The organism is Neisseria sp. HMSC066H01 (assembly GCF_001837375.1).
Lineage (GTDB): Bacteria > Pseudomonadota > Gammaproteobacteria > Burkholderiales > Neisseriaceae > Neisseria.
Window position 1 is genome coordinate 220,830 of the sequence record NZ_KV832189.1, and the last position, 56,091, is coordinate 276,920.

Here is a 56,091-nt window from a genome sequence, read left to right on the forward strand (position 1 = left end):
CCGTCTGAAACATTCAGACGGCCTTTGTTCTTGGTTCAACCAAAATTAATCAATCCAAAGTGGACGTACTGCGTTTCAGGAACCATTCGCTGAAAGGCCACTCGACGCTGTCGAGTAAGTTTTTGGTAATTAGCCCCAGTTCCGTATCGCCTTCAATTTGCAATTTGCGGTTAAAAAATAAGGTGTCGGGATCTTCCTCGCGCATCATCATGCGCATGAAGTCTATGCCGTTGGCGGCCAGCCTCAGATCGGGAGCGCCGCTGAAGTTGTCGTCCAGGAATTTTTCCGTATCGGCACTAAACCGCACTTTGATACCGGCATCCAATACTTCGATTTCGAATTTTCTTCCGGCAAAAAGTTCCATATCGGCAGGCAGTAAACCTTTTTTCAGCATGGTATTCAATACGGAGACCAAAACAAAGCGCGGAGGTTTGCCGGGAAGTTTGGTACCGATTTTCGCCATCCATTTGGGTAATATGATTTCAGGCAGCGCCATAATATGCCTCCTTCACGGTTTCAATACCGGGCTGGCCGCGCCAATAGCCGTCAACCAGTGTTCCGGTAGTCAGTCGTTCCAACTCGGAGCGGACATCTTCCCATGTGGCTTTTCCGTCCAATACATCGCGGTGAATTTGGATAATTTCAGCCATGCCGTGCATTTGTGGCGACAGTCTGAGCATATTCACGCCGATTTTATTCAAATCTTCATGGTGGGGCAGTAGGTTTTGGCAGCCGTAAGACATGGTTTGGATGCCGTTGATGGTGAGAAACGGCTGGCCTTCGCGCGTATTCATGGCCATACCGTGCTCGTGGTCGAGGCAGCGGAACTCGCAACTGTCTTTATTCAGATTGTAATGGCGGGCGGTAAAGCAACGTGATGAATAGGCAAGTGGCATTTTACCCCAAACGAAGAGTTCGGTTTCAATGCCGTCTGAAGCCTTGATGATTTCGGCAACCTTATCGCGGCTCAGCTCGGACGGTGCAATCCAGCGGAATGCCCCTAATTTTCGGAATACGTCCAAAGTGGTTTCGTTGTAGATATTTAGGCTTGCACCGGCAACAAACGGGATGCCGTGTTCGCGTGCCAATTTGACCGCACCCATGTCGTTGGCTTCAACTTTAAACTTTCCCTGCTCCGTGATTTTGCGCAGGCGTTTCAGATCGGATTCGCTTTCGAGCAGGACTTGTGAGGAAAGAATAATCTCCTTACCGCTTTCCGCCAGGTCTTCAGCCAGTCCGAACCAGTCGGCAAAGCGCATTTTCTGACGGCGTGAGCAGACTACTTCGCCCAAATAGACCGTGTCCAACGGCGTATCCAGCATGGAAACGTAAAATTCCAGCAGGGCTTCTTTTTGCCAGAAAAATAAAATAGGGCCCAGCGACAATTTCAATGAATTCATTTTTTTCCCCTTATTTCCATGGGCGGTTGTATGCGCCCAAAGTTGTCTGATGACCTTCCGAAACTTTGCTCAATGCATTGTTCCAGGATGGATTGACTTTGAAATGCGACGGGTCGGCTGCGGCTGCATCCAGTGCTTGGCGCAGGGATTTGGTTACTTGTGCCGTATACATCGGACTGCGTTGGCGTCCCTCGATTTTGATGGCGGACACACCGATTTTGATGAGTTCGGGCAACATTTCCAAAACATTCAGGCTGGTCGGTTCTTCCAAAGCATAGTAGGTTTCATCATTGACTTCAAAGCGGCCTTTGCACAAGGTTGGATAACCTGCCGGTTCATTGGGTTTGTATTGGTCTATCAATACCTGGTTTAGACGTACGTTCATGCGGTCGGGCAGTTGTTCCCAGCGGACGGATTTTGCCGGAGAGCAGACACCTTGCATATTGGGCGATTCGCCTGTTGCATAGCTCGATAAGATGCAACGGCCTTCCACCATCACACACAAACTGCCGAAGCCAAAGACTTCAATTTCCACATCAGTATTGTCAATCACATGTTTGACCTGATCGATGGTCAGCACGCGCGGCAAAACGGCACGACGGATGCCGAACAGCTCTTTCATCATATTGATGGCTTCGTAATTAGTGGCCGAACCTTGTACCGACATATGCAGGCGTAAATTCGGATGTTTGTCTGCCGCATACGCCATGATGGCGGGGTCGGCAACAATAATCGCATCGGCACCCAAATCCGCCGCCGTATCCACAGCGGCGTGCCAACGCTCCACTTGACCCGCTTGTGCAAATGTATTGATGGCCATCAGTACATTGCGCCCGCGCGCATGGGCGTAAGCTACGCCTTCCCGCGCCGATTTCATATCGAAATTCAGTCCCGGAAAGTTTCGTGCATTGGTCGCATCTTTCAAACCCATGTAAACCGTGTCCGCACCATTGTCCACAGCGGTTTTCAGTGCAGGCAGGTTGCCGGCGGGGCAGACCAATTCTGGAATTTTCTGCATTTTGTGTTCCTCGTCTTGATGATAACCTCTATCGGGTTAATCAATATTTTGTAGAATTCCGAATATTTTATGGATTAATGACACAAGATATGCTGACTTAAATCAAATCGAAAAATTCATGTTGACGTGGACATATTGTTTACAAAATCTTAACAGACGTTGTTTTTTATATATTTCATGTGCTTAAAAATTTTGATGACGGATTTTGTTTCAAAATCGGCTTATGTTTTTAACTATCGCATTTATTAATTTTTACAATAATGGCGATAGAAAAATGAAAAAAGGCCGTCTGAAAATTTGGTTTCAGACGGCCTTTCGCTTTAAAGGGGTAGATTTAAGAGAAACCCAAGCGTTTATCGGGTCGGGTAAACACAAAAATAAACAGAGAAGTTAACGCGCCCAAAGTATCGGCAAGCATGTCTTTTTGCGCGTCCCAAATATCGCCTTGAGAACCCAAGAATTCCAATCCAGCCTCTCCGCCGTCGATGACGGCATATTGCCATTCGATGATTTCATAGGCTGCAGCAACGCTCATAATGAAGAATAGGGAGAAAAATAAGGCCAACAGCAGGTTGCACAGCTTGCGGCGCAGCAGCCATTCGGCCATCGGGTAGGCGTAGAAGCCGATGATGTAATGGGCAATACGGTCGTAATGATTGCGGTTTTCGCCCAAAATCGGTTCGACAAAGCGGTTGATGGATTCAAATGGCACATCGGCAAAAGTATAGTATGCGCCGATGGAATGCATAATCAGCCAGAAGCTCATGAATAAGTAGGCCAAGTTGCTGAAGCGGAAAATGCGGTAGGTGGCAACCAGAAGGAAAAATACGGAGGCTACAGGGATGATTTCAGCGTACCAAACCGCACGATCATGGGGATTGATACCTGACCAAACAATGAGGGCGAAGATAATCGTAGCAAGAAAAATGGGAAAGATTGGAGAGGGTTTATTCATATTGTGTGTATGTAATAACAAGGGTTGCGTATTGTATAACGAATCGGTGGATTGACAGTTTCGGATATTAAAGGCCGTCTGAAAAATAGTTTTCAGACGGCCTGAAGTTTAGCCGTTCCAGAAATAGCGGGTGATGTGGAAAAACACGGGCGCGGCAAAGCAAATCGAATCCACGCGGTCAAGCATGCCGCCGTGGCCGCGTATCATATTGCCCCAGTCTTTGACACCATAATCGCGTTTGATGGCAGACATAACCAGGCCGCCAAAGAAGCCCATCAGGCAGACGATGAAGCCGATAACGGCCGCTTGGCCGTGGGAGAACGGCGTAATCGGCGCCATTAGCGCGGCAATGGCTGTGGCCGACAAAATACCGCCGACAGTGCCGGAAATGGTTTTGGACGGGGAAAGCGAAGGCATGATTTTTGCACCGCCAATCAGTTTGCCCCAAACGTATTGCAATACATCCGATACTTGCACCACGCCAATCAGGAATATCAGCAACAGGATATTGTTGCCGTTATCGAAGCCATCCAAGTCCAGAAACATCAGCGCCGGAACATGGGACAGGCAGAAGATGCAAATCATCGCCATCCATTGTGTTTTGGCGGCGCGTTCCAAAAAGTGTGCCGTTTGGCCGCTGAGGCTGGCAATAATCGGCAGTATCAAAAAGCCGTAAACCGGAATAAAAATGCTGAACATGCCGTACCAGCCGTCATAGACGAAATAGTATTGCACCGGCAGAAGCAGGTAAAAGCAGACCACCATGCTGTAATAGTCGCTGCGGCGGCGATAGACGAGGGTCATAAATTCGCGCAGTGCGGCAAATGAAATCAGGAAAAACAGTACAACCGTCCCGATTTTTCCGAACCAAAACGCGCCCAGCAACACCAGCGTCATCAGCCACCATGCGTAAATGCGGGCGTTGAGATTGGCGATGGTGGCATTATCTGCGCCGTTTTTGCGCTTGAGCCATTGTCCGATGATGCTGGCAAAACACAATACGGCAAATACGCCGACAAAAATATAGCTGGCTTGCGGAGTCAGATGAGCGGCGGCTTGTTCGACAATGATTTGTTGGGAAGTCGTAGAAAGGCTCATGCTTGTCCTCCTTTGTTTTGCTGAACTTCAGGTTCATTTTGGCGAAGCTCGCTGCGGTCGTTTTCAGACGGCCTGAGTGCCAGCAGCGCTTCACGACTGCGCGTCAAAAAACTGTCTTTGTCTTCATTTTCCTGCAAGGTGAGCGGCTGTCCGATATGGACTTCACACAAAAGCGGGATAGGCAGGATTTTGCCTTTGGGCAGTACGCGGCTGATGTTGTCTATCCAAATCGGCACAAATTCGGTATTGGGTTTGCTTTTCGCCAGATGATAAATGCCGGACTTGAATGGCAGCAGGATGGTGTTGTCGTCAGTATTACGCGTGCCTTCAGGGAAAATAATCAAGGAGTCGCCTGCGTTCAGCGCGTCTTTCATTTGTTTGGTAATCGCCTGCGGATTATCGCTATGGCGCGGAATCAGCAAGGCATTGAAAACATTTTGAATGATGAAGCGTTTGAGCTTGCTCGTCAGCCAGTAATCTGAACCGGCGACAGGGCGCGTGGACAAGCGCCAGCGGCGGGGTAGGGAAATCCACACCAATACAAAATCGCCATGGCTGCCGTGATTGGCGTAATAGACTTTTTGGTGCTGATTGAATGTCAGCTCACGCGGACTTTTGGGGCGTACGCCCGTAAGAAAAGAGACCGACAGACATAAGGCTTGGTCGGTTAGCCAGGCAAGTTGTTTTTTGAGGAAGTTTTTCATTTTTTCTGCCTTTGGGAGTGAGATACCGCTAAGGATTCGATTTTGGTAAATCAGCCAAAATAATCAAATGCTTTGGATAAGCAAAATTAAAAATTGTACGGCGGTCAGGTATAAGCTTTTGCGCCATAGGGAAAGTGCGCCGTTTATCCGTTGGGTCAAAGTACGGCTGCCTGAAGTTTGACGCAAACCGTTTTGCTGTAAGGATTGGTCAAAGTCTTCAGGAGCGTAGCAGTTGTCGGCAAAGTCTTGGAACACGCGGCGGTCGAAGTGAATGCGGATATGGCAGTACAGCAAAACCGCTACTAAGACGAGTTGCACCGCAAACCATGCACCGCCATATTTTGCCGACAAGGCGAGCAGCAAGGCATTGCAGGCGGCAACATAATGTGCGGTAGAGAGTAGGTGGGCAGTAATACGGCTATCGGTTGCGTTGTCCATCATTATCCTTGTTTTAAACGGTTGGCCGCAGCTTCGACTGCCTGGTCAGTGGTCGGCGATAATACCATTTGCGGTCGAGTCTGTTTGAGTTCGGTCTTCGCCTGCGCCAAGTTTTTGCAGTCACCATAGACCAGCAGCCACGTTAGCACCACTGCGGCACTTCTTCCATAACCTAAAGCGCAACATACCAATACTTTGCCGTGTTTTTGGCGCAAGGTTTCCAATATCAAGGCCGTCTGAACCAAATCGTTTTCAGACGGCGTTGCCATATCCAGTAAAGGCAGAGCGCGATATTCTCCCTGATGGCTACGGCAGGGATATTCGGCGCATACATCTAATACTGCAGGCAGATGGTTTGAAATCCCCAAAACGCTGCCAATCCACACATCATGGCGGATTTGTGCCGTTTTCGCTTTACCGCGTAACCAATACGCCATGTTTAGCCGTACACCCACCAGATAAGACAACAGCAAAACCGTCGCTGCCGCCGATAATTTACCGTTAGCCTGTTTTTGGAATACGTTTGCATTTCCAGTCAAATAGGCAAAAGCCACCATCAACAAAGGCATGCTAATCCATATCAACCACAGCCACGCGCCACCCAGCAGCGCAGGCAAAGCCATCAAACATGCGCCAAGCAAATACAGCAGCGCAATCTTTCTTGAGCGTACATCACTTGAGTCCAGTCTTAACGGCGAAGTCATCTGACGCGGGAAAGCCCACAATACCAGCCAGCCAAGCAATGCTCCGGTCGGCATGTCAATAAAATGATGTTGATAAGTCGTCAGTACCGACAAAGCAATCAGGCTTTGCCACAGCAAAATCGGCAATCGGATTTTGGGAAACCGCGTCCAATAAAACGCGCCGACAATGATAGACAGCGCAATATGCAGCGACGGCGCTTGGTTGTACGGCAAATCAAATGCGACCAATGAATCAAACATCACGCCCCACAGCCCGTCGGTAGGCGGCTTCGGCCAGCCGAAATGCAGCGGAAACAGTATAAAGCAAGTAGTGGCAATAATTTGCGCCGATACCAGCCGTGCGACGTAGCGGTTTTGTTCACACGCATTTCGGCAAAGGAAAAACGCCGCTGCATACATCAGATTCAGCGACCAATAAGGCAAAATCGTCCATGCCCAAAACGGAATATTGCGCTCCCATGCAAAAGCGATTTCAGGCACATAGTTCAGCGATGCCGCGTAATGGTTGGACAGGCCGTAGCTGGTGTAAAACAGGATACCGACTGAAATCAGCTTGAGTAGGGAGGTTTTGAGGGAGGGTTTCATGGATAGGTACATGGTTTAATAAGGCCGTCTGAAAGTTAAAAAATGTTCAGACGGCCTATATTTTATTTCTTCACTGCCAAGCTCACGGTGAAAATACCGTCTTCGTCTATCCATTGATGGATTTTTTCAAAACCGGCTTTTTCAACTAACTGATCCATTTCCTGTTGGCTGCGGCGGCGCATTACCCAGTTTGGGCTGCCTGCTTTGTGGCTGGTCAGGGCGCGGGCAATCATTTCCAGTTGCGGATGCCAAGGCTGGCCGGTGTAAATCAGGTAGCCGCCGGTTTCAATGGCCTCACCGAAGCCGTAGAGTGAGTTCAAAATCAAATCGTTGTCGGCAAACAATTCGTGCAGGCCGGAGACGATGCCCAGCGTTGGGCGCGGCTGCAAATCGTGATAATTGGCGCGGTCGTAAGCATTGACTTCATTGAAGGTTACCGTGTTTTGCAAGCCGCGTTCGGCAATCAGCTTGCGTCCGGCTTCGACATTAATCGGGCTGTAATCGCGCAAACGTACGGAATCAGGCAATGTGTCGGCAGTCAGGGCATCCAATACATAGCGGCCATGACCGGACGCGATATCCAAAACGTGTACCGGTTTGCCTGCTTCACGCAGTTTGGCTGAGGCCGTCTGAATGGCTTTGCCGATATTGACTTTGCGTTGGCGAATGCCGCGCCAGCCGATGGCGTTGAGATAGTATTTGTCCACCCATACACCGAAAGCATTGCTGCCTTGCGGTTGATTGCGGTAGACGTAATCCAGCGTGCTGCCCGAATCAAAACCTGTTTCTTGACCGATTCTCAAGCCTTCACTCCAGCGCGAACCCAGTTTGAGTGAGGCGCGATATGTTGCCCAAAATGCGCCGCGAGGCGTACAAACAGGCAAAGGTGTAGCCAGTTCGTCAGCTTCGCGACGGCTGTCTCCAAATAAGTGTGCTTGAGTTAGATCGACTTGTTGCAAAGGTTGATTGAAACGCTCGCGGATAAAACGGCGCATTTCGACAAAGGCGATTTCACGGTTTTGCTCGCCTAAGGTGTCGTGGTAGAAACCGGGCAGGATATGGCGTTCTTTAATATGGCTGCCCAAACGGTTGTAGAAGTCGTGTTGTGGTTTGTGATGAACAACCCAGTCGCTGCCTGAAATCAACAGTTGTACAGGCGTAGTAATCGCTTGTGCATCGGCAACGACGCGTTCGGCCGCGTCATATAAACCCAGCAGGATGCGCACAGAAATAGCGCGGGCAATAAGCGGATCGTTGTCGTAGCTTTTTTGACGTTCGACATTGTGGGTCAGATAGTGGGCTTTGACATAGCTGTTGACAAAGAAATTGCCACGCCATTTTTGCATGATTTTCAAACCGGTACGGGCAAACGGAACATAGAGTTTGACTTTGAACGCAGGCGAAGCCAATACGGCGCAACGGATTTTCGGCGCGTAATCGTGCAACCAAGTAGAAACCAATACCGCTCCGACACTTTGTGCAATCACGCAGATGTTTTCAGGTTTGATGCCGTATTCGCTTTGAATGTGTCGGATAAAATCATCTACGTCTGCAACCGAAGTGCCGATACTCGGACTATCGCCACGTTCACCAGGGCTGTAACCATGACCACGCGCATCCCAAGCAAAATAGGCAAAATCGTTGAAACCCAGCTCATCGGCAACAAACATCATCCGGCCGGAGTGCTCATGCCCACGGTGGAACAGCACAATAGCTTTATCGGAAGAACCGTCGGCAGCAGGGCGATAGCGGTAGAAAAGCGAAGTCCCGTCTTGGGTAGAAAAGAATTTTTGCTGTTCGGACATGAGAAACTCCTAATAGTCATATTTTTTGAACAGTATCATGACATATCGGATAAATGCAATGATTATCCGATAGACGGACGAATGCAATGATGGAGAGAAATGGTAAAAGATGGTTTCAAATTTCACTTAAAACTGATGACAGTGATTGTTAAAAGGTCTCAGGCTGTCTAAACCGCCTTTCAGGCTGTTTTACCGCCCGCGCGGCCAAGAAAATTTTACATCGCAAACAATGGCTGCTACCATTTGCCCTGTCAAAACCGCAAAACGTGCGGACATCCCTCAACCCTCCATAGGAGATTAAGCATGAGCATCAACATCGGCATGACCGACCAACAGCGCCAAACCATCGCCCACGGCCTGGCCAAAGTGCTGGCGGACACCTACACGCTGTACCTCAAAACCCACAATTACCATTGGAACGTGCGCGGCGCCATGTTCCACAGCCTGCATACCATGTTTGAAACCCAATACAACGAACTGGCGCTGGCGGTGGACGAAGTGGCCGAGCGCATCCGCGCCCTGGGCGAGCTCGCGCCCGGCTCATACGGCGAATTTGCCAAACTGGCCTCCATCGCCGACGGCGACAACCGCAAAGACGCGCAAGCGATGGTGCGCGATTTAGTCGAAGGGCAGGAAGCTGTAGTGCGCACCTGCCGCGCCCTGTTCCCTGCCGTGGACGAAGCCAACGACGAGCCCACCGCCGACCTGCTCACCGCGCGCATGCAGACGCACGAGAAAAACGCCTGGATGCTGCGCTCACTGCTGGAAAACTGATTTTCAGGCTACCGCAAAACGCAAAAGCAGCCTGAAAACCCGTTCTGAAAATAAAAAGGCCGTCTGAAACCCGGAATTAGGTTTTCAGACGGCCTTTACTGCGTTTAACCAAGCCCTAATTAACTGCTAATTTTGTCATGTTTTAATACATCCATCGAAACGTGAATACACATTTTAAAAGGAAATCAAACATGAAAAATTTCTTATTGACCGCCATCGTTGCTTTGTCTGCTGCTACTGCCGGTGCCAGCGATTACATCGAACACAAAATCTACAGCGACAAAAACTTCGAGCAAAACCGTGCTAAAGCCGTAAGAATGTTGGAACAACGCGGCTATCAAGTTCACGAAGTTGATGCCGATAGCCGTCGAGGTCAGCCTGTGTTGGAGGTTGAGGCTTTTAAAAATGGCCGTGAGTACGACATTGTTTTGTCGTATCCTGATTTGCAAATTATCAAAGAGCGCATCGATTATTAATATTTCGATATAAAGTAGATTGTCGCAGGGCTTTTGGTTCTGCGGCAGTTTGCTATTTAGGTATTTAAAGAATGTAAGCGGCATGTAAATTACCTAAAATAAATGAACTAAATATGCTTTTTATTTTCCATTTAATTCAAAGTGTTTGATGTTGGGAGTCATGATATGGATTTGAATGATTGGAAGGAAGACGGCCGGCAGAAGCAGATGGGCGACCAAGGCAAACCTTTAAACGACGGCGTATCTGCCGATTCCCAACAGGACGTTGATTTTTGGGAGCGCAATCGAAACAATACTGTTGAAAACGAAGTTAGTGTTGCGGCTGAAACGGTAGAAATTCAGGAGGCGATAGAAGGTCAGGAAGCAGTTGAACATCCTGAGATGCCGTCTGAAAAAAGTGAAAAGAAAGCCAAACGCAAAAAAGACAAGGCGAAAAAGAAAAAAAATAAAGCCGAAGATTTGAATGCACCTGATTTGTTGGGTACGAATAAGGGCGTGGAAACCATGTTCCGCAACGCTGTACGCTCGGAGATGGAATTGTTGGCGCTGGCGGCAACCAAAGCGAATATTATGATTTCGCTGAATGGTTTTATCGTGTCTGCACTGATGATTTCGGGTGCGTTTATTTTTTCATCGTCGCCCGAGTTTTTGATTCCGGCCAGTACGTTTATGATTACTGCCGCCGCGTCTATCGTGTTTGCACTGCTTTCTGCTTCGCCGGAACGTATCGGCAAAATGCAGGCGGCGCGGACATGGTTTAAGGATTTTATCCGCGGCCGTTCTAAGCTGCGGGACTTGAAAACCCGCCTCAGCAGTACCGAAACGCGCTTTTTTGGCGGCAGCCAACCCAATATTTTGATTTATGAAGACCGTGTGAAACTGCAAAAAGATCAATATTGGGAAATGATGCAGGAGATTATGGGCGACCGTAAACAAATCTATGAAAAGATGAGCGACCATCTTTATTGGCTTGGTTTGTTGGCGGACAAACAGTTCAAATACATCAATTTGTCTTACGCGGTATTCCGCTGGGGCTTGCTGGCTTCACTGGTGGCATTTATCGGCGTGAAAACATTGCCGTCATTGCTGATACCGCCGACCAACAATGCGGCAGAGCTGCGTTCGCTGGGAATCAATATGTTTAACGGTGTGTACGAGCCTTCCGCCGTACAACAGCTTCCGGACGGCAATTTGCTGATTGCGGAAGACGAACCCAACCATGCGTTCAGTATTGTCAGCATTGATAAAACGGGCAGGTTTGTGGAAGACGAGGCATTGGATACGCGCGTGATTACCAGTTTCAAACGCGGCCTGAGCGACTTGGAGGCTTTGGCGCGCGATGATGAAGGCTTTATCTACGCGCTGACTTCACATTCGCGCACCCGTAAAGGCAACCGTTCGCCCGACCGCGAACACCTGATGCGCTTTAAAATCCAAGACGGCAATGTGTTGGGGCTGACCAGCTACGACAATCTGACGCAGGTCTTGGAAACCGATCACAAGCTGCATGATTTGATTCGCGAGCGAACCAAGGCTGAAGTTTCTTTTGAAGAAATCAATATTGAGGGCATGGCGTTTGATCCGGTGAAAAAACGTCTCGTTTTGGGATTCCGTGACCCTGAGTTCAACAATATGGCTTTGGTCGCATTTATCAGCAATCCGAAAGATGTGTTTGAGCGCAATGCCAAACCTGAATTTGATGAAGTGGCGGTGATTGATATTGATGGCGGCGGTATCCGTTCCCTCAACTATGATCCTGTGTTGAAAACCTACGTGATTGCTAATGAAGTGAAGGATGAGAATGGACAGAAATTCTCGCAACTGTGGACTTGGAGCGGTACCCCGACCGATGAACCGCAAAAAATCTCTCTGCCTAATCTGCAACACATCACCAACGTTGAAGCCGTCGATTCGATTACCGTTAACGGCAAGCCGCAGATGATTTTGATGGGCGACGAAGGCAATGCTTCACAGAAAATTACTGCCAAGTATATGTTGGTAGATTACAGTCAACTGGGTAAACAGTAAGTTATCTTGGCTGACGGATAAAAGGCCGTCTGAAACCGATAGTTTATGGTTTCAGACGGCCTTCTTGTTTTCAGTAAAACAGTTGATGGGTTTAAATATTCTAATCAACGATGATTAACCCAAGAATGTGGATAAGTTTCAGACGGCCTTCAAGCCATTGATGACACGTTTGTAGCAGGTATAAACCAATGCCGCGCAGGCCAGCCACATAAGGATATAGAAAAGCGAATGGAAGCTGCCGGCGATTGCATACCATACGGCCAATGCGCCGATAAAGAATGCACGGTCGCTTTTGCCGAATGGCCCGTCATAACGCCGGCCGTTGCCATGAACTTGCCCCAAAACGCCGCAAAATTCAGTCATTGCCGCCAGCCAAATAAACAGGGCAATTTGTACGCCGCCGAAGGGTGCGATAAAGGCAAAAGGCAAATACAAAGCAGCATCGGCGGCAATATCGGTGATTTCATTCAAATAGCCACCCAATGCCGATTGCTGGCCGAACTCCCGTGCCAGCATACCGTCCATCGCATTCAGCGCCATGCGGACGAACAACCAAATCGGCAAAATCCAGAATAATGTGGATATACCAGCAAACAATGCTAAAAGCAAACCGATCAAAATGGAAACGGCGCAGGCAAACAGAGTGACCTGATTGGCAGTAATACCTTTTTGATACAGTCGCTTAACAATGGGGCGCAACAGGTTTTGAAATTTTGGTTTCAGGGCGTAGATGCTCATAATTATGCTATATAAAAGAAAATGAAGTGCCGTGATTATAGACGAAATCCGTTATAATCCGTCAATCTTCAAATCACGCGGTTCGCAAACCTCCCGCGTTAACAAAACTAGGAATTTACTATGGAAAAACAGCAGGCCCTCGTTATTTTTTCGGGCGGGCAGGATTCAACAACCTGCCTGATTCAGGCAATTCAAACATATGGCCGTGAAAATGTGCAGGCCATCACTTTTCAATATGGGCAACGCCACGCCATCGAATTGGAGCGCGCGCGTTGGATTGCCCAAGATTTGGGCGTGAAGCAGACCGTACTCGATTTGAGCCTGATGCAACAGATTACGCATAACGCCTTGATGGATGATACGGCGGCGATTGAAACGGCTTCAGACGGCCTACCCAATACATTTGTAGATGGGCGCAATGCTTTGTTTTTGCTTTATGCCGCCATTTACGCCAAAGGGCAGGGAATACGCCATATCATTGCCGGCGTGTGCGAAACCGACTTTTCAGGTTATCCCGACTGTCGCGATGTGTTCGTCAAGTCGATGAATGTTACGCTGAATCTGGCTATGGATTACGCTTTTCAAATCCACACGCCCTTGATGTATTTAACCAAAGCGCAAACTTGGGCATTGGCGGATGAAATGGGTGTGTTGGATTATATTCGCGAGCAGACGCATACTTGTTATAACGGCGTGGTCGGTGGTTGTCATGAATGCCCGAGCTGTATTTTGCGCGAGCGCGGCTTGTCAGAATATTTGGAAAGCAAAAAGGCCGTCTGAATTAAGAGGGGGCATCTATTTCCAATATCCAGTTGTACGAAAAGGCCGTCTGAACAATTCGTTTCAGACGGCCTTTGGCTATGTGTTTTGTTCTGCTTAGAACAGCAAATCTTCCGGTTCGCTGCTTGCCGGAGCCTCTTTCACAGGCGCAGAGGCAGGGACAGTAGCCGGTTCCGAAGCGGCTTTAGGCTCGGAAGCAGGCGTCTCAGCAGGAGTGGTTGCCGGTTTGGCAGTAGGTTTTGCCGGTTTCACCGGAGTCGGACGAACGCTTTGTTTCGGTTCGGATGCTGCTTTGTTTGTATCGTCGGTAGCATCGACTTCGATTTCGGTGCCTTGAGGCAATACCACATCTTTAGCAGGAGCCGGTTTCGGCATGACTTTTGGTTTGCTGTAAGCATCCGTGCCGCTGGTCCATGCCAAAGATTTTAAAGGCGATTTGAGTTTCACGCCTTTGGCGCAGGTCAGACAGTTTGCCGCGCCGGTGCGTCCTTTCAGGATTGCATCCACACGCGCGGCAGGAATGGTTTTGCCGTGCGCTTTTGCCCAGGCGGCAATGCTTTTTTTCAGGGCAGCCGTATCAAGGTTTTTCTTGTCGTACGGGTCACGATAGGCAGCCAGCCACAAGTTTTGGTTGGCATCTTCGTTCAGGCTCGCCATTTGGTAGATAACGGAGGCAGGGGAACCTGTTGCGATGGTTTTGGCAAATTCCAATGCATCAGGCGATTTCATGCGCACGCAACCATGGCTGCGGACGCCGGGCACGCTGGCAGGGGCATTGGTGCCGTGAATGCCCAGGCTCAATTTGGGGTCGCCAAGACGGACAAATACGGGACCCAGCGGATTATTCGGACCGGCCGGTACGCTTTTTACGCCGTCATTGCGTTCTTTTTGGATGGATTTAGGGATATGCCAAACTGGGTTGTAGGCTTTGGCGCCGATTTTGTGTTCGCCCAGTGTGGTTTGGGTCATGGCTTTGCCGACGGCAACAGGATAAATTTTGCTCAGTTTGCCGTTGTCGTAGAGGAACAAACGCTGTTGCGTAATATTGATAACGACGTGTTGTCCGGAAGAGGCGGGAGAGACGTCTGGAATAAGTGTGTTTGCAGCAGCGGCCGAGGTCAGAAGGGCGGCTGTCAGGCCAAGGAATAATTTTTTCATGTCGTCTTTTTTTGTGGGGATTGAAATGAAAGTTTTTGGCGCATGATACCTGAAACTCTGTGTTTTTGTGAGAAAATATGCGCTTTCGGTATTGAAAGACAGTTAGACGGCCGGTAAGCGGCTGTCTGACGGAAACGGTATGAGTGTGAAAGAACGGTATCAAGAGGCGGAAGTTTTTTCTTTGGATTATGAGGGCAGGGGTGTTGCCAGAGTCGATGGGAAGACTGTATTCATCGGCGGTGCGCTGCCCGGAGAGCGTGTAACGTTTGCCATTCATAAAGAAAAAAAGCAGTTTGCAGAAGCTCTGGTCGAAACGGTTTTAAAACCTTCTTCCGAACGCGTTGAACCAGCTTGTTGCTATTTTGATACATGTGGTGGCTGTTCGCTCCAACATGTTTCCTTTGGTGCGCAAGTTGCATTAAAGCAACGGATTTTGGAAGAGCAGTTGGAACGGATAGGTAAGGTCAAGCCGGAGATAATTTTGCCTCCTTTATATGGTTTCTCCTGGTATTATCGCGATAGGGCACGTTTAAGTGTTGCAGTGGATAAAAAAGGCCGTCTGAAACTCGGTTTTCAGGCTAAAAAAAGCCATGATGTCGTCAATATCCGCCATTGTTCTATTTTGCCTAAACATATTTCCGATAAATTGCCTGATGTCCGAAATTTGCTGCAAAAGCTGCATGATGACGGTGTAAAAGTGAAATTTGTTGAGTTTTATTGCGGGAGAAATGTGACCGTACTCAACATTCGTTTCGTAAATCAACCGTTTGGACAAATATTAAGCGAATTGCGTAATTGGTTTGATAAGATATTGTCGGGTGCTGAAAAAGTATGGCAAATATGGCTGCAGGATCATGCCGAGTCCTTGCCGTTTTATCCCGAGAATGTGCCTGCTCTGAACTATAATTTTGCTCAATTTGACGTGGAAATGCCTTACAAACCGGGTGATTTTACGCAGATTAATGCGCAATTGAACGAAGTGATGGTGGCAAGGGCGGTCAGGCTTTTAATCCCTCAAAAAGGGGAGAGGATTGCCGATCTGTTTTGCGGTTTGGGCAATTTCAGTTTGCCGCTGGCGAAAAGTGGCGCATCGGTTGTCGGTATTGAAGGCGCCGATTATTTAGTAGATAGGGCAAGGGAAAATGCCCGCCTGAATCGTTGTGCCGAGAATATGACGTTTTCTGTTGCCGACTTGTTCGATACCGATGAAAAGACTGTCGAGTCATGGGGGAAATTTGACAAGATGTTGCTCGATCCGCCGAGAAGCGGTGCTTATGCTGTTGTCAAATCACTACACAAACCGTTTTTGCCTCAGAAGATAGTATATGTTTCATGCAATCCATCAACATTTGCACGGGATGCTGGCGTCTTGGTGGATAAGGGCTATAAGTTTAAGGCGGCAGGAATCATGAATATGTTTGCACAAACCTCGCATGTTGAATCCATCGGTGTGTTTGAGTTGTAAATTGGTATCAAGTCCTTTATGTGAGTAGGGTTTTTAATGTAAAAATGAGTGCATTCATGTTATCATCATTCGTTTGGGGAATTCATAACGTTGAAGTTGCGTGTAAAGCAACAGATGTTAATAAATGCAGTTTGCAGCACAAGACCGGGAGGTGTTCTTGAACTATCAACTTTTAACTATTTTTTTGCTGGTGCTTTTTTTGCTGGTGTTGTTTTTTGTTCGTCATAAACAAAGTAGCGAACAAAGAGGCAACTCAGGCAAACAAAGCGCACATGCATCAAAAGGCGGCCATAAATCTGCCGCTCATACAGCCTCCTCTGAGGATGGAAACGACTGGATTGAGAAAGTCAACCAGACAGTTTCCAATGCAGATAATCAAGATTGGGAATGGGGTGGAAGCGGCTCAAGCAATGCTACGGCTTCTGTTTCTGCACAAGAAGTCGATCCATTGACCGAATACCAGGTTTATAAACAATTCGGTTATGAGAGTAAGGCTGCAGAGTCTTTGGCCGGTTATCTCAATACCTTGGAAGACGGTGCACCGGAAAAACTGGTTCATGAATTAATCGGTTTGAATCTGCGCGTCGGCAATATCGATATGTTGGCAGATACGCTTGAGCGCCATAGTGCTTCCCTTTCTGAAGACAGCGTAGCCGAATACTTGAAAGCCGGTTTGGCTTTAGATTCAACCAACCTGCGCCTGCGCGTTTTTGCCGAACATCATCTCGGTTGGAATATGCAGGAAGTGGATCGTCAAATTGGCGAACAAAGCGGTTTGGAAGTTGCTTCCGACGAGCATATTGTCTTTGAGAACGATTCGGCCGAACGCATTGTCGTGCCAGGTATGGGCAAACGCGCGCCTATCGTATTAGGCAAGAAAGACTTTGGCGAAATCAGCCCTGAAGAGATGGGTGCGGTGATTGGTTTTGCCAAGCCGGAGCGTAGTGCAAAAATCCTGAAAGACAAGATTAGTTACGAGACTGCTTTGCATCAATACAACAAAGCAATCCAAACTTCTGCGAAACCTGCTGGTCTCATTATCGATGCCTTGCGTCTGGATTATCAGAATGAAGAAGTAGGGCAGTTTGCCAAGCATCTGTGGAAGCTTTACCACTCTTTGGGCCAATATGGCCGTCAAGTCAAAGAACGTATGCTTGGTTGGGGTTATAGCCTTGGTTATCACGAAATTTTTGATGATTTGGAAAAAGGGCCGTCTGAACAGCAAATTAAAGAGATTGGTTTGAAGCGCGGTTATATTCAGCCAAGTTCTTTGCAGATGAAGGCCAAATATCGCGATTTGGTTCAAAAAGATTCTTCTGTCATCAGCGCAAGCTCTTCACCTGCTGATGAAGCTCTGAAAGAAGTGGAATCTCTGTTGGCCTACGGTCAGTTGGATTTGGCTATCGGCACTTTGGAACAAGCTGTTTTACAGTATCCTCAAGAATCGCAGCTGTACATCATCTTGTTTGATTTGTACGAACGCGTCGAAGACTGGGGACGTTTGGAGCAATTCCTGCGCTTGTTGCGCGAGCGTGTTGTCAGCCTGCCTGAAGAGGTTGTCTTGGCAATGAGCCGTCTCTTGCAACGAATGAACCAATATTCAAAAAAATAAGATAATCGTAGAAAGTACGAGTAATGAATAATCATTTACCAAAAATTAAAACCATACGGGTTATGTTACAGGAGATGGGTGAGCAACAGCAGGCGGTATTCCGTATGGCATTTAAAATGCACAATACGACGAATTACGTCATCGTTTCTCCTGATTCTGATGAAAAACCGGATTTGGTATTGGTTGATACCGATACGCCGGCAGGAGTAGAAGCTTGGAAAGAGTCGAAGAAAACTTATCCGGAAGTGCCTGTGGCGATGTTTTCTTCTGAATTGCCAACCGTAACGACTCCTTATTTGGCCAAGCCGGTTAAATTCGATACCTTGTTTCCTGTTTTGCGTAGCCTGGCTCAGGGCGGGAATGTTTTTGAGCCGTCTGAACAACAAGCGGCTGAAGAGAATAAAGGACAATCAAATTCCGATGGCGCAAGAAAAGCCACCATTCGCCGATTTAATCCAAGTAAAGGCTTGTTGGGTGCGTTGAAATTTGCCAGTCAAGGACACCAAGATATTGCCGTCTTGCATGAAGGTAAGCCGATATTGATCGTGTTTCCCAGCATTCAACGTGTGCTGCTGACAGTCAGTGCCAATGAGCTGGAGAAATTGTGTAAAAACGATAACTTGGCAGTTGTGTGTAAGGCTGTTCCTGATAATCCGCAATGGAAAGAGAAAGCCAAAGTTACCATTATGTCATGCTTGTGGCAGATGGCTATTTGGACTGCATCAGGCCGTCTGATTTATCCGATGACGCCGCAAACTGTCTTTACGCTCAAGCGTTGGCCAAACTTAACCCGTTTGGCGTATGTTCCGGAATCTATGCGTCTGTCGGCATTTCTGACGAAAACATCCGTTAATTTGAATGTTCTCTATAAAGTCATGCCATTAGAGATGCCTGATATTTTGAATTATTTATCGGCAACATATATAACAGGCTTTTTGGCGACAGATACAGAGTTTACAACAGATGCGAACAATACGCCTTCCTTGAATGAACAGATTGATGTGAATAGCAAAGACGTACCTGAAACAGCAATGAGCAAAGAGGCTCAAAAAGTTGCCGGTCCGTCTAAAGAACAACCTCGCGGCCTGTTGCAACGCCTGATGCGTAAGTTGCTGGGTAAATCGTAAAGGACACGTCATGAAAGAAAATAAAATTATCTTTACCGGTCCTGTTGGCGTAGGTAAAACCACTGCAATTTCAGCTTTATCTGATGAACCGCCGGTTCAAACCGATGCATCCGCATCCGATATGACACTTGTCCGCAAGGGGTACACAACTGTGGCAATGGACTACGGTGTCATTCATTTGGATGAGGAAACCAAGGTTCATCTTTATGGTACGCCTGGTCAGGAGCGTTTTAATTTCATGTGGGAAATTCTGAGCCAAGGCAGCATGGGCTTGGTACTTCTTTTGGATAATACAAGAAGCAACCCATTGAAAGACTTGCAATTCTTCTTGGATGCGTTCCGCGAGTTGCTGAAAAAAGCGCCTTTGGTTGTAGGGGTAACGAAGATGGATATCCGCTCCTTGCCAAGCGTAGATGTTTATCAAAAATATTTAGCACAGAATAATTTTAATGTACCGGTTTTTGAGATTGATGCACGTCGAGAAGACGATGTAAAACAATTGGTTACTGCCATGTTGTTCTCAATTGACCCCGGATTAGAGGTATAAGATGGAAGCGACACTCTCTTTACAATCAAATTTATATCCTAAGATTACACCGGCAGGTGCGTATTATGCTGTTTCAAGCGATACGCCTAGTGCCAGCAGAACTTTATTGTATGGTCTGTTGCGTGCAGAGCCGTCTGAAACCATCAGCAGTGAAAAACTTTTGGCGTGGGCAGACACCAGCGATATCAATACCGCTTTAAACCTATTGTATCGCCTCCAACGCTTGGAGTTTTTGTACGGAGATGAGGAAATCAGTACAGAGGACATCCATCTGACTGACGAACAATTACCGACATTGTTGGAACAGTTGTCTAATTCTGGCAAAGCTTTGTTGGCTGATGAAAACGGTTTGTATTTTGCCAATGCTAATTTCCATCATGAGGCAGCAGAAGAATTGGGTCTTTTGGCGAGCGAAGTGGCCAAAATGGAAGACAATCACCGTCTTTTGATTCGCAATAACCTGCATATCAATAATAGCGCATGGGGTATTTGTGATCCTTCAGGCCAAAGTGAATTGACCTTTTTCCCTCTGTATATTGGCATGACCAAACTGATTTTGGTAATTGGCGGCATGCCTGACTTAAATAAAGAGGCTTTTGTTACTTTGGTTAAAGTGCTGTACCACCGATACGGCAGCCGTTGATTTTTGCCTGACCAATATTTATTTTAGAATGGAGCGACTATGCAACAACTATTAATCTCTGTATTAAGCGATTTGAACAATACCTCTGCGGATATCACTGCTTCTGCAGTTATTTCTACAGACGGCCTGCCAATCGCAACCATGCTGCCTTCGCATTTGAATGCAGACCGTGTGGGTGCGATGTCGGCAACGCTTTTGGCGTTGGGTAATCGTTCCGTACACGAGTTGGCTTGCGGTGAGTTGGATCAGGTAATGGTTAAAGGTAAAAATGGCTATATTCTGCTGAGTCAGGCAGGTGAAAATGCAGTGTTGGCATTGATGGCAAAAGAAAGCGGTAAATTGGGTTTGATTTTGTTGGATGCGAAACGTGCGGCCAAACAAATTGCTGAAATCTTATAAAAGTTTTATAAATTAAAAAGATATAAAAATATTTTTGTTTTTATATAGATTGTTGCTTGACAGGTTTCTGATATTTTCTATATAATCTCATCTTTAATTCCCCGATAGCTCAGTCGGTAGAGCGACGGACTGTTAATCCGCAGGTCCCTGGTTCGAGCCCAGGTCGGGGAGCCAGATTTGAAAACCACCATGTTACATGGTGGTTTTTATTTTATCTATTGGTTAATATTTTAAGATATTTTGATGGTAATTGATTAAATGATTACACTTAATTCATCAGCCTTTATAGGAACAAATCATCAAGGTTACATCACAACCATCCATGTGAAAAGTGGAAAAGACTTTTGGAGATCTATAAATCGTAGCAATCCAAAAGATAAAGCAATTTATGAAGTAAAATAATTTATGAAAGGTTAAAAATGATTTACTCAGCAAAGCTAAAAAAAATGGATGAAATAATTGAGGAATTTGCATATTTTTCTATAGAAAATAACGATCTATATTGTTTCCTTAATTGTTGTCCAATGGCTATTGAAGTAAATAAAGTTTACAATGTGGAACTTGACTATTTCATTATTGATGAGTTTATATTGGAAGAGGTTAATACAGATGAATCTGTTATTATTCCTTTTGAAAGAATAGGTAATAGTACACAATATAAGATAACAGGTAGGCTAGATGGCAATACATTTACAGCTGGAAATATTTGCTTTGAAGATGATGCTCTTCAATTAGAATATTCTTATTTAGATGGCAGATTAATTACTTTAACTGTATGGAGATTAAGCATATCCGTAATTTCTGAAAGAATATAATCGTTATATTTTCTAAGAAAATTATTGTCTATATAAACCGTGCCGTCTGAAAATCTTAATTTCAGACGGCATTTTTTATTTTTCCGAGTAATACCACATGCCACTATATAGGCTGATGATTATTTTGATATAGCTGAAGACCTTTGCAAAATTCCCCAAAATCCCCCAAAATCCCCTAAATTCCTACCAAGACATTTAGGGGATTTCTCATGACCACCTTCTTCCAGCAAACCGCACAAACCATGATCACCAAATATATCGACCAATTCCTTTTGTTAACGCTGGAGAAAGTGATTTGTTGGCAGCTGTAGGCTGTTTTTAAAAGAAAATATGCTGTCGGACTTTGCCTTTCTTTCGTCAAACTGATAAACTGTTTGCCATTATTTTTGATCGGGGCATAAATTTTTCATGAAAGACGCAGAGCAGAGTAGTTGTTATACCGCTTCTTTCCCTTTATCTATGCCCGAACTTTGGCAGTCTGTCCGTTTTAAGCGGAACGGCTGCCTTTTTGTATTTTAAAGGAACGCAATCATTATGGATTTCAGTTGGTTGGCCGAGCCGCATACTTGGATAGGCTTTGCCACGCTTCTGGTTTTGGAAGTTGTTTTAGGTATTGATAACCTTGTTTTCGTAGCGATTTTGGCAAACAAGGTCAAACCGTCGCAACGGGATAGGGCGCGGATAACGGGCTTGGGTTTGGCTGTCGTTATTCGGATTTTCATGCTGGGCTTCATGGCGCATATCATGACGCTGACGCGTCCTTTGTTTGAGCTGGGTGGCTTGGAGATTTCCGGCAAAGACATGATTATGTTTGCCGGCGGTATTTTCCTGCTTTATAAAGCGACTACCGAGCTGCACGAACGACTTGAAGGCCACAATCAATTTGCGGTTGCTGAAGGGCAGAAGAAGCATTCTTCCTTTTGGGGCGTTGTGGCGCAAATCTTGATTTTGGATGCGGTTTTCTCTATCGATTCTGTTATTACGGCAGTGGCGATGGTGGATCATATTGTGGTGGCAATGGGTGCAGTGGTTGTGGCGATGACGGTGATGATTTCCGCCAGCAAACTGTTGACTGCCTTTGTGGACAAGCATCCGACCGTTGTGATGTTGTGTTTGGGTTTCTTGTTGATGATTGGTTTCAGCCTGATTGCGGAAGCCTTCCATTTCCATATTCCGAAAGGCTATTTGTATGCGGCGATCGGCTTCTCGATTTTGATCGAACTGTTTAATCAGGTTTCGCAAAAGAATGCCCGCAAAAATGACTATATCAGTACCTCTTGGCGTAAGCGCACCGCTGAAAATGTGTTGGGCATGATGGGTATCCGCGAAAGCATTTTGGCAAAAGCAGGCGATAATGGCGGCGATGACGAGCATTTTGAAGAAAACGAAAAATCCATGATTCGCAGCGTGCTGACTTTGGCGGAGCGTCCGATTATGGGTGTGATGATTCCGCGTCGGGAAATTGAGAAATTGGATATTTCCCAAAGTCGGGAAGAACAAAATGCGCAGTTGAAAAATACGCCGTATAGCCGTTTGTTGGTTGTCGGTAAGGCAGGTGTAGATGAGCCTTTGGGCTATATCAGTAAAAAAGATTTGCTGAACCAGCTGCTTGAATCAGGAGAAATCAATATTCAGACGGCCTTGCGCCAGCCGTTGATTTTGCCGGACAGTACGACGGCATTGAATGCGATTGAATTGTTCCGTCAAAGCAGCGCGGATTATGCCTTGGTGGTGGATGAGTTTGGTGCGGTGTTAGGCATGGTAACCATGAAAGATTTGTTGGAAACCATTGCCGGGGAATTCCCCGAAGAGTTTGAGCGTGAGGAAGAAGAGGCTGCTCCAGCCAGTCAGGATGAAACGCTGTCTGTGGATGGTGCATTGGAGTATGTGGAATTGGCTTCTCAATTAAATCTGCCTGCCCAAGAGGAAGACGCTGACTTTCATACCGTTGCCGGCTTGATTATGGAAGAATTGCAAAGTATTCCTGATGTAGGCGATTTCATCGATTATTACGGTTGGCGTTTTGAAGTGGTTGAGAAGGACGGACAACGGATTGCACGTGTGAAAATCAACCGTTTGCCGGAAGAAGAATAAGTGAAGGCTAATTAGTAAAGGCCGTCTGAAAATGTTCAGACGGCCTTTTTATTTATCCGATTTTAGTTGCCGTAATGTCCAGAGCCTAAAATCCGATGTGAATGTGCGCCGGTTGCATGGTGGGGATTGCTTGGAATTTGATTGCACCAACAGGCTGCAAGCCAGGCAAAAGCAGCGGCTTCCACCCATTGCGGGTCAAGATGGAGCTTGGCTGTGCTGTGCAATTTGGTGTCGGGAGAAAACAGGGTTTCCAAGTCATGCATTAACACCGGATTGCGGATGCCACCGCCGCAGATATAAAGATGATGAATCGCCGGGGCAGCTTGTTTGGTCGCGTCAAAAATGGTTTGTGCGGTATAAAAGACCAATGTGCGCATGACGTCTTCCGGCTTTTCATCACCTTTCAGACGGCCTTGAAGCCAGCTTAGGGAAAACAACTCTCGGCCTGTACTTTTCGGATAAGGGCGGCTGAAGTAAGGATGGTCGAGTAGGGAAGCGAGCAGGTCAGGGAGGATTTTGCCTTGTGCGGCTTTTTCCCCGTTTTTGTCGTAAGACTGATGCCAAATATGTTGCATCCATGCATCCATCAACATATTGCCGGGGCCGGTATCGAAGCCGAAAGAAGGGCTGTTGGGCGGGAGGATGCTGATATTGGAAATGCCGCCAATATTAAGTACGGCGCGGGTTTCATTTACGTCTCGAAACAGCGCTTCGTGAAAAGCGGGAACGAGGGGTGCACCTTGGCCGTTGCAGGCAAGGTCGCGGCTGCGGAAGTCTCCGACCGTGAAGATGCCAGTCAGCTCGGCCAATAGGGGGAGGTTGACCAGTTGAATGCTGTAACCGTGTTCAGGCGCATGGCGGATGGTTTGTCCGTGGCAGCCGATTGCGGCAATGTCTTTGGCAGACAGGTTTTGCTCTGCCAATAGTTGCTGCACGGTTTGGGCGTATAGGCGGCTGAGTGTTTGCGCCAGGATATTGCTTCTATGCAATTCATTTTCGCCTATGTCTTGCAGTGCCAACAATTTTTGGCGCAGGTCGTCTGAATAGGGTAGAAAGCTATGGGCGACGGCGCGTTGCCATTGCTTGCCCTGCATTCGAATCAGTACGGCATCGGCACCGTCCATGCTGGTTCCGGACATGATGCCGATATAGTATTGGGGTTGCATTTCGGTTACAGAAAGGGAAGGTAAAACGACATTTTAACGCCTTTTGACGTTTTTACGGGAATTTCGGCGTTTAATGTAAATAGTTGGTGCAAGAAAGATTACAAAGAGGTTAAAATAGCGCGACTCAACATGTTTTCCAAAAGGAAACTTTCCATGGCTCAAACTCAGTCGAGTGCGAACTTGAAGCTGATTAATACGGCTTTCGCCGCTATGCTTGTGAGCATGGTCGGCTATTTTATTTATTGGGGCCTGGGTTATACCCATTACAACCATTCCGGCCTGTTTATCCTTGCCACCTTTTTCGGCGTCTTCATGGCGTTTAATGTGGGCGGTAACGATATTGCCAACTCTTTCGGTACAAGTGTCGGCTCCGGCACATTGACCATTCCGCAAGCTTTGCTGATTGCGGCGGTATTTGAAGTCAGCGGCGCAGTGATTGCCGGCGGCGAGGTGACAGATACCATCCGCAAGGGTATTGTCGATTTGAATGCGATGCATTTGGATCCGATGCAGTTTGTCTTTATTATGATGTCTGCGCTTTTGGCTGCGGCATTGTGGCTGCTTTTTGCATCGCACAAAGGTCTTCCTGTCTCGACGACGCATGCCATTATCGGCGGTATTGTCGGTAGTGCATTGTGCATGGCGACGTTAAACGGCGTAGATTCCGTTGCATTGATTCAATGGGATAAATTGGGCGAGATTGCTTTGTCTTGGATTTTATCCCCGGTTTTGGGCGGCATCGTTTCCTATCTGTTGTTTTCACGAATCAAGAAAAATGTTTTGGATTACAACTCTTGGGCCGGAAATACGCTGAAAGGCATCAAACTGGAGAAGAAAGCCTATAAAGAAGAGCACCGCCAGTTTTTTGAGGCCTTGAGTGAATCTGAAAAAGTCGAATACGCCACTAAAATGGCGCACGATGCCCAAATTTATGATGAGCCGGACTTTGATCCCGAAGAGTTGCAGTCTGAGTATTATCGCGGCCTGTACCGCTTTGACAGCCGTAAGGGCGAAGTGGATTCTTATAAAGCCCTGCATTCTTGGGTGCCGTTTATTGCCTCTGTCGGCGGTATGATGATTGCGGCCATGTTGATTTTCAAAGGTCTGAAAAATCTGCATTTGGGCATGAGCAATGTCAACAGCTTCCTGACCATTTTCATGATCGGTGCGGCTATTTGGATGGGTACGTTTGTATTTGCCAAAAGTTTGAAACGCAAAGATTTGGATAAATCGACTTTCCAAATGTTCTCATGGATGCAGGTATTTACCGCTTGCGGTTTCGCATTCAGCCATGGTGCGAACGATATTGCCAATGCGATTGGTCCGTTTGCCGCGATTATGGATGTGCTGCGTACCAACAGCATTACTGCTCAAAACGCAGTGCCGCCGATTGCTATGTTGACTTTCGGTATCGCTTTGATCGTCGGTTTGTGGTTTGTCGGTAAAGAAGTGATTAAAACCGTAGGTACCAGCTTGGCGGAAATGCACCCTGCGTCAGGTTTTTCTGCAGAGCTTTCTGCCGCCGCCGTCGTGATGGCCGCATCATTTATGGGCTTGCCTGTTTCCAGTACCCATATTTTGGTGGGTGCCGTTTTGGGTATCGGCTTGGTTAACCGCAATGCCAACTGGAAATTGATGAAACCGATTGGCCTTGCTTGGGTCATTACCTTGCCTGCCGCTGCCGTTTTGTCTATTGTCAGCTATTTGGTTTTGCAAGCCGTGTTTTAATTGATTATTTTATTTCAAAAGGCCGTCTGAAAGATATTTCAGACGGCCTTTTCTTATGTTCATTAAGAGGAGATTTTGGTTTGTTATGAACAAGCAAAGCTATTTTTAATCAGCCCACTATAAGGTTAAGACAGTAAAAAAGCCCCCAATTCATCGACGCATCGACGTTAAAGATGTCGTATTGAATTGGGGTCTCTATTTATTTAGTGCAAGCCTTACCGGGCCGTCTGAACATTATTCAGCAGCTTCGTTGGTCTCAGCAGGAGCCGCTTCTGCTTCTGCAGTAGCCTTAGCGGCTTGGCGTTCGGCTTGTGCAGCCAATGCCTGCTGAACGGCAGGATGCTGTTGGGCGATGGTTTGCTCTTCTGCGCTGACTTCGCCTTTGAAGCGGTTGTTCAGGTCGAAACGTTTGCCGCCGCGGGCCAAGGCTTTCAGATAGCGTGGGCGGCGGCAGTGGTTGGCCAGTACGCGTGCAATCAGTGCAGGGTCGTATTGGGGCAGGGCGGCAACCAAATCTTGGTCGATGCCGACAGCCAACGGTTTGAATCGTTTGAACACATCATATTTGCCGTAAATGTGGTCGGCAATCATGTCTGTTTGTTTTTTCTTGCTCATGGTTTGGACGGCAGATTTCAGCGCAGCGCCCAAAGCGGTTTCTTGTGCCATTGCGGTTGTATTCCTCTAATCTAAATCCGTATTTTCTTCATACGGCAATAAGGTGCTATTGTAGTATAAAGACTGTGATTTGGCTAAATTTTTCTGAGAATATTCAGAAATAAACGGTTATTTTTCCAATTTAGTGATGTCCAGCGTATTGACCTGTACATCAGCATTTTGCGCACGATGGCGTAAGGCGTGGTCAATCAAGACCAATGCCAGCATGGCTTCTGCAATTGGGGCGGCGCGTAATCCGACGCAGGGGTCGTGGCGGCCGTGTGTGGCAAGCTCGACAGGATTGCCTTCTATATCGATGCTGCGGCGCGGTGTGGCGATGGAGCTGGTCGGTTTGATGGCAATATTCACATGAATGTCTTGCCCGGTGCTGATGCCGCCCAAGATGCCGCCAGAGTGGTTGGATAGAAAGCCTTGTGGTGTGAGTTCGTCGCCGTGCTCGCTGCCGCGTTGCGTTACGCTATCAAAACCTGCGCCGATTTCTACGCCTTTGACGGCATTGATGCCCATCATGGCATAGGCAATTTCTGCATCGAGGCGGTCAAAAACCGGTTCGCCCAAGCCGACGGGGACGTTAGCCGCTTCGATATGCAGTTTCGCGCCGACAGAGTCCAATGCTTTGCGCACGCTGTCCATATAGTTTTCCAAGTCCTCAATTTGGCTTTGGTTTGCGGCAAAAAAAGGATTTTGGGAAATATATTCGTAACCTTCAAACTGGATTTCTTTTTCGCCTACTTGGGTAACGTAGGCGGTAATTTCCGTGCCGAATTTTTCTTTCAGCCATTTTTTAGCGACTGCTCCGGCGGCAACACGTGCGGCGGTTTCGCGGGCAGAACTTCTACCGCCGCCGCGGTAGTCGCGTGTGCCGTATTTGTGCCAGTAGGTGTAATCGGCATGGCCGGGACGGAAACTGGTGGCGATATTGCCATAGTCTTTGCTGCGTTGGTCGGTATTACGGATCAGGAGGGCGATGGGGGTGCCGGTGGTTTTGCCTTCAAATACGCCGGAGAGGATTTCGACTTGGTCGGCTTCGCGGCGTTGGGTAACGTGGCGGCTGGTGCCGGGTTTGCGGCGGTCAAGGTCAAACTGGATATCCGCTTCGCTCAATTCTAATCCGGGCGGGCAGCCGTCAATGATGCAGCCCAAGCCTGCGCCGTGGCTTTCGCCGAAAGTGGTAACGGTAAAGATTTGTCCGAAAGTATTGCCTGCCATAGGGATACTCTTTTGAAATTGGGTTTGGAAATTTTTTGTTTGGATAATTCTCAGGCCGTCTGAACAGTGAGACGAGAATCTTTTTAATTTCGTTTTCATCTGTTCAGACGGCCTTTTGAATTGACTGCTTAGTTCAATTTACCGTGGCACTGTTTGTATTTCAGGCCGCTGCCGCAAGGGCAAGGATCGTTGCGGTGAACAATCAGGCCGTTTTGTGCAAGCGCTTCAGGGCTGAAGTCGGTACCGTCAGGATCGAATGCTTCGGTTACCAAATCGGTTTGCGATTGGCCGAGCAATTCTTCCATATCGGGCGCGTCGGAGTGGACGGTTTGAACATCGCTGACGCTTTGTGCGGCGGTGTGGTCGTATTCGCTGTTGCGCTCGATTTGAACGGCAGTCAGCAAAGCAGCAATGTTTTGTTTGATGCTGCGCCACAGGTTTTCAAACATGATGAAAGCTTCACGTTTGTATTCTTGTTTCGGATTTTTCTGAGCATAGCTGCGCAGATGGATGCCTTGGCGCAGGTAGTCCATGGCGGCGAGGTGTTCGCGCCATTGGTTGTCGATAACTTGCAGCATAACGTTGCGTTCGAAATCCGACATGGCTTGTTTGCCGACCAATTCGACTTTCTCGGCATATTCGTCTTCGATGCGTTTGATGAGGCGCTCTTTAATGTCTTGGTTGTCCAAAGTGCTGTCTTCTTTCAACCAGCCTTTAATATCGACATGCAGGCGGAAATCGGCGGCAAGTTGGTGCTCAAGTGCCGGAATGTCCCATTGCTCTTCCATGCTGTCAGGTGGGATGTGGTAATCAACCAAGTCGCTGATAACGTCGGCGCGGATTTCGCGGGTTAAATCGCTGACGTCTTTAGTCGTCAGGATTTCGTTGCGTTGATGGTAAATCACTTTACGTTGGTCGTTGGCAACGTCATCGTATTCCAAAACCTGTTTACGCATATCGAAGTTGCGGCCTTCGACTTTACGTTGCGCGCCTTCGATTTGACGGGTCAGCAGGCCGTGTTCGATGGCAACGCCGCGCTCGGGTGCCAGACGGTTGAGGATGGCGGCGGCACGGTCGAGAGCAAAGAGGCGCAGCAATGGGTCTTCAAACGACAGGTAGAAACGGCTGGAGCCGGGGTCGCCCTGACGGCCTGCACGACCGCGCAATTGGTTGTCGATACGGCGGCTTTCGTGGCGTTCCGTACCGATAATGTGCAAACCGCCTGCGGCCACAACTTGGTCGTGTTCGGTTTGCCAACCGCTTTCAAGGGCGGAAATTTGCGCTTGTTTTTGCTGTTCGCTCAGGGTTTCATCGGCACGGATGGCTTCGATTTGATGTTTGAGGTTGCCGCCCAAGACAATATCGGTACCGCGGCCTGCCATGTTGGTGGCAACGGTAATTGCGCCGACTTTACCGGCTTGGGCCACAATCAATGCCTCGCGCTCGTGTTCTTTGGCGTTGAGGACGTTATGAGGCAGACCTGCTTTGCGTAACAAGTCAGAAACCAGTTCGGAGTTTTCGATGCTGGTGGTACCGACCAAAACCGGCTGGCCGTTTTTGTGGCATTCGGCAATGTCTTTGACAACGGCTTCAAATTTTTCTTCGGCCGAGCGGAAGATTTGGTCGTTGAAGTCTTTGCGTTGTACCGGACGGTTGGTCGGGATGATGACGGTTTCGAGGTTGTAAATGCTTTGGAACTCGAAGGCTTCGGTGTCGGCCGTACCGGTCATGCCGGACAGTTTGCTGTACAGGCGGAAGTAGTTTTGGAAGGTAATGGAGGCAAGCGTTTGGTTTTCGCGTTTGATTTCTACGCCTTCCTTGGCTTCAACGGCTTGGTGCAAGCCTTCAGACCAACGGCGGCCGGCCATCAGACGGCCTGTGAACTCGTCCACAATCACGATTTCGCCGTCTTGAATGACGTAGTGTTGGTCTTTGTGGAACAGGGTGTGCGCACGCAATGCCGCCATGAGGTGGTGCATCAGGGAAATATTGGCGGCAGAGTAGAGCGAGTCGTTTTCCTGCAATAAGCCCATTTGGGTCAGGATTTGCTCGGCGTGTTCGTGACCGGCTTCGCTCAGAATAACTTGGTGTGCTTTTTCATCTACCCAGTAATCGCCTTCGCCTTCTTCGGTTTCTTGGCGGATAAGGTGGGCCGGAACGGCATCCATCACGCGGTAGAGCTGGATGTTGTCATCTGCCTGGCCGGAAATAATCAGCGGCGTACGCGCTTCGTCGATCAAAATGGAGTCCACTTCGTCGACAACGGCAAAGTTCAATTCGCGCTGAACTTTATCGTATTGGTCGGTAACCATATTGTCGCGCAGGTAGTCGAAGCCGAATTCGTTGTTGGTACCGTAAGTAATGTCGGCACCGTAAGCGGTTTGGCGTTCGAAAGGTTGCAAATCGGCTACGATCACGCCGACGCTCAAGCCCAAGAAGTTGTACAACGGCTCCATAATGCCCGCGTCACGGGAGGCGAGGTAGTCGTTGACGGTAACGACGTGTACACCTTTTCCTGACAAGGCATTCAGGTAAACGGCAAGGGTAGCCACCAGAGTTTTACCTTCACCGGTACGCATTTCGGCAATTTTGCCATGGTGCAGGACCATACCGCCGATCAGCTGTACATCGAAGTGGCGCATGCCCAATACGCGGCGGGATGCCTCGCGGCAGACGGCAAAGGCTTCAACCAAAATATCATCTAGCGTTTGTCCGTCAGCGAGGCGTTGTTTGAATTCGGCGGTTTTGGCCTGTAAATCCGCGTCGCTCAACGCTTTCATCTGTTCTTCGAGTGCATTGATTTTAGCAACGGATTTACGATATTGTTTCAGCAGGCGGTCGTTGCGGCTGCCGAAGATTTTCTTAGCAATGTTTGTCAGCATGAATAATTCCTGCGCCTTGATATAATAGTGGGCGAAATTGGGATTTTAACACAAGCGCTTGTATAACGCGGTAATGCTGTTTGAAATAAAGGCGGTTTTGCTGTATTTCAATTGTAATTGTTTGGTTAATTTACTGAAAGGCCGTCTGAAATATATGGATTTAGCACAATTGGGCAAGCGCGACCGCTTATTGGCGGGCTTGTTGCAACAATCGCAACAATGGCGGAAATTGGATGCAAAAATCAAAACGGTTTTGCCGGTCAACCTGCATCCGCATTTTCAGACGGCCTGTGTTGAAGACGGAAGGCTGGTTTTGCTGGCCGCCAACAATATGGCTGCTTCGCGTTTGAAAATGATCCTGCCCGCCATGTTGCCCAAGTTGCAAGCATTGCATGACGGAATACGGGAAGTGGCGGTCAGGGTGGTTCCTAAGCCTCCGCCTCAGCCGAAAACCAACAGCTTGCGATTGAGCGAGGCGGCTTTAGATAGCTTCGATGCGGCTGCGGCCAAATTGGAAGGCAGGCATCCCGAATTGGCAGCGGCATTGGCAGAATTGGTACGCAAACACAGCCGCTAAAATCATGCCGAATGAGATTATGGTTAATAAATGTTAAAACTTATTTCATTTGACCGATAGCATCTAATACTAAAGAAATACGACCTAAACAGTAACTGTTTTCTTTTAGGTAAACTGATGTAAACTTGGCCTGAAACTTTGATTTCGTGCGAAGTTTGTAGCAAAATAACGCCTGAATTTCTTATCGCTCTGCGTGAATAAGTTTAAGTCTGGTATTTGCCTTTGTTAATATATTCGCGCGGGTTCTATTAATAGAACTTAACAAGACTCTCATCATTAGGAGATACATCAATGAAAGCTTATCTGGCTCTGATTTCCGCTGCCGTTATCGGCTTGGCTGCATGCTCTCAAGAAGCTGCAAAACCTGCTGAAGCACCTGCTGCTTCCGCTGCTTCTGAAGCTGCTCCTGCAGAAACTACTGCACCTGCCGATGCCGCTCCTGCCTCTGAAGCTGCTCCGGCCGATGCTGCCGCCGCTCCTGCTGCCGGCAACTGCGCAACTACTGTTGAAGCCAACGACGCTATGCAGTTCAACACTAAAGAAATCCAAGTAAGCAAAGCTTGTAAAGAATTCACCATCACTTTGAAACACACCGGTACCCAACCTAAAGAAAGCATGGGTCACAACATCGTCATCGGTAAAGCCGAAGACATGGACGGTATTTTCAAAGACGGTGCCGGTGCTGCTGCAACTGACTACGTTAAACCTGACGACGCACGCGTTGTTGCCCACACCAAACTGGTTGGCGGCGGCGAAGAAGCTTCCCTGACTCTGGATCCTGCTAAATTGGCCGGCGGCGAATACAAATTCGCTTGTACCTTCCCAGGTCACGGTGCTTTGATGAACGGTAAAGTTACTTTGGTTGACTAATCCGCTTTAAGCTTAAAAACAGACAGCCTGCCTTGCGCAGGCTGTTTTGTTATAATCTGGAAACATTAATTTCAGAATAAAACCTCAAAACCATGAATCCGTTTGAAACCAAAAGCGTTACTTTTGCCGAACCCATTGAAATGTTGTACGCCTGTCATGGCAAAGTGCGCCGTTTCTGCAGCCAGGTTGCCATGTTGTCGGACTATATTGCCGAAAACGGCTGCAATCAAATCGTTTTGCAAACCATCCGCCAGATTGCCCAATATTTTAATGTTGCCGCGCCGTTGCACCATGAAGACGAAGAAGAAAATTTCTTCCCGCTTCTATTGCAATATGCGCCGCAAGCTCAAGAAAGCGTTGACGAGCTGTTGCGCCAACATGTCAGCCTGCACAACAACTGGGCGGCAGTATCCGCCGAATTTGCCAAACTCGAAGCAGACAACGCCTATGTTCCTGATGCGGAAGCGTTCAAACGCTTTGTCGCAGGATATGATGTTCATCTGGCGATTGAAGAGCCGCTGTTTGATATGGGCAAAACCTTTATCCCCAAGGAAAAACTGACCGAAATCGGCGAAATTATGGCTGCACGCCGCCGCAAATAAGGCCGTCTGAAACAATCGTCTCAAGGATATATTATGCTGACCCCAAAAAGTTGCGATTTGTTCAATATTCCCTTTTTCCAATTTTCCCAGCTTAAAAAATACCAGCCTGAAAGTATTCCGCAAATTAAGGCCGACTATAAAGAAAACTGGCAGGTATGGCAGCAGCTGATCCAGCAGGTTGCCGCCGAATTGGGTGCGCCGTTTGCGCCGCCGCATATCGAACGCTGGTGTAACGGCTGGCAGGTCCGCGCCCATTTCTTTGCCTATTTCAAATACGAACAATATAAAAATTCCGCAGCAATTTTATCGATTTTGCTCAACCGCCGCCGTCTGAGCGTCAGCTTAGATTGGCACTGCTATAAAGCTGATGTTTCCCCCATTGCGTTGCCTGATTACAACCGCTGGCTGGATAATTTTGATACCGAAAAATACGCTTCATTCGATATGTGGCACGGTGCGGAAAGCGAATATGACGATTATCGTACCGTCGCCCAACAAAGCGACGGCGATAGAAAGCTTCGAGACGACAAAGATTTCTTCTGTATCGGCAAACACATCGAACGCGATGATTTGGGCAAGCAGGATGTTGCGAAATGGATAGTGGAAACAGTGGAAGAATTACTGCCGCTTTATGAAGCTTGCCATGGAAAATAACTCAGAATACTGAAAGGCAGACTGCCCATTCAGTATCTTCAAATAAACTCAAGGCCGTCTGAAAATCATATTCAGACTGTTTCAGACGGCCTGTTTTTCAAAGTAAACACAATGACCGAAACCCAATCCCTAGAACTCGCCAAAGCGTTGATTTCCCGCCCGTCCGTTACGCCGGATGACCAAAACTGCCAACAACTGCTGGCCGAACGCCTGCAAAAAATCGGTTTTGCCGTAGAAGAGCTTCATTTTGGCGACACCAAAAATGTTTGGTTGCGCCGCGGTACACAGGCTCCGGTGTTCTGTTTTGCCGGACATACCGACGTCGTGCCGACAGGCCCTGTTGAAAAATGGGATTCGCCTCCGTTTGAACCGACCGAGCGTGAAGGCCGTCTGTATGGTCGCGGTGCGGCGGATATGAAAACCAGCATTGCCTGTTTCGTTACCGCCTGTGAGCGTTTCGTTGCCGAACATCCCGATCATCAAGGCAGCATCGCGCTCCTGATTACTTCCGACGAAGAGGGCGATGCGCTGGACGGCACGACCAAAGTCGTCGATGTGTTGAAAGCGCGCGGCGAATTGATTGATTACTGTATCGTCGGCGAACCGACTGCCGTGGATAAATTGGGCGATATGTTGAAAAACGGCCGCCGCGGCTCGTTGTCGGGCAATCTGACTGTCAAAGGCAAGCAAGGCCATATTGCCTATCCGCATTTGGCCATCAATCCCGTGCATACTTTTGCCCCGGCCTTGCTGGAGCTGACGCAGGAAGTCTGGGACGAGGGCAACGAATACTTCCCGCCGACCAGTTTCCAAATTTCCAATATCAACGGCGGCACAGGCGCGACCAACGTTATTCCGGGTGAGCTGAACGTCAAATTCAATTTCCGCTTTTCTACCGAGTCCACCGAAGAAGGGCTGAAACAACGCGTCCACGCTATTTTGGACAAACACGGTGTGCAATACGATTTGCAGTGGTCTTGTTCAGGCCAACCTTTCCTAACCCACGCGGGCAAACTGACCGACGTGGCACGCGAAGCCATTGCTGAGATTTGTGGCGTTGAGGCCGAATTGTCCACTACCGGCGGCACTTCGGACGGACGCTTCATCAAGGCCATTGCCAAAGAACTCATCGAATTAGGCCCGTCCAACGCGACCATCCACCAAATCAACGAAAACGTACGTTTGGAAGATATTCCGAAGTTGTCGGCGGTGTATGAGGGTATGTTGAAACGCTTGTTGAAGTGAAAAGGCCGTCTGAAAAGTAGGATATTAGCCTGATAAAATGGTGTATATTTTTCTTAGGTAATACTGTGATAACAATTAGTTGATAAGGAGAAAAATTGAAGTACGATAATTTTTTCTTTCCCGCAGATGATCTGGTTACCAGTTGCCGTTTTTACCAAGATGTACTGGATTTGCCCGTTAAATTCGACTTTTCCGAAAGTGGCATGGTTGCTTTTCGGGTGGGCGAAGAAGAAGCTGCCATCATTCTCAAAGAGCGGAATAAATTTCCCAATATGACACCTGCTGTGTGGATTGAAGTGGATGATGTGCAGGCGAAGTATGCGGCGTTACAGGGTAGAAATATCCGTTTTCTAAGTGAACCTTTCCGTATTCGTACCGGATGGGCTGTGGAATTTTTTGATCCGTCGGGTAATCGTTTGGGGTTTGTTGATTATCGGGAGTAAATGCAGATGATTACTCTGCCTTCTTTAAACGAGCTTCCATCAAAGTGGAATGAAATCCGCGAGCGACTGGAAACCGATTTTTCCACCGGCTTCGAAGCCTTGCTGCACGAGCGTCTTACGGGACACGAAGCCAAGCAGTTTGAGCAGGATTTTATCGACAGTATCGGTTGCGCTCCTGAGGAATATGTCCGTACCCGCCGAACCATTCGACTGTTGGAAACGCGTTATCCGAATAGTCCGAATGAGCTGACTGCAGCCGCGCTTGCCACGCCTTTGGGCGAGATGTTGGCGGTGTTCGGCAGTAAGGGTTTGTGTCTGCTGGAATTTGTCGGTCAGAAACAGCTAGGGCAGGAAATCACGGCTGTCCAAAAAGCTTTGCACGGACAGTTTATTTTCCAAGAAAATGAGCAAACGCAACTTTTACGCCAAGAATTGGATTTATACTTCCAAGGCCGTCTGAAAGTTTTTGCGACACCTTTGGAAACGATAGGCACGGCCTTTCAGCAGCAGGTGTGGAATGCACTGCTGACCATTCCTTACGGTGAAACGCGCAGCTACAAGGAGCAGGCGCAACAGTTGGGCAATCCTAAGGCTATTCGCGCCGTTGCCGCTGCCAACGGGCAGAACAAGGTGTCCATCCTGATTCCTTGCCATCGCGTTATCGGCAGCGACGGCAAGTTGACCGGCTACGCAGGCGGTTTGAACCGCAAACAATCGTTGCTTGCCTTGGAGCGAGGCGAGGTTCAGACGGCCTTGTTTTGAGTTTTGATAGAGGATAAGGGGCCATGCTTCGGGCAGGCTTCGCACGTTAAAAAATTGAGCAGCAGAAGGTCGGGGAAGTCCGGCAAAGTCTGCACGGAGAAAAATGTTGGGCAACGCCCACGCTAGAAAAGAGAAATACGACATGAGCCTGAAAAACCGCCATTTTCTGAAACTTTTGGATTTCACGCCGGAAGAAATTACTGCCTATCTCGACCTTGCCGCCGAATTGAAAGCCGCTAAAAAAGCAGGAAACGAGGTGCAGCGGATGCAGGGAAAAAACATCGCCCTGATTTTTGAGAAAACATCGACCCGCACCCGTTGCGCGTTTGAAGTGGCCGCGCGCGACCAAGGGGCAGGGGTAACTTATCTGGAGCCTTCTGCCAGCCAAATCGGGCATAAGGAAAGCATTAAGGATACGGCGCGTGTTTTAGGGCGGATGTTTGACGGCATCGAGTATCGCGGCTTTGGACAGGATGTGGTGGAAGAGCTGGCCAAGTATGCAGGCGTGCCTGTGTTCAATGGTTTGACCAACGAGTTCCACCCGACCCAAATGCTTGCTGATGCGCTGACGATGCGCGAGCATAGCGGCAAGCCTTTGAACCAAATTGCGTTTGCCTACGTCGGCGATGCGCGTTACAACATGGCCAATTCGTTGCTGGTGTTGGCTGCAAAACTGGGCATGGACGTGCGTATCGGTGCGCCGAAAAGTTTGTGGCCGTCTGAAAACATTATCGAGACGGTGCAGACTGTTGCCAAAGAGACCGGCGGACGGATTTTATTGACGGAGAATGCTCAGGAAGCCGTAAAAGGCGTGGATTTTATCCATACCGATGTATGGGTCAGCATGGGCGAGCCTAAAGAGGCTTGGCAGGAACGTATCGATTTGCTGAAAGATTACCGAGTTACGCCCGAATTAATGGCCGCGGCTGAAAATCCGCAAGTCAAGTTTATGCATTGCCTGCCTGCTTTCCATAATCGCGAAACCAAAGTCGGCGAATGGATTTATGAGACATTCGGCCTGAATGGTGTGGAAGTAACGGAAGAAGTCTTTGAAAGCGAAGCCAGCATTGTGTTTGATCAGGCAGAAAACCGGATGCACACGATTAAAGCGGTGATGGTAGCGGCATTGGGCGATTGATTTTGCGCTCAACATTGCTTACCGCTTCATTTAATAGAGATTAAATAAAGGCCGTCTGAAAGAAAGAATTTCAGACGGCCTTGTTGTTGGATTGGGGTTTATTGCCAAATCAGGACTTTGGGTTCGGGCGTCACTCGATAGCCTTCTTGACGCAATAGTTCGATTAATCCTTTTTCGCTGGGTAAATGGGCAATGCCGACGGCAAAGAGGGTGCTTTGTTTGGCGGATTGCTTGCGGATTTTAGGCAGCCATGCCTGGTTGCGGCGGATCAGGAGATCGTTTTTCAGCCAATCGGACATGGCTTTGGCGTACTTGGTATCAACACGTTTGAGGGTGCGTTGTTCGGTTTCTTCCAAAAGTGGAATGAGTTCTTCAAAGCGGCCGTCTGAATAGGCTTGATGGAGTTTTTTGACATCTTCGGTTTCTTCTTTATTGGTTTTAATGCTGGCTTTCAGAAAGTTGATCATGGTTTCTTCTGGCTGTGCTTTGAAGATTGCGGAAACTTCGTCCAAGCTTTCTAATGAACCACGCGGTTTGTTGATATTGACTGCTGCGTTGGTCAGCAACATATCTGCACCGGTTTCTGAGCTATATCCTTGGGGAAATGCGCTGCCGGCAAAAACCAATGCTGCCCACGGATGGAGTTTGTCGGCAATTTTGGCGATGGGTCGGCTTTCTTCATTTTGTGAATAGATTTCTTGTAAAAGACGGAAATCTGCTTTTCCAAGCTTGCGGCTGAGCGGTTCGGTACTCATGACTTCTTTGAAGTATTTTTGATACATTTTTTTTGTTTCCGGACTGCTGTCCGGCAATGCGTCAACTTCTGTGGTCAGTTGGTCGGTGGATTGCAACAGTTTGAGGGCATCGGAAGACAAGGTCTGATTGGTTTGCCCCATGTGGATGGTGCCGAGCAGATAGGAATCGGGTTGACCTTCTTTGCTGATTTTCCAAACATTACTGGTGAGTTTGGGCTGCTGCCAGTTGAGTTCGGTAGGTTTGCTGTCGGGTGAAGTTGAGGCGGGTTTGCAGGCACCCAGGGCAAGGGCGGTCAATGGTACAAGCAGGCAGGCGAGCAGCTTTTTCATGTTTTTCCTTTTGGTGTGTGCGGTAAGGGCGGTTTAGAAATCGAGCAGGTTTTGAACCGGTTGTTCGCCCGTGTCGGGCTTTTCTGTTTTGCGGTTGCGGATTTTGGTTTTCCTGAGGGCTAGGAGGTGCATGACTTGATGTTTTTGGCTGTCGGTCATCTGGAGCCAGTACAAGCGCTCTTCCCGGCTGCGCAGGCAGCCTTTGCAATAACCTTTGGCATTGGCTTCGCAAACGCCGATGCAGGGGCTGGGAATGGGGAAGAAATCGGGTTGATCCATTTTGTTGCTTTTGATGTGAAAAAAGGCCGTCTGAAATATAACACATACTTTCAGACGGCCTAAGTGTTTATACGGTTTGTGAATATTTGGCTTTGGTTTCTTTATGGCGCAGATGATAGTCGAACACCATGGCGATGTTGCGGATCAGGAAACGTCCCTTCGGCGTAACGGTCAGGCCGTGCGGTTTGAGGCGGACCAGGCCGAGGGTTTCCAGTTGTTTCATGTCTTCCAGTTCGACCGCGAAATAACGGCTAAACGGAATGCCGAACACGCTTTCGTAAATCCGATAATCGAGCGAGAAGCGGCACATCAAATCCTGAATGATGTTGCGGCGCAAAATGTCGTCTTGATTGAGCTGGTAGCCGCGCATGATGGGCAGGTGTCCGGCGTCGAGTGCGGCGTAATAGGCATCGATGTCGCGCTCGTTTTGGGAGTAGGTGCTGCCGATTTTGCCGATAGAGGACACGCCGATCGCTACCAAGTCGCAGTCGGCATAGGTGGAATAACCTTGGAAATTTCGTTGCAGGAAACCTTCTTTGAGGGCGATGGAGAGCTCGTCGTCAGGTTTGGCAAAGTGGTCCATCCCGATGAAGACGTAGCCGCGCTCGGTCAGGGTTTGAACGCAATATTGCAGCATATCGAGTTTTTCTTCGCTGCCGGGAACGACATTGGTGTCGATACGGCGTTGCGGTTTGAAGATATGCGGCAGGTGGGCGTAGTGGTAGAGGGCAAGGCGGTCGGGGTCGAGAGACAAGACCGTGTCAATGGTGGTTTTGATGCTTTCGGTGTTTTGGTGCGGCAGGCCGTAAATCAAATCGACGCTGACGGATTTGAACCCTGCTTCGCGGGCGGCATCGATGACTTCTTTGGTTTCTTCGTAACTTTGGATACGGTTGACGGCTGCCTGCACTTTAGGATCGAAGTCTTGAATGCCGACACTCATGCGGTTGAAACCGAGTTTACCCAATTTGAGGACGGTCTCACGGCTGACTTTGCGCGGGTCGATTTCGATGGAGTATTCGCCGTTGGGGATGAGCTGGAAGTATTTGCGGATCATTTCGAAGACGCGTTCGAGTTGGTCGTCGCTCAGGAAGGTCGGCGTGCCGCCGCCGAAGTGGAGTTGCGCGAGCTGGTGTCTTCCGCCCAAATGCGGTGCCAGCAACTCCATTTCTTTTTCCAGATACTGGATATAGGCATCGGCACGGCTTTTGTCTTTGGTAATGATTTTATTGCAGCCGCAGTAGTAGCAGATGGTATTGCAGAAGGGAATGTGGATGTAGAGTGAAAGGGGTTTGTTGAGCGCGCCCATGTTGCGCAGGTTTAAAGCTTGGATATATTCGGCTTCTTTAAAGCCTTCATGGAAGCGGTCGGCGGTCGGATAGGATGTATAACGCGGACCGCTTGATGGCAAGCTGGCAATCAATTCGCGGTCGAATTCCGGTAATTCATTGTTTGTGTTGGTGTTATTTGAGATGGGGATGATTTTCATGGTCGGGGCTTGTAGTATGAAGTAAGGAAATTAGGGAAAATTTTAGTCAAAATTTCGATAGTTTGGTAGAATGCCTCATAATGATATGCCGACTTTGATATGGGTCAATAGTTATTCGGCTTAATCAGGGATTGAGAGAACTAAGCAAATTAAAGGTGCGTTATGGCTACACACAATGCAACACATCAAATGAAAACCTTGTGTTCCACATGTTCTTTACGCGAACTGTGTTTGCCTGTCGGACTAATGCCTAACGAATTTTTACAATTGGATGCGGTGATCCGTCAAAGCCGCCGTCTGAAAAAAGGCGAGTACTTATTTCGTGCCGGCGAGCCGTTTACCTCTTTATTTGCCATCCGTGCGGGCTTCTTCAAGACAACAGTCGCCAGCCAAGACGGACGGGATCAGGTAACCGGCTTTTTTATGTCGGGCGAGCTGATTGGGATGGATGGGATTTGCTCCCATATTCACAGTTGTGATGCTGTGGCTTTGGAAGACAGCGAAGTATGTGAGCTTCCGTTTACGCACATTGAAGAACTCGGTCAGGATATTCCCAGCCTGCGCTCTCACTTTTTCCGCTTGATGAGCCGTGAAATTGTCCGAGATCAGGGTGTGATGTTGCTTTTGGGCAATATGCGCGCCGAAGAGCGCTTGGCCGCATTCTTGCTCAACCTGTCTCAGCGTCTCTATTCCCGAGGTTTTGCCGCCAACGATTTTATCCTGCGGATGTCGCGTGAGGAGATCGGCAGCTATTTAGGGCTGAAACTGGAAACGGTCAGCCGCACCTTATCCAAATTCCATCATGAAGGCTTGATTTCGGTTGAACACAAGCACATCAAAATCCTGGATGCGACAACTTTGAAGAAAATGGTTTCCGGTTGTTCGCACGCTATCTGAATCTGAGGCCGTCTGAAATTGTTCAGACGGCCTTTTTAACAAAAGTTAAAGAATAATTGTTAAGTTACGCAAGTGATAGTTAGATGTTAAATTGAAAAATCTTCAACGACCGGCGTGTACAGAATGCGGTCAACCGCTTCACGGGTCAGTTTCGGCGCAAACATCTGTATAAAATCATAGGCATAGCCACGCAGGTAGGTGTCGGTGCGTAAGGCTATCCAAGTGGGCGAAGGCTCAAATAAGTGCGCCGCGTCTATCAGCTGCAAATCTTGATCGACAACGGGATCGTACGCCATTTTGGCCATCAAACCCACGCCTAAGCCTAAGCGTACATACGTTTTCAATACATCCGTATCGGCAGCCGATAAGGCAACATCAGGTTGCTCGATATGCGCTTTATTAAAGGTACGCGCAATGCTGCTGCCGGAGTTGAACGCAAATTCGTAAGTAACCAGCGGAAAAGAAGCCAAATCTTCAAGGCTTAAAGGATTGCGGCAGTCCAAAAGAGGGTGGTCGTGCGGGACAATGACGGCATGGTTCCATTCATAGCAGGGTAGTTTGCCTAACTCGGGGTGATCGTCAATGCGTTCGGTAATAATTGCCAAATCTGCTTCGCCGCTGCTGACCATTTGCGCAATGGCAGAAGGGCTGCCTTGTTTGATGGTCAAATTGACCTTAGGGTAGTTTTTGACAAATTCCGCAACGATTTTGGGCAAAGCATAACGCGCCTGGGTGTGCGTCGTGGCAATAGTCAGGGAGCCGCTGTCATGATCGGTAAATTCGCTGCCGATATTTTTAATGTTCTGTACATCGCGCAAAATCCGTTCCGAAATCTCTAACACGGCTTTGCCCGGTTGCGAAACGGAAACCACACGCTTGCCGCTGCGGATAAAAATTTGGATACCCAATTCTTCTTCAAGCAGGCGGATTTGTTTGGAAATGCCGGGCTGGGATGTAAAAAGCGCATCGGCAGCCTCGGAGACATTCAGATTGTGCCGGTAAACTTCAAGGGCGTAACGTAATTGTTGCAGTTTCATGGTGGCAGTATCGGATACGTTGTTATTGTGGATTTTGTGCGACAAACGGTCTGTAATTTAACATATTTTGCCCGGTTTTGCCCTGAGTTTTGAAAATGGTTGTTTTTAATGAAAATATCTTTTAATGATATGAAAATAGGAAATCTGTGAATGAAGGGGGGATGAAGTTTTGTTGTTTTTGTACAACTTTGGGCGGGTGAATTGGCTGATTTTGCCCTAAATTAATGACACAAGATTGATTTTTCGGCATGATTAACTACTAGGAAGCAGGCACTTCATAATTGTTTGAAGGCATCGAGTATTGACAGTTTGCCTTGCGCTTCTTTATAGTGCAACCTGATATATCCGATTTGCCGCTGTTTTGATACTGCGGCCTGTATATTGGTACTTTGCAGCGGTTGCTTTCCTAGTCCGCCGCATAACAATTTGATGAGGGAATAAAATGACCAAACAGCTGAAATTAAGCGCATTGTTCGTTGCCTTGGTTGCCTCTGGCACCGCAATGGCCAGCGAAGCGCATACCAAACATGGTTACGTTGTAAGCAGCCAATCTCAAGAAATCGTCCGTAACAACTACGGCGAATGCTGGAAAAACAGCTACTTCGACAAAGCTACCCAAGGCCGTGTTGAATGTGGTGACCGCGAAGCAGTTGCTCCTGTACAACAAGATCCTGAGTATGTTGATGAAACTGTTTCTCTGTCTACTAAAACTCTGTTCGGCTTCGACAAAGACAACCTGCGTCCTGAAGCTCAAGAAAACCTGGACTCTTTGGCTCAACGCCTGAGCAACGAAAGCGTACAAACCGTACGTGTTGAAGGTCACACTGACTTCATGGGTTCTGAAGAATACAACCAAGCTCTGTCTGAGCGTCGTGCTAACGTAGTTGCTAACTACTTGGTAGGCCATGGCGTTGCTTCTAGCAAAATCTCTGCAGTAGGTCTGGGCGAATCTCAAGCTCGCATGACTGCTACTTGTGAAGCTGAAGTTGCTAAACTGGGCAAAAAAGTTTCTAAAGCTAAGAAACGTGCTGCTCTTATCGCTTGTATCGAACCTGACCGTCGCGTTGATGTTAAAATCCGCAGCGTTGTCACTCGTCAAGTTGCTCCAGGCCAAACTATCGAAGGTCAAGGCGAATTGCCTGCTACTGATGAAGGTTGGATCCCAGCTCCTTACAATGGCGTTCACGGTTACGCTAAACCTTAATCGGTTTGTGAAAAATGCCCTGCAATATGCGGGGCATTTTTTTATGGTTTGTATTTGAGTAATCAAGATAATTCGTGATTTCAAAATAAGAAGGGCCGTCTGAAAGATTTATTTTCAGACGGCCTTTTATTAAAACAGTTTAGTTTGGCCTGGGCCATTTCCATACGCACATAGCTGCCAGTATCGTACAGATTAAAAAAATAATACTGGATAAACCATGCCAAATGCCGAATGTTCCGCCTACTAGGGATAAGAGCCAGTTATCCAGTCCGTACTTGTGCGCTTCGATAACCGGCGTAACCAAAAGATGATTACAGGCTAAGAGTAGCCAAAGTACCAAAACCCACCAAGAGAGGGAGGCAAGTTGCCGTCTGAAAAAGGCATAGGCTGCGCCAAAAATAACTAAGCCGCATATTGCGGTAATGGCAAACAAAATGCCGGCAATTTCGCCTGCCAGCATCTTAGGCAGGAGATGGAATAGGATGGGGGCGACAATGTAGCCGGCTGTCAGTTGCATGCCTAGCCAAATGGCAGCAGCGGTTTGAGTGATTTTGTAGGGTAGACTCATCTGGTTTCTCTTTGGAAAATTCTGTTTTAGTTGTGATGGTGTAACAAAAGGCCGTCTGAAAACATTTTCAGACGGCCTTGAGTTTATTTAGATGTATTGTACGGAAATAATATCATACTCACGCACGCCGCCGGGGGCCTGAACTTCTGCAACGTCGCCTTCTTCTTTTCCGATCAAGGCACGGGCAATTGGGGAGCCAACATAGATTTTGCGTTCTTTAATGTCTGCTTCGTCTTCACCGACAATTTGGTAGGTAACCTGTTCTTCGGTTTCCAAATCTTCCAGTGTTACTGTTGTGCCAAATACGATTTTGCCTTCGGCATGGATTTCGGCAGGATTGATGATGTGGGCCATAGAGAGTTTGTGTTCCAGCTCGGCAATACGGCCTTCGATAAAGCCTTGGCGCTCTTTGGCGGCTTCGTATTCGGCATTTTCAGACAAATCACCGTGTGAACGTGCTTCTGCAATGGCTTCAATAATTTCTGGACGAGCCACGCTTTTGAGGTGTTGAAGTTCTTGTTTCAATAATTCTGCACCGCGGACGGTCAAAGGGATTTTTTGCATAAGATTCTCCATGAAAGCATGATGATGCTTTTAAAATTTTATCCGGCCACGCGCGGTAGCCGGATTGGAAATAAAAATACAAGCCGCCAAAGCTTGGCGGCTTGATGAATAAATAAGTAATGCCTGTATTCTACCAAATTCTGCCGAAACCGCAATGATTAAAATGGGTTTTCAGTAAAGTGTTGTTTTCTGTCTATTTTGTTTTTTCAGACGGCCTACAAACTAAATGTTGAAGTATTTCAAAGCTGCACTTGAAAAACGGTTTCGTAAATGAATGGTTTTGATTAAAATGTTCTCTAATAATCCTTAAGGATTAGTCTACTTTAATTATATAAAGAGAATATATGGAAACAAAACCAACTTCCCCAAATGAACAACAGGCTAACCGCCGTTATTTGACTGTTTGGCGATGGCATTTTTATGCCGGACTTTTGGTCGCGCCGTTTTTAACCCTGCTGGCTGTTACAGGGTTGGGAATGCTGTTATTTGCCAATACCAGCGGTAAAGAGGGCGAGCGGATACATGTTACGCCCAAGCAGTGGTGCAGCCTCTGTCGGCTCAGGCTGAAGCCGCCAGACAGTTTGTGAATCCGGAAACTGCTTCTGTGGTGCAGTATATTGCGCCGCGCGCAGATGATATGGTGGCCGTGTTTCGTGTGAACAACGACGATAAAGCCACTATGGTTGCCGTTGATCCTTATACGGCAAAAGTCGTGAATACGATGCCACGCGGTCAAGGCTGGTATCACACGATGGACGAAATCCACGGCGATATGATGATGGGTGCGACTGGTGACTACCTGTTGGAAACTGCTGCGTCGCTAACCATCATCATGATTGTGACCGGTATCTATTTGTGGTGGGTGAAACAGCGTAGTCTGAAGGCCGTCCTTTTGCCTAAAGCAGGCAAAGGCCGTTCTTGGTGGCGCAACCTGCACGGTGCATTTGGCTCTTGGGTTTCTTTGATTTTGCTGCTGTTTTGTTTTTCTGGTATTGCTTGGGCAGGTATTTGGGGTGGTAAAGTGGTTCAGGCATGGAGTCAATTCCCAGCTGGTAAATGGGGCGTGGAGCCTAATCCGGTATCTTCCGTGCTAACTCATGGCGATGTGTTGAATGATGGCAAATCCAAAGAAGTGCCGTGGATTTTAGAGCTGACGCCTATGCCGGTTTCCGGTACGACACTGGGCGAAAACGGCATTAATCCAAGTGAACCGATGACTTTGGAAACGGTTGACCGCTTTGCGCGCGAAATTGGCTTCAAAGGCCGATATCAGTTGAACCTGCCTAAGGGTGAAACCGGCGTATGGACGCTGTCGCAAGACTCAATGAGCTACGATATGGTTAGTCCGGCTGCGGATCGTACGGTACACATTGATCAATACAGTGGCAAAATCCTGGCTGATATTCATTTTGACGATTACAACTGGTTTGGCAAGTTCATGGCGGCAAGCATTGCTTTGCATATGGGTACGCTGGGTTGGTGGAGCGTGTTGGCAAATGTCTTGTTCTGTCTGGCGATTATCTTTATCTGTGTCAGCGGCTGTGTAATGTGGTGGAAACGCCGTCCTTCGGAAGCACGTGGTTTGGTTCCTCCTGCACAGAAAATCAAATTGCCGGTATGGTGGGCAATGGCTGCGCCACTTCTGATTTTGGCCGTGATTTTCCCAACAGGTATTGCCGCAATCGCTGTTATTTGGATTTTGGATACAATGTTATTGTCGCGTATCCCAGTATTTGCAAGATGGTTTAAATAACCGCTCGATGTAATTAAAGGCCGTCTGAATCTTTTGTTTCAGACGGCCTTTTTTATAAAGGTTAGAAGAGGTAGAGGGAGTTATGATTCTGTTTAAGTTTATGCGTGAAAAAGGGGATTGTGATTGGCTTTCGTTATTGCGTAATAAAGACGAGGAATTTTATATAAAAACAAAAAACCCACTTCATTGAAGTGGGTTTTTGAAAAAAGAGATTAGCCTTTGCGAGCAGGCAATTTTTCTTTAATGCGGGCTGCTTTACCGGTCAGGCCACGCAAGTAGTACAGTTTGGCGCGACGTACGTCACCACGGCGTTTAACTTCGATTTTTTCTACGGTAGGAGAGTACAGTTGGAAAGTACGTTCTACACCTTCGCCGCTAGAGATTTTGCGAACGATGAAGTTGCTGTTCAGGCCACGGTTGCGGCGAGCGATAACAACACCTTCGTATGCTTGCAGACGGCTGCGAGAACCCTCAACTACGCGCACAGATACGACAACGGTGTCGCCTGGAGCGAATTCAGGGATTTCTTTGTTCAAGCGAGCGATTTCTTCTTGCTCTAATTGTTGAATCAAGTTCATTTGTTTTTCCTAAGTTATGATTGGATTTCCTGTTGCTCTTGCAAGATTTCTTTTAAGAGGCGGGATTCCTTTGGGATTAAACTGCGCTTTTCCAATAAATCAGGTCGGCGCTCTAAAGTGCGTCGCAGCGATTGTTTCAATCTCCACTCGGCAATCAAGCCATGATTTCCTGAGCGTAAGACCTCGGGAACCATCATGCCTTGGAATTCTACGGGTTTGGTGTAATGAGGACAGTCTAAAAGGCCGTCTGAAAACGAGTCTTGTTCGGCTGACTGTATATCGCCCAATACACCCGGGACCAATCTTAAGACGGCATCCATCAACATCATGGCGGGTAATTCACCGCCCGAGACGACAAAGTCGCCAATGCTGATTTCTTCGTCCACACTGCTTTGCAGCAGTCTTTCATCTATGCCTTCATAGCGTCCGCATAGAAGAACAAGATGGGGCAGTTCGGCAAGTTCTGCAGCTTTTTTATGTGTCAGCGGCTGACCTTGCGGACTGAGATAAATTACTTTGGCAGGTTTTTGCGAGTTTACTTTGGCTTCTTCAATTGCTGCTTGAAGCGGTGGCGCCATCATAATCATTCCCGGACCACCTCCGAAGGGGCGATCATCGATATAGCCAAGTTTGTTGTCGGCAAATTTTCGGGGATTGATGGCTTGAAACTGCCAAAGATTTTGTTTTTTTGCTCTGCCTGTAACGCCGTATTCGACAATGCTGTCGAACATCTCCGGGAAAATGGTGATGGCTTGAATAAGCATCAGTAGTCCAAACCCCAGTCGGCGATAATGGTTTTGCTGTCGGTATCGACAGATTCGATATAGTTGGAGACAAAGGGAATCAGGATTTGTCCGTGTTCGCCTTTAATCATCAAAACATCATTTGCACCGGTTTCCATCAGGTTGCTGACTTTGCCGAGGACGATGTTTTCTTTATTGATGACGGTCATGCCGACTAAATCTGCCCAGTAGTATTCGTCTTCCTCAGTAGGGGCGAATGACTCTCTGGGGATTTCGATGGTATAGCCACGCAAGGCAAATGCTTGATCGCGATCGTCTATACCTTCAAATTTGACCTGAAGTTCGCCATTGACAATTTTACCTGCCTCAAGCACAACATCCAGGGTTTTGCCATCCTTGCACAACTGCCACTCGGGGTAGTCCAGCAGGCTGTCGGTATATTCGGTATTGGCGGCAATTTTAAGCCAGCCTTTAATGCCGAATACGCCTTTGATGTAGCCCATGGCTACCCGTTTTTGAGTGTCTGTCATGGTCGTTTCGGCTGATTAAGCAGCGATTTTTTGCTCTTTAATCAGTTTGGCAACTGCGTCGCTAACTTTCGCGCCTTGAGCAACCCAGTGGTTGATGCGGTCTGCGTCAAAACGTACGCGTTCTTGTTTTTCATTGGCAACGGGGTTGTAGAAACCTACGCGCTCGATGAAGCGGCCGTCACGACGGTTGCGAGAGTCAGTTACGACTACGTTGTAGAAAGGGCGGTGTTTTGAGCCGCCGCGAGCCAAACGGATAACTACCATTTTGAGTCCTTTTGAAAAATGCGGATATATAGAAACCGCTAATTTTAGGATATTTCACACGGGTTATGCAAGTTTTTATTTGTTTTTGTTGCTGTTTTGCCATTCGTTCAAATCGAGGCTGGCTTGATACAGGCCGCGGTCGGTTTCCGATGGGGTGACGGTAAATCCTGATTTTTCAGCGAGTTTGAGCATCGGTGTGTTTTCTTTGAGGATTTCCGCATTCATGGTTTGGTAACCTTGCTGTGTGGCAGTTTGGATAATCAGGCTCATCATTTTGCCTGCTAAGCCGGTTTTGCGTGCTTCAGGCGCTAAAGTAATGCCGAACTCGCACTCATTGCGATTGATGCGGCTGTAACGGCTGACTGCGACGATACGGCCGTCTGAAGCGAAGGCGGCCCACGCGCATTCGGTATGGAAATCGGGACGGGTCAATCGTGCGAGTGTGGGGAGCGGTAACTCGTTGGTATGGGTCATGAAACGAGTATAGCGGTCGGCTGCAGGTAATTGGCGGACAAATTTTTGTTTGGCTTCGGCATCTTCAGGCTCTAGTGCGCGAATGTGCAGGGTGTTGCCGTCGGGTAGGGTAAAGGTATCGGTTTGGTTCGGATAGGGTGCGAGTACGTTTTGTATCTCGGGCGTTTCGGTTTTAGGGTGTAGCAGTTCGGACGCGGCTTCGCCGGTGTTGCGTAGGAACTCGGCTGCGGCCGGATTTTTTTGTTGGAGGTAGGCGGCGGCACTTTGCATTTTAGCGGCGGCCTGTTCTAAGGTTTGGACCGCTTTTTTGGGGATTTTGGTTGTAGGTGCAACAGGTTTTCCCACGATTTCGGGAATGATGGCGCTGCTGTATTGGCTGCCGTTGTAGTTGAGGATAATTTCGCCGATATACTGGTTGTTGCGGATAAGCGTGTTTAGGGAATGTAGGAATTGATTGAGAACGGACGTGTTGTCAAGTTTCGCAAATTGGCTTAAACGCTGGATATCGAGTGTGGTAAATGGAGGTAATGCGGCTTCGGTTTGGCCGTTGTAATGGGCGGTAAGGATGTTGCCGTAAATGGCATGGCGGCTGAACCGGAACTGGACAGCATTGTGTTTTTGGGTTTGGCACGGAGGCAGGTATAGGGCTTCCGCCATCAGTTCGGTTTGGCCGGACGCAATGGCTTTATCGATACTTTTGCTTTTAGGTGTTTTCAGACGGCCTGTTTTGGCCGGGGCGGGGGTGTTTTGCGCTTGTTGTAAACAGGCGGTTTGATTACGGAAATAAAGTGTCAGCAAGGCTTCTTCCGGGATGTTGAACTGGGTTAGGCCGTCTGAAAAACGATGGCTGATGAGAATGGGCTTGCTGGTTTTTTGTGCTAAGTTATTCAGTGTTTGATGAATGCCGTACGCGTCCGGCGTATCCGGCGAAATAATGCCGAGCAGGGCTTGGGTGTGCGGATTTTGTAATTGTTCGAGTGCCAGGCGGTGGATGCGTGCAGGCGTGGGGTCGCTGCCGATGCAGCCTTGTTGGATAGATGGTGCGTCGGTTGGAAGGTTGAGGGTCAATTGGCAGGCATCGGCGGTGCTGCGCAGCCATTCTATCGGCGTATCGGACAAAATAGTGGGATGGGTAATGACGGGAATGCCGGAAAGATAGGCTTTTAAGGCTGCTTCGAGTTCGTTGATATTGAATACCGGCAGGAAGTTGCAATGGCGGCTGAGGCTGTGTAGGACGGCTTTGTCTGTGTCGTCGGTGTGGTGTGTGGACAACAGGATAAGCGGGGTGTGGCGTGTAAAGTGTCGGATAGCGCTGAACAGCTCGCGTTGGTTTTCGGCCGGATTGTAGTGGATGACGGCAACTTTGGTATGACGGTTGTGGCCGAAGCGGCTGAGCCAGTCGGCGGATGTGGTGGGGCTTAGGTTGTAGTTGAGGCTGATGTGGCGCGATACGCCTTGATGCATTGTGTTTAGCAGATGGTTGATGTTGCGGCTGACAGTGCTGTGGCCGGTGAGTAATGCGATATGGCCGGCCGGATAGTCAGCTTGGGTGCCAATATTGAGATTCAGTGAGGGGAGTTGGATGCCTGCGCTGTTGCACACGCTGATGTTTAATTCGTCGCCGTGATATTTTTGAATGATGGAACGGGCGTTTTTGCAGGATTCGGGCGGCAGGTTTTCCCAATCTTGGATCAGGATAATGTGGCGCAGGCCTTTTTTGCGGCAGGCTTTGAACAGTGTGTCGTAATGGTCGTGCGGGATGACGGCGACAACTAAGTCGGCCTGGCCTGGAATTTTGCTGAGACTGGAGTAGGAGGGGAGGCCGGCAACGCTGCTGTGGCGGAGATTGACGGGCGTGATTTTGCCTTGGTATGAGGAACCGAGCAGGTGGCTGAAAATGCGTTCGCCAAGGCTGTGAGGGCGTTCGCTGGCGCCGACAAGGATGATGTGTTCGGGCATGAAGAAGTAGCCGGTTTGGACGGTTGCATTCATGATGGTTCCTTATTTGTGTTTTGGGCCGTCTGAAGAGTTTCAGACGGCCTTATTTTTAGGCTTCTTTTTTGTCTCCGGCTTTCTTTTTGGGAAGGATGAAACGCATCCTCAGGCCGTTGGGTTTGATGTTTTCAGCAATGATTTTGCCGCAGTGCTGTTCCATGATGTGTTGCGTCAAGGCAAGTCCCAAGCCGGTGCCGGGTTTGTGTGCGCTGGAGTCGGCACGATAAAAGGCGGTAAAAATATGCGGAAGCTGCATTTCATCGACACCTGGGCCGTTGTCGGTAACATCGATGATCCAGTGTTTGCCGTCTTGTCCGATATGGGCCTGAATGGTACTGCCTTCCGGGCTGTAGTTGATGGCGTTGCGGATAACGTTGTCAAAGGCTCGGTACAAATAGCCTTCGTTGGCACTGATCACGGTATTTTCAGGGATTTTAGGGTCAATGCTTAGGGTAACGCTTTGATTGTTTTGGTGGGCAATGCTTTGGTTGTCCTCAATCAAGTTGGTCAGGAACGGAACGAGTTTGAGGTTTTCTTTTTCCAAAGGAATATTGGAGGTCTCCAGGCGGGAGAGGGTCAATAATTCACCTACCAAAGTATCCATGCGCACCAATTCGCCTTCAAGCCGTTTGAGGTATTGCTCTTGTTTTTGCGGCTGAGATTGAATCAGGCCGACAATTGCCTGCATGCGCGCCAGCGGCGAACGCATTTCATGAGAAACGTGGTGGAGCAAATGACGCTCTTTGGCCACAAGTTTTTCCAATTTTTCGGCCATTTTGTCGAACTGTACGGCAAGGTGGGACAATTCGTCGTCACGGTCGTCAACCTGCTGGGAAATGCGGGTTTCAAGTTCGCCGTTGGCTACCCTGTCCATGCCGCTGCCAAGAATTTTAATGGGCTTGGTGATGTTGTTGGCAAGGATATAAGCCATCAAGAGGCCGACGATGATGATGAAAGACAGAATGATAAATTCGTGCCAAATCGGCGAGAGCGGCAGGCCGGGAATGAAAAGCGGGCTGGGCAGGCGCTGGGCTTGATGGTTGTCCCAGCCTTTAATGAAGAAGAGGTATTCTTCGCCGAAACGGTCGTATTCGATGTGGGCTAAATCAGATTCGGGATTGTTGATGGCGAAGATGCGGGCGCGTTCGATGGACAGGCTGTCGATGTTGCGGCCTAAAATATCTTTTTTATCGTCGCCGGTAATCACATAAACGGCATTGGAAACCGGATTGTTTTTCCATTCCGAAAGAATTTCGCGCGCACCGCTGTCTCCGCGCGAGTTGAATGCGGAGATGATGCTGCTCATCAATGTGGTTTCGATGGTGCGGCGTTGGTTGAATTGGTTTTCGGCGAGGGTGTTTTGTACCAGCCAAAATGAAAAACTCGCCACAAAGATTGCGCAGACGATGACTGCGCAAAATGTGGCGAAGATGCGTTGAAACAGTTTCATTGATCTGTTTAATCTTTAGTTTTTAACAAACAGGTAGCCTAAGCCGCGTACAGTTTGAATCAGGGAGGCATCGCCCAATTTGTGGCGGATGCTGGAGATGTGTACGTCGATGCTGCGGTCAAATTTAGCCAGTTTGCGGTCAAGTGCCTCGATGGACAGGGTCTCTTTGCTGACGACTTGTCCGGCGTGGCGCATCAAAACTTCGAGCAGGTTGAATTCGGTGCTGGTCAATTCGAGCGGAGTGTCTTTGATGCTGGCTTGGCGTTTGGCCGGGTACAAAACGACGTCGCTGACGGAAATGCTGTTAGGCGCGTTGTTTTGTTCGTTGCTGTGTTGCGCACGGCGCAGGATGGCGTTGATGCGGGCCAAGAGTTCGCGCGGTGTGCATGGTTTCGGAACATAATCGTCCGCACCCATTTCCAGACCGATGATGCGGTCGATGTCGTCGCCTTTCGCGGTCAGCATGATGATGGGTACGGTGCTTTGGGTACGTACGTTTTTCAGTACGTCCAAACCGTTCATTTTAGGCATCATGGAGTCTAATACGACGACATCGTATTGTCCGGTCAGAATTTCTTGAACGCCGGCTTCGCCGTCGGGAACGCTATGAACGTTGAGGCCTTCGGCAGTCAGGTATTCGGTCAGCAATTCGGTCAAGAGAGCATCGTCATCTACGAGTAATACGCGACTCATGGAATTTCCTTTTCGTGATTGTATGCGCCGCGGTACTAAATGGCAGTACGGCGCTTAAAATAGAGTTGTGTTCAATCTTAACATGCAATCTGCTTTTGTTGATAGCGTAATTTTCTGTGCTTTTGCGCTTTTTTGCATAGAAACTCGCTGCTCTTTACATTTTCAGACGGCCTGTAAGGACAAACTGACAATTGGGTGTGTTTTGTTCAGGGTTTGTCGCATGATTGGGCGGTTTGGTGTTTCGGTGCATTGATGAAATCTTTGCAATCGGACAAAAGTTTGGGCAGTAAGGGGGCGAATGCCGGGTGGCTGCGTATTTTGTCGGCGTAGAAATACATCATATAAGGATAATAATATTGCACTGCCTGCATCCATTGCGCACCTTCTTCTTTTTTGCCTTGTCGGTAGAGGTAGAGGCCGACTTGATAGGCGCTGGAGTAGGGGCGGTAGGTCAGGGCTTTGAGTGCGGCTTCTTCCGCCCACGGACGGATGTAGGCATCGGTCGGGTCTGCACGTTTGCTCAAGCTCAAATCGGCGTAATAGGCAAGCATGGGGCTTTCTTTGGAAAGTCGTTGCAAGCCGTCGATTTTGTTTTGAACCGTTTGCTGATCATCGGTTTTCCCTACACGGCTATATTGGGTCAGATTTTGATATTCCCAGCTGAGGTTTGCCATGCCGATTAAAATCGATAAAGCGGCTATGCCGCCTGCCCATTGTCTGATTCGGGTAGATAAAGGGCCGTCTGAAACATCTTTCGGATAAGAGGGTGTCAACGACAGAATCAGGCTGAATACGGTGAGGAAGTAAATATACCAAAGCGGATATTCAAGCATGCTGTGGCAAAGGCTGACGGCGGCGGCAGTCAGTAAAAACAGCGAGGCCGGTGTTTGGTTGCGGCCCAACAGTCGCCACACGGCTGCAAGCAGGGTTAAGGCTGCGAGCAAGGTGCCGGCAATGCCCATTTCGGACAATAACTGCATAACGATGTTGTGCGAATGGGTGAACAGTACGCCAAGGATGTTGTTGGGGAAGTATTGTTGTTGGGCATTGATCAAGAAGGTTTGTTGGGCAAAACTGTTCCAGCCGTGGCCGAACCAAGGTGCGGATTGAAAGGCAATCCATGCCTTGCTCCATTCAATTTGGCGCATGGAACCTTCAAAACCGCTGGTGCCTGCGCGTTCGACAGCGGTTTCGTATTTGACGTTGCCAAACAAGTCCAACAGGCTGCCCATACCGAATTGGAAAGCGGCGGCCAGGATGGCGGTCAGGAGAAAAATGCACAGTGCGCGTTTGTGTTGGAAACGGGTACGCCAAAACCATAACGGCGTAATCAGGAATAGGGCGGCAATGTAGCCTAAGATGGTGCGCGAGTTGACAAGGCCGAGGGTTGCAGTCAAAGCCAATACGAACAGAAAACCTGCTGCATTGGACATTTTGCGTGCCGTCCATAAATAGGACGCCGCCAAAATGCCCCACATTAAATAATGTCCCAAGTGGTTGCGCTGGCCGAGTTGGCCGTTTACGGTGCCGTTGCTTCGGGCAATAATGCCGTTCAACCATTCTACGTTGGACCAGCCTTTAAATTGCAGCCAGACGATGGCGGCCTGTATGGTGGCCCCTATCAATAAAGACCAAGCAAAGATGCTGACGATGCGTTCCTGTCCGTAAGCTGCTACCCAGCCGCGAACCGACCATGCGCCCAGTGCCAAAATGACAAAGGTCCAGGCAGTGATGTCGCTCATACCGGGGTAGGTGGAATGCATGAGGCGCGCTTGGAGCGACCAGAATGCGGCCATGGCAAACAAACCGATACTGAGTGCGGGAAGGCGGATATTCAGCAGGCCTTTGTGTGCGCTAATCAATGTCAGTACCAATGAGCCGCTCAGTGAAATGGCTTCCAGATAAAAGCTGGGCAATGGGCCGACTCGGTAGAGTGAAAGAAAAGGGATGGCGCAAATCCAAAGAAAACTGAGCCATAAAGGCCAAAAGGTTTTTACTGAAGATTCGGCCAGGCCGTCTGAAAGTGTGTGGTAGGTCATTTTGATGTGTGTTTTTGTTGTTTAATAAATGCAAGGCAGCCGAGGAAAAAGGCAATGCACAATAATACGGAAACAGCGGCGCAAATTCGGCTGGCGACGGCTGTGTCAGCCAGGCGCATACAGGCTTCGGCAAAGTAAATCAGAATCAGCATGGAGCTGTATTGATAAGTGTAGATGCGTTTTTTCAAAATGCCGGTCAACGGCAGGCACAGCGGCAGGGCTTTCAGTGCCAGCCATGAGCCGCCTTCGCGCAATGGCGCGATCCACAATTCCCATGACAAGGAAAGCAGAATCAGCAGGATAAGGCTTATAGATGTTGCAAGATAAGGTAATGGGGAGCGTGTATTGTTCACAATATTGAGGGCATAAAGCCGTACTGGAAAACTTAAAATTATACCGCTAAAAAGGCGGGGTAAGCCAAGAATATTGCTTAAAGATGCTGAAGAAAGGATTTATTGTTTTTTCTTCAAACGAATGAAACTTTATTTTGTTTTATAGTCTTATTAATATATATATTTAATAAAGATTGTGCTATTATTCTAAATACTTTATCTCAGGAGGATAGAAAACCATGAATCGCGTTGCTGATGTTATCCGTGATGATATTAAAGTAATGACAGCCTATCAGGTTGCCGATTTGCCGGAAGGTTTTATTAAGTTGGACGCCATGGAGTGTCCGCATCATCCTTTCGCCGGATATGAATCTTTGTTGTCAAAATGGGCGGATATAGTGAAAGAAGCACCGATTCATTTGTATCCTCATACGGCCAAGAGCGGGATTTATGAAGAATTAAGGGAAGTCTTCGGTATTCCTGGCAAGGCGGAAATCGCATTGGGTAACGGCTCCGACGAGCTTATCCAGTTTTTGACTATGCTGGTTGCCAAACCAAATGCGCGTGTATTGGGTATTGAGCCAAGTTTCGTTATGTATCGTCATAATGCCGCACTTTATGGCATGGAATATGTCGGCGTCCCCTTAAATCCGGATTTCTCTTTAAATCTTCCTGCCGTTTTGTCTGCGATAGAGCAACATCAGCCGTCATTAATTTTTATTGCCTATCCCAATAACCCTACCGGTGTGTGCTTTAAGCGGGAAGAAGTAGAGGCGGTCATTCGTGCGGCAACCGGCATTGTG

Annotated in this window: 54 protein-coding genes, 1 tRNA gene, 1 pseudogene and 1 riboswitch (1 of these 57 cut by a window edge); of the genes and pseudogenes, 26 read left to right on the forward strand and 30 right to left on the reverse strand. The window is 48.2% G+C overall.

Annotated features, from left to right (window positions below; all coding sequences use genetic code 11):
* Positions 1-49: 49 nt before the first annotated feature.
* The 9 genes from HMPREF2551_RS01280 to HMPREF2551_RS01320 form a co-directional block, all read right to left on the reverse strand.
* The gene (locus tag HMPREF2551_RS01280; RefSeq protein WP_049323906.1) at positions 50-496 is read right to left on the reverse strand and encodes a ubiquinone anaerobic biosynthesis accessory factor UbiT; all 447 of its coding nucleotides are present in this window, start codon (positions 494-496) and stop codon (positions 50-52) included.
* The gene (locus HMPREF2551_RS01285; protein WP_070836843.1) at positions 483-1,400 is read right to left on the reverse strand and encodes a U32 family peptidase; all 918 of its coding nucleotides are present in this window, start codon (positions 1,398-1,400) and stop codon (positions 483-485) included. The genes HMPREF2551_RS01280 and HMPREF2551_RS01285 overlap by 14 nt, the downstream gene beginning before the upstream one ends.
* A gap of 10 nt (positions 1,401-1,410) precedes the next feature.
* A complete protein-coding gene (locus HMPREF2551_RS01290; protein ID WP_003748766.1) occupies positions 1,411-2,418 on the reverse strand; it encodes a ubiquinone anaerobic biosynthesis protein UbiU in 1,008 nt (335 codons plus the stop codon).
* Positions 2,419-2,752: 334 nt separating this feature from the next.
* The gene (locus HMPREF2551_RS01295; protein WP_070836844.1) at positions 2,753-3,373 is read right to left on the reverse strand and encodes a DUF2238 domain-containing protein; all 621 of its coding nucleotides are present in this window, start codon (positions 3,371-3,373) and stop codon (positions 2,753-2,755) included.
* Positions 3,374-3,481: 108 nt separating this feature from the next.
* The gene (locus HMPREF2551_RS01300) at positions 3,482-4,471 is read right to left on the reverse strand and encodes a phosphatidate cytidylyltransferase (RefSeq protein WP_070836845.1); all 990 of its coding nucleotides are present in this window, start codon (positions 4,469-4,471) and stop codon (positions 3,482-3,484) included.
* Positions 4,468-5,175: a lysophospholipid acyltransferase family protein gene (locus HMPREF2551_RS01305; RefSeq protein WP_070836846.1), complete on the reverse strand. Its 708-nt coding sequence runs from the start codon at positions 5,173-5,175 to the stop codon at positions 4,468-4,470. The genes HMPREF2551_RS01300 and HMPREF2551_RS01305 overlap by 4 nt, the downstream gene beginning before the upstream one ends.
* 63 nt (positions 5,176-5,238) lie before the next feature.
* Positions 5,239-5,613 carry a hypothetical protein gene (locus tag HMPREF2551_RS01310; RefSeq protein ID WP_070836847.1) on the reverse strand — a complete coding sequence of 125 codons (375 nt, stop codon included), beginning with the start codon at positions 5,611-5,613 and terminating at the stop codon, positions 5,239-5,241.
* Between the two features lie 2 nt (positions 5,614-5,615).
* Positions 5,616-6,902 (reverse strand): phosphatase PAP2/dual specificity phosphatase family protein, encoded by a 1,287-nt coding sequence (locus HMPREF2551_RS01315; RefSeq protein WP_210400274.1) that lies wholly within the window; start codon positions 6,900-6,902, stop codon positions 5,616-5,618.
* Between the two features lie 62 nt (positions 6,903-6,964).
* On the reverse strand, positions 6,965-8,707 hold the full coding sequence (locus HMPREF2551_RS01320; protein ID WP_070836849.1) for a bifunctional alpha/beta hydrolase/class I SAM-dependent methyltransferase: 1,743 nt from the start codon (positions 8,705-8,707) through the stop codon (positions 6,965-6,967).
* 303 nt (positions 8,708-9,010) lie between these two features.
* Here HMPREF2551_RS01320 and HMPREF2551_RS01325 point away from each other — a divergent pair, with 303 nt between their 5' ends.
* The 3 genes from HMPREF2551_RS01325 (at position 9,011) to HMPREF2551_RS01335 (ending at position 11,985) form a co-directional block, all read left to right on the forward strand.
* Entirely contained in the window at positions 9,011-9,481 is a 471-nt protein-coding gene (locus HMPREF2551_RS01325; protein ID WP_070836850.1) for a Dps family protein, read from the forward strand.
* Between the two features lie 191 nt (positions 9,482-9,672).
* The gene (locus HMPREF2551_RS01330) at positions 9,673-9,957 is read left to right on the forward strand and encodes a PepSY domain-containing protein (protein WP_070836851.1); all 285 of its coding nucleotides are present in this window, start codon (positions 9,673-9,675) and stop codon (positions 9,955-9,957) included.
* Between the two features lie 165 nt (positions 9,958-10,122).
* The gene (locus tag HMPREF2551_RS01335) at positions 10,123-11,985 is read left to right on the forward strand and encodes a Pycsar system effector family protein (RefSeq protein WP_070836852.1); all 1,863 of its coding nucleotides are present in this window, start codon (positions 10,123-10,125) and stop codon (positions 11,983-11,985) included.
* 138 nt (positions 11,986-12,123) lie between these two features.
* On the opposite strand, the gene HMPREF2551_RS01340 is transcribed toward HMPREF2551_RS01335, so the two are convergent.
* Positions 12,124-12,723, reverse strand: coding sequence for a CDP-alcohol phosphatidyltransferase family protein (locus HMPREF2551_RS01340; protein WP_070836853.1), 600 nt, complete (start codon positions 12,721-12,723; stop codon positions 12,124-12,126).
* 71 nt (positions 12,724-12,794) lie between these two features.
* A riboswitch (PreQ1 riboswitch) is annotated at positions 12,795-12,840 on the forward strand.
* Positions 12,841-12,843: 3 nt separating this feature from the next.
* On the opposite strand from HMPREF2551_RS01340, the gene queC reads away from it, so the two are divergent.
* Positions 12,844-13,503: a 7-cyano-7-deazaguanine synthase QueC gene (queC, locus tag HMPREF2551_RS01345; protein ID WP_070836854.1), complete on the forward strand. Its 660-nt coding sequence runs from the start codon at positions 12,844-12,846 to the stop codon at positions 13,501-13,503.
* Between the two features lie 96 nt (positions 13,504-13,599).
* Here queC and HMPREF2551_RS01350 read toward each other — a convergent pair whose 3' ends face one another.
* The gene (locus HMPREF2551_RS01350; protein ID WP_070836855.1) at positions 13,600-14,661 is read right to left on the reverse strand and encodes a L,D-transpeptidase; all 1,062 of its coding nucleotides are present in this window, start codon (positions 14,659-14,661) and stop codon (positions 13,600-13,602) included.
* Positions 14,662-14,800: 139 nt separating this feature from the next.
* On the opposite strand from HMPREF2551_RS01350, the gene rlmD reads away from it, so the two are divergent.
* The 9 genes from rlmD to HMPREF2551_RS01400 all read left to right on the forward strand — a co-directional run bounded on the left by rlmD (position 14,801) and on the right by HMPREF2551_RS01400 (position 23,363).
* Positions 14,801-16,126, forward strand: a complete 1,326-nt coding sequence (rlmD, locus tag HMPREF2551_RS01355; protein WP_070836856.1) for a 23S rRNA (uracil(1939)-C(5))-methyltransferase RlmD — start codon at positions 14,801-14,803, stop codon at positions 16,124-16,126.
* Between the two features lie 124 nt (positions 16,127-16,250).
* On the forward strand, positions 16,251-17,738 hold the full coding sequence (locus HMPREF2551_RS01360) for a 23S rRNA methyltransferase (protein ID WP_070836857.1): 1,488 nt from the start codon (positions 16,251-16,253) through the stop codon (positions 17,736-17,738).
* 23 nt (positions 17,739-17,761) lie between these two features.
* Positions 17,762-18,865 (forward strand): response regulator, encoded by a 1,104-nt coding sequence (locus tag HMPREF2551_RS01365; RefSeq protein WP_070836858.1) that lies wholly within the window; start codon positions 17,762-17,764, stop codon positions 18,863-18,865.
* A gap of 10 nt (positions 18,866-18,875) precedes the next feature.
* Complete coding sequence (locus HMPREF2551_RS01370) at positions 18,876-19,412, forward strand: GTP-binding protein (protein WP_003748733.1); 537 nt, start codon at positions 18,876-18,878, stop codon at positions 19,410-19,412.
* Between the two features lies 1 nt (position 19,413).
* A complete protein-coding gene (locus HMPREF2551_RS01375; protein WP_003748732.1) occupies positions 19,414-20,055 on the forward strand; it encodes a hypothetical protein in 642 nt (213 codons plus the stop codon).
* A gap of 39 nt (positions 20,056-20,094) precedes the next feature.
* Positions 20,095-20,454 carry a roadblock/LC7 domain-containing protein gene (locus HMPREF2551_RS01380; protein WP_003679682.1) on the forward strand — a complete coding sequence of 120 codons (360 nt, stop codon included), beginning with the start codon at positions 20,095-20,097 and terminating at the stop codon, positions 20,452-20,454.
* A 98-nt stretch (positions 20,455-20,552) separates the two neighbouring features.
* Positions 20,553-20,628 (forward strand) — tRNA-Asn (locus tag HMPREF2551_RS01385).
* Positions 20,629-20,873: 245 nt separating this feature from the next.
* Positions 20,874-21,269 (forward strand): hypothetical protein, encoded by a 396-nt coding sequence (locus tag HMPREF2551_RS01390; RefSeq protein ID WP_070836859.1) that lies wholly within the window; start codon positions 20,874-20,876, stop codon positions 21,267-21,269.
* Positions 21,270-21,803: 534 nt separating this feature from the next.
* Positions 21,804-23,363: a TerC family protein gene (locus tag HMPREF2551_RS01400; protein WP_070836861.1), complete on the forward strand. Its 1,560-nt coding sequence runs from the start codon at positions 21,804-21,806 to the stop codon at positions 23,361-23,363.
* A gap of 62 nt (positions 23,364-23,425) precedes the next feature.
* Here the strand turns inward: HMPREF2551_RS01400 and HMPREF2551_RS01405 are convergent, their stop codons facing one another.
* On the reverse strand, positions 23,426-24,529 hold the full coding sequence (locus HMPREF2551_RS01405) for an anhydro-N-acetylmuramic acid kinase (RefSeq protein WP_070836862.1): 1,104 nt from the start codon (positions 24,527-24,529) through the stop codon (positions 23,426-23,428).
* A gap of 153 nt (positions 24,530-24,682) precedes the next feature.
* Between HMPREF2551_RS01405 and HMPREF2551_RS01410 the strand changes: the two genes are divergently transcribed.
* Positions 24,683-26,257, forward strand: a complete 1,575-nt coding sequence (locus tag HMPREF2551_RS01410; RefSeq protein WP_070836863.1) for an inorganic phosphate transporter — start codon at positions 24,683-24,685, stop codon at positions 26,255-26,257.
* A gap of 234 nt (positions 26,258-26,491) precedes the next feature.
* Here the strand turns inward: HMPREF2551_RS01410 and HMPREF2551_RS01415 are convergent, their stop codons facing one another.
* The 3 genes from HMPREF2551_RS01415 to secA all read right to left on the reverse strand — a co-directional run bounded on the left by HMPREF2551_RS01415 (position 26,492) and on the right by secA (position 31,023).
* Positions 26,492-26,923 (reverse strand): ProQ/FINO family protein, encoded by a 432-nt coding sequence (locus HMPREF2551_RS01415; RefSeq protein WP_070836864.1) that lies wholly within the window; start codon positions 26,921-26,923, stop codon positions 26,492-26,494.
* A 117-nt stretch (positions 26,924-27,040) separates the two neighbouring features.
* Positions 27,041-28,141 carry a chorismate synthase gene (gene aroC / locus HMPREF2551_RS01420; protein ID WP_070836865.1) on the reverse strand — a complete coding sequence of 367 codons (1,101 nt, stop codon included), beginning with the start codon at positions 28,139-28,141 and terminating at the stop codon, positions 27,041-27,043.
* Between the two features lie 128 nt (positions 28,142-28,269).
* Positions 28,270-31,023: a preprotein translocase subunit SecA gene (gene secA, locus HMPREF2551_RS01425; RefSeq protein WP_070836866.1), complete on the reverse strand. Its 2,754-nt coding sequence runs from the start codon at positions 31,021-31,023 to the stop codon at positions 28,270-28,272.
* A gap of 154 nt (positions 31,024-31,177) precedes the next feature.
* Here secA and HMPREF2551_RS01430 point away from each other — a divergent pair, with 154 nt between their 5' ends.
* The 8 genes from HMPREF2551_RS01430 to argF all read left to right on the forward strand — a co-directional run bounded on the left by HMPREF2551_RS01430 (position 31,178) and on the right by argF (position 37,314).
* On the forward strand, positions 31,178-31,600 hold the full coding sequence (locus HMPREF2551_RS01430; protein ID WP_070836916.1) for a DciA family protein: 423 nt from the start codon (positions 31,178-31,180) through the stop codon (positions 31,598-31,600).
* A 291-nt stretch (positions 31,601-31,891) separates the two neighbouring features.
* Positions 31,892-32,470 (forward strand): azurin, encoded by a 579-nt coding sequence (gene azu, locus HMPREF2551_RS01435; protein WP_003748712.1) that lies wholly within the window; start codon positions 31,892-31,894, stop codon positions 32,468-32,470.
* 92 nt (positions 32,471-32,562) lie between these two features.
* Positions 32,563-33,072: a hemerythrin domain-containing protein gene (locus HMPREF2551_RS01440; RefSeq protein ID WP_070836867.1), complete on the forward strand. Its 510-nt coding sequence runs from the start codon at positions 32,563-32,565 to the stop codon at positions 33,070-33,072.
* 33 nt (positions 33,073-33,105) lie between these two features.
* Entirely contained in the window at positions 33,106-33,726 is a 621-nt protein-coding gene (locus HMPREF2551_RS01445; protein ID WP_003748707.1) for a glucose-6-phosphate 1-dehydrogenase family protein, read from the forward strand.
* A gap of 111 nt (positions 33,727-33,837) precedes the next feature.
* Positions 33,838-34,971, forward strand: coding sequence for a succinyl-diaminopimelate desuccinylase (dapE, locus tag HMPREF2551_RS01450; RefSeq protein ID WP_070836868.1), 1,134 nt, complete (start codon positions 33,838-33,840; stop codon positions 34,969-34,971).
* A 95-nt stretch (positions 34,972-35,066) separates the two neighbouring features.
* A complete protein-coding gene (locus tag HMPREF2551_RS01455) occupies positions 35,067-35,414 on the forward strand; it encodes a VOC family protein (protein ID WP_070822023.1) in 348 nt (115 codons plus the stop codon).
* Positions 35,415-35,420: 6 nt separating this feature from the next.
* A complete protein-coding gene (locus HMPREF2551_RS01460) occupies positions 35,421-36,176 on the forward strand; it encodes a methylated-DNA--[protein]-cysteine S-methyltransferase (RefSeq protein ID WP_070836917.1) in 756 nt (251 codons plus the stop codon).
* A gap of 142 nt (positions 36,177-36,318) precedes the next feature.
* Positions 36,319-37,314 (forward strand): ornithine carbamoyltransferase, encoded by a 996-nt coding sequence (argF, locus tag HMPREF2551_RS01465; RefSeq protein WP_070836869.1) that lies wholly within the window; start codon positions 36,319-36,321, stop codon positions 37,312-37,314.
* A 98-nt stretch (positions 37,315-37,412) separates the two neighbouring features.
* Here argF and HMPREF2551_RS01470 read toward each other — a convergent pair whose 3' ends face one another.
* The 3 genes from HMPREF2551_RS01470 to hemN form a co-directional block, all read right to left on the reverse strand.
* A complete protein-coding gene (locus tag HMPREF2551_RS01470) occupies positions 37,413-38,399 on the reverse strand; it encodes a TraB/GumN family protein (RefSeq protein WP_070836870.1) in 987 nt (328 codons plus the stop codon).
* 33 nt (positions 38,400-38,432) lie between these two features.
* Positions 38,433-38,678 carry a DUF1289 domain-containing protein gene (locus HMPREF2551_RS01475; RefSeq protein WP_070836871.1) on the reverse strand — a complete coding sequence of 82 codons (246 nt, stop codon included), beginning with the start codon at positions 38,676-38,678 and terminating at the stop codon, positions 38,433-38,435.
* 67 nt (positions 38,679-38,745) lie between these two features.
* Positions 38,746-40,167, reverse strand: a complete 1,422-nt coding sequence (hemN, locus tag HMPREF2551_RS01480; RefSeq protein WP_070836872.1) for an oxygen-independent coproporphyrinogen III oxidase — start codon at positions 40,165-40,167, stop codon at positions 38,746-38,748.
* 162 nt (positions 40,168-40,329) lie between these two features.
* Here hemN and fnr point away from each other — a divergent pair, with 162 nt between their 5' ends.
* On the forward strand, positions 40,330-41,064 hold the full coding sequence (fnr, locus tag HMPREF2551_RS01485; protein WP_003748691.1) for a fumarate/nitrate reduction transcriptional regulator Fnr: 735 nt from the start codon (positions 40,330-40,332) through the stop codon (positions 41,062-41,064).
* An 86-nt stretch (positions 41,065-41,150) separates the two neighbouring features.
* On the opposite strand, the gene HMPREF2551_RS01490 is transcribed toward fnr, so the two are convergent.
* On the reverse strand, positions 41,151-42,101 hold the full coding sequence (locus HMPREF2551_RS01490) for a CysB family HTH-type transcriptional regulator (RefSeq protein ID WP_049348254.1): 951 nt from the start codon (positions 42,099-42,101) through the stop codon (positions 41,151-41,153).
* Positions 42,102-42,543: 442 nt separating this feature from the next.
* Between HMPREF2551_RS01490 and HMPREF2551_RS01495 the strand changes: the two genes are divergently transcribed.
* Entirely contained in the window at positions 42,544-43,305 is a 762-nt protein-coding gene (locus HMPREF2551_RS01495) for an OmpA family protein (RefSeq protein ID WP_070822028.1), read from the forward strand.
* Positions 43,306-43,444: 139 nt separating this feature from the next.
* On the opposite strand, the gene HMPREF2551_RS01500 is transcribed toward HMPREF2551_RS01495, so the two are convergent.
* Positions 43,445-43,873: a DUF4149 domain-containing protein gene (locus tag HMPREF2551_RS01500; protein WP_070836873.1), complete on the reverse strand. Its 429-nt coding sequence runs from the start codon at positions 43,871-43,873 to the stop codon at positions 43,445-43,447.
* An 87-nt stretch (positions 43,874-43,960) separates the two neighbouring features.
* Entirely contained in the window at positions 43,961-44,437 is a 477-nt protein-coding gene (greA, locus tag HMPREF2551_RS01505; protein ID WP_049322768.1) for a transcription elongation factor GreA, read from the reverse strand.
* A 344-nt stretch (positions 44,438-44,781) separates the two neighbouring features.
* Between greA and HMPREF2551_RS01510 the strand changes: the two are divergent.
* Positions 44,782-46,190: pseudogene (locus HMPREF2551_RS01510) on the forward strand (PepSY domain-containing protein).
* A 212-nt stretch (positions 46,191-46,402) separates the two neighbouring features.
* Here HMPREF2551_RS01510 and rplS read toward each other — a convergent pair.
* The 9 genes from rplS to HMPREF2551_RS01555 form a co-directional block, all read right to left on the reverse strand.
* Entirely contained in the window at positions 46,403-46,768 is a 366-nt protein-coding gene (gene rplS, locus HMPREF2551_RS01515) for a 50S ribosomal protein L19 (RefSeq protein WP_003679470.1), read from the reverse strand.
* Between the two features lie 14 nt (positions 46,769-46,782).
* Positions 46,783-47,532 carry a tRNA (guanosine(37)-N1)-methyltransferase TrmD gene (gene trmD / locus HMPREF2551_RS01520; protein ID WP_070836874.1) on the reverse strand — a complete coding sequence of 250 codons (750 nt, stop codon included), beginning with the start codon at positions 47,530-47,532 and terminating at the stop codon, positions 46,783-46,785.
* Positions 47,532-48,041, reverse strand: a complete 510-nt coding sequence (gene rimM / locus HMPREF2551_RS01525; RefSeq protein ID WP_070836875.1) for a ribosome maturation factor RimM — start codon at positions 48,039-48,041, stop codon at positions 47,532-47,534. The genes trmD and rimM overlap by 1 nt, the downstream gene beginning before the upstream one ends.
* A 15-nt stretch (positions 48,042-48,056) precedes the next feature.
* The gene (gene rpsP / locus HMPREF2551_RS01530; protein WP_003679465.1) at positions 48,057-48,305 is read right to left on the reverse strand and encodes a 30S ribosomal protein S16; all 249 of its coding nucleotides are present in this window, start codon (positions 48,303-48,305) and stop codon (positions 48,057-48,059) included.
* A gap of 75 nt (positions 48,306-48,380) precedes the next feature.
* Positions 48,381-50,771, reverse strand: a complete 2,391-nt coding sequence (locus HMPREF2551_RS01535; protein ID WP_070836876.1) for a bifunctional acetate--CoA ligase family protein/GNAT family N-acetyltransferase — start codon at positions 50,769-50,771, stop codon at positions 48,381-48,383.
* A 55-nt stretch (positions 50,772-50,826) separates the two neighbouring features.
* Positions 50,827-52,224 (reverse strand): HAMP domain-containing sensor histidine kinase, encoded by a 1,398-nt coding sequence (locus tag HMPREF2551_RS01540; protein WP_070836877.1) that lies wholly within the window; start codon positions 52,222-52,224, stop codon positions 50,827-50,829.
* Between the two features lie 15 nt (positions 52,225-52,239).
* Positions 52,240-52,917, reverse strand: a complete 678-nt coding sequence (gene misR / locus HMPREF2551_RS01545; RefSeq protein ID WP_003748666.1) for a two-component system response regulator MisR — start codon at positions 52,915-52,917, stop codon at positions 52,240-52,242.
* Between the two features lie 206 nt (positions 52,918-53,123).
* Positions 53,124-54,956: a PglL family O-oligosaccharyltransferase gene (locus HMPREF2551_RS01550; protein ID WP_070836878.1), complete on the reverse strand. Its 1,833-nt coding sequence runs from the start codon at positions 54,954-54,956 to the stop codon at positions 53,124-53,126.
* The gene (locus tag HMPREF2551_RS01555; RefSeq protein ID WP_049336736.1) at positions 54,953-55,309 is read right to left on the reverse strand and encodes a DUF2069 domain-containing protein; all 357 of its coding nucleotides are present in this window, start codon (positions 55,307-55,309) and stop codon (positions 54,953-54,955) included. Before HMPREF2551_RS01555 ends, HMPREF2551_RS01550 begins: the two co-directional genes overlap by 4 nt.
* A gap of 218 nt (positions 55,310-55,527) precedes the next feature.
* Between HMPREF2551_RS01555 and hisC the strand changes: the two genes are divergently transcribed.
* Positions 55,528-56,091, forward strand: the 5' portion of a protein-coding gene (hisC, locus tag HMPREF2551_RS01560; protein WP_070836879.1) for a histidinol-phosphate transaminase. The gene runs 522 nt beyond the window's last position; the window shows 564 of its 1,086 coding nt (coding positions 1-564); the start codon lies at positions 55,528-55,530; its stop codon lies beyond the right edge, outside the window.

What these genes read in the sequence shown, in the direction of transcription:
- HMPREF2551_RS01280 (WP_049323906.1), bottom strand. Translation starts at nt 496, where the DNA reads ATGGCGCTGCCTGAAATCATATTACCCAAATGGATGGCGAAAATCGGT.
- HMPREF2551_RS01285 (WP_070836843.1), bottom strand. Translation starts at nt 1,400, where the DNA reads ATGAATTCATTGAAATTGTCGCTGGGCCCTATTTTATTTTTCTGGCAA.
- HMPREF2551_RS01290 (WP_003748766.1), bottom strand. Translation starts at nt 2,418, where the DNA reads ATGCAGAAAATTCCAGAATTGGTCTGCCCCGCCGGCAACCTGCCTGCA.
- HMPREF2551_RS01295 (WP_070836844.1), bottom strand. Translation starts at nt 3,373, where the DNA reads ATGAATAAACCCTCTCCAATCTTTCCCATTTTTCTTGCTACGATTATC.
- HMPREF2551_RS01300 (WP_070836845.1), bottom strand. Translation starts at nt 4,471, where the DNA reads ATGAGCCTTTCTACGACTTCCCAACAAATCATTGTCGAACAAGCCGCC.
- HMPREF2551_RS01305 (WP_070836846.1), bottom strand. Translation starts at nt 5,175, where the DNA reads ATGAAAAACTTCCTCAAAAAACAACTTGCCTGGCTAACCGACCAAGCC.
- HMPREF2551_RS01310 (WP_070836847.1), bottom strand. Translation starts at nt 5,613, where the DNA reads ATGGACAACGCAACCGATAGCCGTATTACTGCCCACCTACTCTCTACC.
- HMPREF2551_RS01315 (WP_210400274.1), bottom strand. Translation starts at nt 6,902, where the DNA reads ATGAAACCCTCCCTCAAAACCTCCCTACTCAAGCTGATTTCAGTCGGT.
- HMPREF2551_RS01320 (WP_070836849.1), bottom strand. Translation starts at nt 8,707, where the DNA reads ATGTCCGAACAGCAAAAATTCTTTTCTACCCAAGACGGGACTTCGCTT.
- HMPREF2551_RS01325 (WP_070836850.1), top strand. Translation starts at nt 9,011, where the DNA reads ATGAGCATCAACATCGGCATGACCGACCAACAGCGCCAAACCATCGCC.
- HMPREF2551_RS01330 (WP_070836851.1), top strand. Translation starts at nt 9,673, where the DNA reads ATGAAAAATTTCTTATTGACCGCCATCGTTGCTTTGTCTGCTGCTACT.
- HMPREF2551_RS01335 (WP_070836852.1), top strand. Translation starts at nt 10,123, where the DNA reads ATGGATTTGAATGATTGGAAGGAAGACGGCCGGCAGAAGCAGATGGGC.
- HMPREF2551_RS01340 (WP_070836853.1), bottom strand. Translation starts at nt 12,723, where the DNA reads ATGAGCATCTACGCCCTGAAACCAAAATTTCAAAACCTGTTGCGCCCC.
- queC (WP_070836854.1), top strand. Translation starts at nt 12,844, where the DNA reads ATGGAAAAACAGCAGGCCCTCGTTATTTTTTCGGGCGGGCAGGATTCA.
- HMPREF2551_RS01350 (WP_070836855.1), bottom strand. Translation starts at nt 14,661, where the DNA reads ATGAAAAAATTATTCCTTGGCCTGACAGCCGCCCTTCTGACCTCGGCC.
- rlmD (WP_070836856.1), top strand. Translation starts at nt 14,801, where the DNA reads ATGAGTGTGAAAGAACGGTATCAAGAGGCGGAAGTTTTTTCTTTGGAT.
- HMPREF2551_RS01360 (WP_070836857.1), top strand. Translation starts at nt 16,251, where the DNA reads ATGCAGTTTGCAGCACAAGACCGGGAGGTGTTCTTGAACTATCAACTT.
- HMPREF2551_RS01365 (WP_070836858.1), top strand. Translation starts at nt 17,762, where the DNA reads ATGAATAATCATTTACCAAAAATTAAAACCATACGGGTTATGTTACAG.
- HMPREF2551_RS01370 (WP_003748733.1), top strand. Translation starts at nt 18,876, where the DNA reads ATGAAAGAAAATAAAATTATCTTTACCGGTCCTGTTGGCGTAGGTAAA.
- HMPREF2551_RS01375 (WP_003748732.1), top strand. Translation starts at nt 19,414, where the DNA reads ATGGAAGCGACACTCTCTTTACAATCAAATTTATATCCTAAGATTACA.
- HMPREF2551_RS01380 (WP_003679682.1), top strand. Translation starts at nt 20,095, where the DNA reads ATGCAACAACTATTAATCTCTGTATTAAGCGATTTGAACAATACCTCT.
- HMPREF2551_RS01390 (WP_070836859.1), top strand. Translation starts at nt 20,874, where the DNA reads ATGATTTACTCAGCAAAGCTAAAAAAAATGGATGAAATAATTGAGGAA.
- HMPREF2551_RS01400 (WP_070836861.1), top strand. Translation starts at nt 21,804, where the DNA reads ATGGATTTCAGTTGGTTGGCCGAGCCGCATACTTGGATAGGCTTTGCC.
- HMPREF2551_RS01405 (WP_070836862.1), bottom strand. Translation starts at nt 24,529, where the DNA reads ATGCAACCCCAATACTATATCGGCATCATGTCCGGAACCAGCATGGAC.
- HMPREF2551_RS01410 (WP_070836863.1), top strand. Translation starts at nt 24,683, where the DNA reads ATGGCTCAAACTCAGTCGAGTGCGAACTTGAAGCTGATTAATACGGCT.
- HMPREF2551_RS01415 (WP_070836864.1), bottom strand. Translation starts at nt 26,923, where the DNA reads ATGGCACAAGAAACCGCTTTGGGCGCTGCGCTGAAATCTGCCGTCCAA.
- aroC (WP_070836865.1), bottom strand. Translation starts at nt 28,141, where the DNA reads ATGGCAGGCAATACTTTCGGACAAATCTTTACCGTTACCACTTTCGGC.
- secA (WP_070836866.1), bottom strand. Translation starts at nt 31,023, where the DNA reads ATGCTGACAAACATTGCTAAGAAAATCTTCGGCAGCCGCAACGACCGC.
- HMPREF2551_RS01430 (WP_070836916.1), top strand. Translation starts at nt 31,178, where the DNA reads ATGGATTTAGCACAATTGGGCAAGCGCGACCGCTTATTGGCGGGCTTG.
- azu (WP_003748712.1), top strand. Translation starts at nt 31,892, where the DNA reads ATGAAAGCTTATCTGGCTCTGATTTCCGCTGCCGTTATCGGCTTGGCT.
- HMPREF2551_RS01440 (WP_070836867.1), top strand. Translation starts at nt 32,563, where the DNA reads ATGAATCCGTTTGAAACCAAAAGCGTTACTTTTGCCGAACCCATTGAA.
- HMPREF2551_RS01445 (WP_003748707.1), top strand. Translation starts at nt 33,106, where the DNA reads ATGCTGACCCCAAAAAGTTGCGATTTGTTCAATATTCCCTTTTTCCAA.
- dapE (WP_070836868.1), top strand. Translation starts at nt 33,838, where the DNA reads ATGACCGAAACCCAATCCCTAGAACTCGCCAAAGCGTTGATTTCCCGC.
- HMPREF2551_RS01460 (WP_070836917.1), top strand. Translation starts at nt 35,421, where the DNA reads ATGATTACTCTGCCTTCTTTAAACGAGCTTCCATCAAAGTGGAATGAA.
- argF (WP_070836869.1), top strand. Translation starts at nt 36,319, where the DNA reads ATGAGCCTGAAAAACCGCCATTTTCTGAAACTTTTGGATTTCACGCCG.
- HMPREF2551_RS01470 (WP_070836870.1), bottom strand. Translation starts at nt 38,399, where the DNA reads ATGAAAAAGCTGCTCGCCTGCCTGCTTGTACCATTGACCGCCCTTGCC.
- HMPREF2551_RS01475 (WP_070836871.1), bottom strand. Translation starts at nt 38,678, where the DNA reads ATGGATCAACCCGATTTCTTCCCCATTCCCAGCCCCTGCATCGGCGTT.
- hemN (WP_070836872.1), bottom strand. Translation starts at nt 40,167, where the DNA reads ATGAAAATCATCCCCATCTCAAATAACACCAACACAAACAATGAATTA.
- fnr (WP_003748691.1), top strand. Translation starts at nt 40,330, where the DNA reads ATGGCTACACACAATGCAACACATCAAATGAAAACCTTGTGTTCCACA.
- HMPREF2551_RS01490 (WP_049348254.1), bottom strand. Translation starts at nt 42,101, where the DNA reads ATGAAACTGCAACAATTACGTTACGCCCTTGAAGTTTACCGGCACAAT.
- HMPREF2551_RS01495 (WP_070822028.1), top strand. Translation starts at nt 42,544, where the DNA reads ATGACCAAACAGCTGAAATTAAGCGCATTGTTCGTTGCCTTGGTTGCC.
- HMPREF2551_RS01500 (WP_070836873.1), bottom strand. Translation starts at nt 43,873, where the DNA reads ATGAGTCTACCCTACAAAATCACTCAAACCGCTGCTGCCATTTGGCTA.
- greA (WP_049322768.1), bottom strand. Translation starts at nt 44,437, where the DNA reads ATGCAAAAAATCCCTTTGACCGTCCGCGGTGCAGAATTATTGAAACAA.
- rplS (WP_003679470.1), bottom strand. Translation starts at nt 46,768, where the DNA reads ATGAACTTGATTCAACAATTAGAGCAAGAAGAAATCGCTCGCTTGAAC.
- trmD (WP_070836874.1), bottom strand. Translation starts at nt 47,532, where the DNA reads ATGCTTATTCAAGCCATCACCATTTTCCCGGAGATGTTCGACAGCATT.
- rimM (WP_070836875.1), bottom strand. Translation starts at nt 48,041, where the DNA reads ATGACAGACACTCAAAAACGGGTAGCCATGGGCTACATCAAAGGCGTA.
- rpsP (WP_003679465.1), bottom strand. Translation starts at nt 48,305, where the DNA reads ATGGTAGTTATCCGTTTGGCTCGCGGCGGCTCAAAACACCGCCCTTTC.
- HMPREF2551_RS01535 (WP_070836876.1), bottom strand. Translation starts at nt 50,771, where the DNA reads ATGAATGCAACCGTCCAAACCGGCTACTTCTTCATGCCCGAACACATC.
- HMPREF2551_RS01540 (WP_070836877.1), bottom strand. Translation starts at nt 52,224, where the DNA reads ATGAAACTGTTTCAACGCATCTTCGCCACATTTTGCGCAGTCATCGTC.
- misR (WP_003748666.1), bottom strand. Translation starts at nt 52,917, where the DNA reads ATGAGTCGCGTATTACTCGTAGATGACGATGCTCTCTTGACCGAATTG.
- HMPREF2551_RS01550 (WP_070836878.1), bottom strand. Translation starts at nt 54,956, where the DNA reads ATGACCTACCACACACTTTCAGACGGCCTGGCCGAATCTTCAGTAAAA.